This is a genomic window from Desulfamplus magnetovallimortis, assembly GCF_900170035.1.
Taxonomy (GTDB): Bacteria; Desulfobacterota; Desulfobacteria; order Desulfobacterales; family Desulfobacteraceae; genus Desulfamplus; species Desulfamplus magnetovallimortis.
In genome coordinates, this window is sequence record NZ_LT828560.1 from 1 (window position 1) to 57671 (window position 57671).

At 42.2% G+C, this 57671-nt stretch carries 46 protein-coding genes; 2 read left to right on the forward strand and 44 right to left on the reverse strand.

The window, feature by feature from the left end; all coding sequences use genetic code 11:
- Positions 1-85: 85 nt before the first annotated feature.
- From MTBBW1_RS23480 to MTBBW1_RS30105, 36 genes are all read right to left on the reverse strand, one after another.
- Positions 86-871: a hypothetical protein gene (locus MTBBW1_RS23480; RefSeq protein WP_080808152.1), complete on the reverse strand. Its 786-nt coding sequence runs from the start codon at positions 869-871 to the stop codon at positions 86-88.
- A gap of 222 nt (positions 872-1093) precedes the next feature.
- Positions 1094-2326, reverse strand: coding sequence for a glycosyltransferase family 4 protein (locus MTBBW1_RS23485; RefSeq protein WP_080808155.1), 1233 nt, complete (start codon positions 2324-2326; stop codon positions 1094-1096).
- Positions 2327-2653: 327 nt separating this feature from the next.
- Positions 2654-4306, reverse strand: coding sequence for a glycosyltransferase family 4 protein (locus tag MTBBW1_RS23490; protein WP_080808158.1), 1653 nt, complete (start codon positions 4304-4306; stop codon positions 2654-2656).
- The gene (locus tag MTBBW1_RS23495; RefSeq protein ID WP_080808162.1) at positions 4306-5115 is read right to left on the reverse strand and encodes a class I SAM-dependent methyltransferase; all 810 of its coding nucleotides are present in this window, start codon (positions 5113-5115) and stop codon (positions 4306-4308) included. The genes MTBBW1_RS23490 and MTBBW1_RS23495 overlap by 1 nt, the downstream gene beginning before the upstream one ends.
- On the reverse strand, positions 5112-5723 hold the full coding sequence (locus MTBBW1_RS23500) for a class I SAM-dependent methyltransferase (protein WP_080808166.1): 612 nt from the start codon (positions 5721-5723) through the stop codon (positions 5112-5114). The genes MTBBW1_RS23495 and MTBBW1_RS23500 overlap by 4 nt, the downstream gene beginning before the upstream one ends.
- 430 nt (positions 5724-6153) lie before the next feature.
- Positions 6154-10365, reverse strand: coding sequence for a beta strand repeat-containing protein (locus MTBBW1_RS23505; RefSeq protein WP_080808169.1), 4212 nt, complete (start codon positions 10363-10365; stop codon positions 6154-6156).
- Between the two features lie 121 nt (positions 10366-10486).
- Positions 10487-11317 carry a hypothetical protein gene (locus tag MTBBW1_RS23510; protein ID WP_080808172.1) on the reverse strand — a complete coding sequence of 277 codons (831 nt, stop codon included), beginning with the start codon at positions 11315-11317 and terminating at the stop codon, positions 10487-10489.
- Between the two features lie 181 nt (positions 11318-11498).
- Positions 11499-16385 (reverse strand): Ig-like domain-containing protein, encoded by a 4887-nt coding sequence (locus tag MTBBW1_RS23515; protein WP_080808175.1) that lies wholly within the window; start codon positions 16383-16385, stop codon positions 11499-11501.
- A gap of 408 nt (positions 16386-16793) precedes the next feature.
- Positions 16794-18122 (reverse strand): HlyD family type I secretion periplasmic adaptor subunit, encoded by a 1329-nt coding sequence (locus tag MTBBW1_RS23520; protein WP_080808179.1) that lies wholly within the window; start codon positions 18120-18122, stop codon positions 16794-16796.
- A 1-nt stretch (position 18123) separates the two neighbouring features.
- Positions 18124-19995 (reverse strand): type I secretion system permease/ATPase, encoded by a 1872-nt coding sequence (locus MTBBW1_RS23525; RefSeq protein WP_080808181.1) that lies wholly within the window; start codon positions 19993-19995, stop codon positions 18124-18126.
- 102 nt (positions 19996-20097) lie between these two features.
- Positions 20098-20367 carry a type II toxin-antitoxin system RelE family toxin gene (locus tag MTBBW1_RS23530; RefSeq protein ID WP_080808186.1) on the reverse strand — a complete coding sequence of 90 codons (270 nt, stop codon included), beginning with the start codon at positions 20365-20367 and terminating at the stop codon, positions 20098-20100.
- Between the two features lie 2 nt (positions 20368-20369).
- On the reverse strand, positions 20370-20636 hold the full coding sequence (locus MTBBW1_RS23535; RefSeq protein WP_080808190.1) for a type II toxin-antitoxin system prevent-host-death family antitoxin: 267 nt from the start codon (positions 20634-20636) through the stop codon (positions 20370-20372).
- Between the two features lie 179 nt (positions 20637-20815).
- Entirely contained in the window at positions 20816-22213 is a 1398-nt protein-coding gene (locus MTBBW1_RS23540) for a TolC family protein (RefSeq protein WP_186441671.1), read from the reverse strand.
- 14 nt (positions 22214-22227) lie between these two features.
- Positions 22228-22974 (reverse strand): SapC family protein, encoded by a 747-nt coding sequence (locus MTBBW1_RS23545; protein ID WP_080808198.1) that lies wholly within the window; start codon positions 22972-22974, stop codon positions 22228-22230.
- Between the two features lie 441 nt (positions 22975-23415).
- Positions 23416-24513 (reverse strand): hypothetical protein, encoded by a 1098-nt coding sequence (locus tag MTBBW1_RS23550; protein WP_080808203.1) that lies wholly within the window; start codon positions 24511-24513, stop codon positions 23416-23418.
- Between the two features lie 132 nt (positions 24514-24645).
- Positions 24646-24993: a toxin-antitoxin system TumE family protein gene (locus MTBBW1_RS23555; protein WP_080808205.1), complete on the reverse strand. Its 348-nt coding sequence runs from the start codon at positions 24991-24993 to the stop codon at positions 24646-24648.
- Positions 24984-25292: a hypothetical protein gene (locus MTBBW1_RS23560; protein WP_080808208.1), complete on the reverse strand. Its 309-nt coding sequence runs from the start codon at positions 25290-25292 to the stop codon at positions 24984-24986. The genes MTBBW1_RS23555 and MTBBW1_RS23560 overlap by 10 nt, the downstream gene beginning before the upstream one ends.
- Before the next feature lie 27 nt (positions 25293-25319).
- A complete protein-coding gene (locus MTBBW1_RS23565; protein WP_080808211.1) occupies positions 25320-26321 on the reverse strand; it encodes a CAP domain-containing protein in 1002 nt (333 codons plus the stop codon).
- Positions 26322-26754: 433 nt separating this feature from the next.
- The gene (locus tag MTBBW1_RS23570) at positions 26755-28833 is read right to left on the reverse strand and encodes a TonB-dependent receptor plug domain-containing protein (protein ID WP_186441672.1); all 2079 of its coding nucleotides are present in this window, start codon (positions 28831-28833) and stop codon (positions 26755-26757) included.
- 4 nt (positions 28834-28837) lie between these two features.
- On the reverse strand, positions 28838-30196 hold the full coding sequence (locus MTBBW1_RS23575; protein ID WP_080808217.1) for a sigma-54-dependent transcriptional regulator: 1359 nt from the start codon (positions 30194-30196) through the stop codon (positions 28838-28840).
- Between the two features lie 29 nt (positions 30197-30225).
- A complete protein-coding gene (locus tag MTBBW1_RS23580) occupies positions 30226-31737 on the reverse strand; it encodes a sensor histidine kinase (RefSeq protein WP_080808219.1) in 1512 nt (503 codons plus the stop codon).
- Positions 31738-32003: 266 nt separating this feature from the next.
- Positions 32004-33101 carry an ABC transporter substrate-binding protein gene (locus MTBBW1_RS23585; protein ID WP_080808222.1) on the reverse strand — a complete coding sequence of 366 codons (1098 nt, stop codon included), beginning with the start codon at positions 33099-33101 and terminating at the stop codon, positions 32004-32006.
- On the reverse strand, positions 33085-35727 hold the full coding sequence (gene gspD / locus MTBBW1_RS23590; RefSeq protein ID WP_186441673.1) for a type II secretion system secretin GspD: 2643 nt from the start codon (positions 35725-35727) through the stop codon (positions 33085-33087). The genes MTBBW1_RS23585 and gspD overlap by 17 nt, the downstream gene beginning before the upstream one ends.
- Positions 35728-35867: 140 nt before the next feature.
- Positions 35868-36092 carry a hypothetical protein gene (locus MTBBW1_RS23595; protein ID WP_222424152.1) on the reverse strand — a complete coding sequence of 75 codons (225 nt, stop codon included), beginning with the start codon at positions 36090-36092 and terminating at the stop codon, positions 35868-35870.
- Between the two features lie 7 nt (positions 36093-36099).
- Positions 36100-36351: a hypothetical protein gene (locus tag MTBBW1_RS23600; RefSeq protein ID WP_080808231.1), complete on the reverse strand. Its 252-nt coding sequence runs from the start codon at positions 36349-36351 to the stop codon at positions 36100-36102.
- Between the two features lie 140 nt (positions 36352-36491).
- Positions 36492-37043 (reverse strand): hypothetical protein, encoded by a 552-nt coding sequence (locus tag MTBBW1_RS23605; RefSeq protein WP_080808233.1) that lies wholly within the window; start codon positions 37041-37043, stop codon positions 36492-36494.
- A complete protein-coding gene (locus MTBBW1_RS23610; RefSeq protein WP_080808236.1) occupies positions 37040-38572 on the reverse strand; it encodes a PilN domain-containing protein in 1533 nt (510 codons plus the stop codon). Before MTBBW1_RS23610 ends, MTBBW1_RS23605 begins: the two co-directional genes overlap by 4 nt.
- 73 nt (positions 38573-38645) lie before the next feature.
- On the reverse strand, positions 38646-38927 hold the full coding sequence (locus tag MTBBW1_RS23615; RefSeq protein WP_080808239.1) for an ATP-binding protein: 282 nt from the start codon (positions 38925-38927) through the stop codon (positions 38646-38648).
- A 161-nt stretch (positions 38928-39088) separates the two neighbouring features.
- Positions 39089-40180: a type II secretion system protein GspK gene (locus MTBBW1_RS23620; protein WP_080808242.1), complete on the reverse strand. Its 1092-nt coding sequence runs from the start codon at positions 40178-40180 to the stop codon at positions 39089-39091.
- A gap of 46 nt (positions 40181-40226) precedes the next feature.
- Positions 40227-41195, reverse strand: a complete 969-nt coding sequence (locus MTBBW1_RS23625; protein ID WP_186441674.1) for a PulJ/GspJ family protein — start codon at positions 41193-41195, stop codon at positions 40227-40229.
- Positions 41192-41617, reverse strand: a complete 426-nt coding sequence (locus MTBBW1_RS23630) for a type II secretion system protein (RefSeq protein WP_080808251.1) — start codon at positions 41615-41617, stop codon at positions 41192-41194. Before MTBBW1_RS23630 ends, MTBBW1_RS23625 begins: the two co-directional genes overlap by 4 nt.
- A 9-nt stretch (positions 41618-41626) precedes the next feature.
- Positions 41627-42256 (reverse strand): pilus assembly FimT family protein, encoded by a 630-nt coding sequence (locus tag MTBBW1_RS23635; protein WP_080808254.1) that lies wholly within the window; start codon positions 42254-42256, stop codon positions 41627-41629.
- 130 nt (positions 42257-42386) lie between these two features.
- A complete protein-coding gene (locus tag MTBBW1_RS23640; protein WP_080808258.1) occupies positions 42387-43610 on the reverse strand; it encodes a type II secretion system F family protein in 1224 nt (407 codons plus the stop codon).
- Positions 43610-45142 carry a GspE/PulE family protein gene (locus MTBBW1_RS23645; RefSeq protein WP_080808262.1) on the reverse strand — a complete coding sequence of 511 codons (1533 nt, stop codon included), beginning with the start codon at positions 45140-45142 and terminating at the stop codon, positions 43610-43612. Before MTBBW1_RS23645 ends, MTBBW1_RS23640 begins: the two co-directional genes overlap by 1 nt.
- Entirely contained in the window at positions 45133-45603 is a 471-nt protein-coding gene (gene gspG, locus MTBBW1_RS23650) for a type II secretion system major pseudopilin GspG (protein ID WP_245809541.1), read from the reverse strand. The genes MTBBW1_RS23645 and gspG overlap by 10 nt, the downstream gene beginning before the upstream one ends.
- Positions 45604-45674: 71 nt before the next feature.
- A complete protein-coding gene (locus MTBBW1_RS30105; RefSeq protein ID WP_268815374.1) occupies positions 45675-46796 on the reverse strand; it encodes an OS_HP2 family (seleno)protein in 1122 nt (373 codons plus the stop codon).
- Between the two features lie 368 nt (positions 46797-47164).
- Between MTBBW1_RS30105 and MTBBW1_RS23665 the strand changes: the two genes are divergently transcribed.
- On the forward strand, positions 47165-47401 hold the full coding sequence (locus tag MTBBW1_RS23665) for a hypothetical protein (RefSeq protein ID WP_080808274.1): 237 nt from the start codon (positions 47165-47167) through the stop codon (positions 47399-47401).
- Between the two features lie 167 nt (positions 47402-47568).
- Positions 47569-48150 carry a hypothetical protein gene (locus MTBBW1_RS23670; RefSeq protein WP_080808277.1) on the forward strand — a complete coding sequence of 194 codons (582 nt, stop codon included), beginning with the start codon at positions 47569-47571 and terminating at the stop codon, positions 48148-48150.
- A gap of 437 nt (positions 48151-48587) precedes the next feature.
- Here the strand turns inward: MTBBW1_RS23670 and MTBBW1_RS23675 are convergent, their stop codons facing one another.
- The 8 genes from MTBBW1_RS23675 to MTBBW1_RS23710 form a co-directional block, all read right to left on the reverse strand.
- On the reverse strand, positions 48588-49244 hold the full coding sequence (locus tag MTBBW1_RS23675) for a sulfotransferase domain-containing protein (RefSeq protein WP_080808280.1): 657 nt from the start codon (positions 49242-49244) through the stop codon (positions 48588-48590).
- A gap of 20 nt (positions 49245-49264) precedes the next feature.
- Complete coding sequence (locus MTBBW1_RS23680) at positions 49265-50581, reverse strand: DUF362 domain-containing protein (RefSeq protein WP_222424154.1); 1317 nt, start codon at positions 50579-50581, stop codon at positions 49265-49267.
- Positions 50556-51881, reverse strand: a complete 1326-nt coding sequence (locus MTBBW1_RS23685) for a glycosyltransferase family 9 protein (RefSeq protein WP_080808286.1) — start codon at positions 51879-51881, stop codon at positions 50556-50558. The genes MTBBW1_RS23680 and MTBBW1_RS23685 overlap by 26 nt, the downstream gene beginning before the upstream one ends.
- 192 nt (positions 51882-52073) lie before the next feature.
- Positions 52074-53180: a radical SAM/SPASM domain-containing protein gene (locus MTBBW1_RS23690; RefSeq protein ID WP_080808289.1), complete on the reverse strand. Its 1107-nt coding sequence runs from the start codon at positions 53178-53180 to the stop codon at positions 52074-52076.
- A complete protein-coding gene (locus MTBBW1_RS23695; RefSeq protein ID WP_186441675.1) occupies positions 53164-54267 on the reverse strand; it encodes a DegT/DnrJ/EryC1/StrS family aminotransferase in 1104 nt (367 codons plus the stop codon). The genes MTBBW1_RS23690 and MTBBW1_RS23695 overlap by 17 nt, the downstream gene beginning before the upstream one ends.
- A gap of 34 nt (positions 54268-54301) precedes the next feature.
- Entirely contained in the window at positions 54302-55126 is an 825-nt protein-coding gene (locus tag MTBBW1_RS23700; RefSeq protein WP_080808296.1) for a hypothetical protein, read from the reverse strand.
- Positions 55127-55211: 85 nt separating this feature from the next.
- Complete coding sequence (locus MTBBW1_RS23705) at positions 55212-56129, reverse strand: lysophospholipid acyltransferase family protein (protein WP_080808300.1); 918 nt, start codon at positions 56127-56129, stop codon at positions 55212-55214.
- Positions 56126-57634, reverse strand: a complete 1509-nt coding sequence (locus tag MTBBW1_RS23710) for a flippase (RefSeq protein WP_186441676.1) — start codon at positions 57632-57634, stop codon at positions 56126-56128. Before MTBBW1_RS23710 ends, MTBBW1_RS23705 begins: the two co-directional genes overlap by 4 nt.
- Between the last annotated feature and the right edge of the window lie 37 nt (positions 57635-57671).

Below are 57671 nucleotides of genomic sequence, written 5' to 3' on the forward strand. Positions count from 1 at the left end.
AAAAACAAAGCTTAAAATGGCAATAACAAAATCAAACGGGGACAGTACATGCATTATGTATCTGTCCCTGTCGCCTTTTTTACCCTTAAACAAGCTGAAATGCATTAAAGCCAATATAAGCCTCAAAAGCTGCCTCTGTCTCTCCGACTACATCTTCAGAATTCATGACTCCAATCAATGTAACAACATTAACCGTATCTCCATCAGCAACATAAGATATACGCATATCATCCCCATCATGGGAAAAAAAATAATCTCCGTCTGAAGCATTGGAAACCTGTATAACATCATCCAATGCAAAACCGGAAATTTCAACATTGTTTCCCACTGTGGCATCGTCAGTAAAAACAAAGCTGCCCAAAGAAGCATCAATTTCCACGGGACTTTCTGAATAATGTCCCTGATCAATCGACATTGTTACCTGATCCAGCTCATCTACTGTTCCATCATCATTAATTGTTCCGGCAATTCCTGAAACAACATCCATTCCCTGAACTTGAGAAGGGTCAACACCAAAGGCTGTCATAGTGGCTTCAAAGTCGTTTGCAAATCCACCCTCCTGTGGATTAAAGGGATCACTGCCTCCACCAAAAACAAAACTGAATGACGACATATCTCCGAGTATCTGCAGCACTCCACCAGAAGCATATGTCAATTCAACACCAGAACTGAAAAATCTGGATCCCGCAATCACCGCTTCCCCCAATACCACAACATTACTACCTGAAGAGTCCTGGATTCTAACATCTTCCGTCAAATTAGGATTAACTGTATAAGTATCGTTTCCACCCATTCCTCTGTATTCTTCGTAATCGTCCCCGGCCGTTACCGTAAAATTATTATTTCCTTGTGTTCCAAATGATATAGCCATTAGCCTCTCCTTTTCATTTTTAAAAGCAACTATAAACTCTTTAATCTATTATTAACGTCAGTCTAAATCAATCATAGTATTTTTAAGGCAACTCAAAACACAATATATTGTGGCAGATCCAAATATTACTATTCTTAAGCTTTATTTGAAAGTCTCCATAAAGTATTGTTATATAAAGACTTTCATGCATCGTTGTGATGTTCTCTCAATCATGAGGGTTTATTAAAAAAGCAATCCTTCCACCCAATCAAGTTGTTTTGGCAAACAAACACGTTTAAGATCATAATTTTCAATTGCAAACTGCCGTGCATTTTTTGACAGACGATGCCGTACCGAAGGCTCATCAAGCAAAGAACAAACCTCCTTTGCAAAGCCATCTGAATCGAAAAAATTCACCAGACGACCATTCACGTCATGCTCAATTGCCTCATGCAAAGGAAGAGTATCACTTGCAACAACAGCACAACCAGCGCTCATGGCTTCAAGAAGACTCCAGGACAATACAAAAGGATATGTCAAATAGACGTGAACCGCAGATAACTGCAAAAGCGGAATAAAATGCTGGTAGGGAATGGTTCCCAAAAAATGAATTCTATTCCAGTCTTCATCGCTTATTTGAGGCCTTACTTCCTCGGCAAAGAGATCTTTCCATGTCCGTCCGTCAGGAGGTCTCGCGCCATAACTTACACCGTCACCTCCAACTATCAGGATATGAGCTTTAGGACGCTTAGACAATATCTCCGGCAAAGAACGCATAAAAATATGATACCCGCGATAAGGTTCCAGATTCCGATTGACAAAAGTAATAATTTCATCATTCTTTGTCAGGGTGATACAGCCATTAAGAGTTATGCTCACATCCGGATTAGGCCTCACAGCATCCGTATCAATTCCATCATGGATCACGGTGATCTTTTTTCTAAAAAATTCCGGAAAGGTACTTGCCTGCCAATGAGTAGGGCTGATGCCGGCATCGGCAACATCAAAATGAAGCTTATTGTTCAGGTTTTTAAGGTGTAAACGGCACACATCCCCGGGATCGTTGGCTGGAAATTCCGCATCGAAGCCAACATCTGCCCCCTCTGGGTGATAATAAAATTCGCAAAAGATACCCAGAACAGCCTTTGGCCACACCTCTTTTATAAACAGACTCTCTCCCCAGCCGTGATGAGCAATGATCACATCAGGAACAAAATCTTGTGCCTTTAGCTGCAGTGATGCCCTAAAACATGCTTCGCCGCGTATGACTTTGGTCTCGAAATCACTTACCCAGGGATGAACGTCTTGAGAGGTGCCCCGCATGGCAGCATAGGGTATCAACCGGATACCTTGCCAGGTTGAACTTTCACATTTTTGCATGGTCATGGCCACCACAGTATGACCCTTTTCCGCAAGAGCTGGAGCCAAAAACTTGAACTGACCTGGAAAATTCTGATGAATAAAAAGTATTTTCATGAAAAAAACATACTCCCTGTCAATGCAACAGACTATTTACACATAGTGCTCTGTCAAATCTTAATTTTAGGGTTAATTCTATTAATAGAGCACCCTAAATCTTAGTCTTGACGAAGCAATAGTGCTCTGTCAAAGCTTAATTTTGGGTTAATTCTATTAATAGAGTACCCTAAATCTTAGTCTTGACGAAGCAATAGTCATAAATTCCACTATGCTTTTTCATACTTACTCCAAAGAATTTAGCTGAAGTGGCTGATAAAAAGCAAATGATGACTTACGCCGAGCTGTTCTATAGCATTGCCAGTTATGACGATAGCAGTTGCGATTTTATGGATAAATCTTCAATAAGCCAAGCTTCAGCAGCCAAATCAGGTTACGAAAAACAAAAGGCTGACGTTGTAAAGCAACACCAGCAACAATCTCAACAGCTCTCCTTGGACTGTCAGCAGCAGCAATCAGCACAGAGCGAACCTCATCATCGGTTAGAAGAATATCCCTGGCATAGTCGATCATGGTCAATTTCCGCAAGGCTATAGCGCGATTAAAAGCCGTTTCTGCATCATTATCCACCAGGCCCAGCAAAGTGTTTTCGGTCAAAGTATTAGTAGGATAATTGCCAAAAGCATGAAAGGGATCCATCCTGGCAGGCCAGGGACGGGAAAGGTTTGGAAGATTTATGGCTTGAACTGCCCTTATTTCATTCAATCTGTTCCACAAAGCTTCGTATTGGGGAATGATAACAGACCAGTCATAATGTTTTATTGCCCGGTCACGACCAGCGTCTCCCATCTTACGGCGCAGTTCAGTTGACTGAAACAGACTAATGAAAGCCTTTGCCGCAGCCTCAACTTCAACTGCCACCAAGGAGCAGGTATGACCGCAGTACATGTCGTATGTGTCAATGTCCAGGGCATGGCGAAAGGCCAGATCTCCACCCAGGCCGCTACCTGGCATCAGTGTTGGAATGCAAAAACCGTCAATACCGTCCCGTACAGTGTCTCTATAACCGTCCCAGTCACTCACCACCACAGGCAAACCTGCGGCCATGGCCTCTATGGGAACAATACCAAAGGTCTCCTGAATGTTGTCCGAAAGAGAACAGAATATGTCCGCACCAGCCCATGCTGCATGCCTGTCTTCAGCCTTTCTGCCGTCAAGGGTAATGACCCGAACGCTGGGGCAGACAAGTCTTGCGGCCTCTTCATATGCCCTGGCAATGTACTCATTGGCGTGCCAGCCGCACTCCACCAGCACGACATCCTTGCCGCTCTTTTGTACAGCTTTTTCCAGAGCCTGATACATAGCCAGAGGATGTGCCTTGGCATGGAATGAAAGCCGTCCCATGAATAGAACCACCAGGGATTCGCTCGTCACTCTAAGTATTTTTCGAGCTTCTAATTTTTTTTGCTCTGTAAACACAAAATCCTGGGTATTTATACCTAAAGGAATTATTGGCAATTGAGGCAGCACCATACGGGCTATCCCCAGCCTAGAATTCAGGTAATCAACCTGTGCCTGTAAAAGCCGCTCCACGTTATTTTTAACTGCCGTGCTGGTGCAGATTAGTGCATCCCAGGGCTGCACAGGTTCTGTTATCAAGGCGGTCAAAGCATCCATGGAGGCTGCACTTGAGGTGGTGTGGGTAATACCGCACAGGCTCCATAAGCCATGACCAAAAAATGCACGGTGCAAGGAGTGTTTTCCAATACCAGGCCCCGGGTAATAGACAACCCCGATCTCTTTAAGAGCCGCCATACTGTTCCTGTCCACTACCTTGACAGTTTCTTTCCTGCCATAAAGCTGAAGCTTTTGAGCAAAATGTGAAGCATGCTCGGTTTTTTGTACCTTTACCCAGAATTCCTTAGTTTGGCTGTGAGCAAAAAATCCCCGCAAAAAAGATTCCCCTGCGGCATTGCGACCCATTAATCTTGGGCCTGTGGTGGTGTATGCCTCGGGATGGTAAAAAATACAGGCATTCATTAAGATTTCTCCAATGCTTTCATAACCAGCCACGGAGTCGGGCCTGACCGCCACTCCCAGGTTGCCAGAAGCTGATCCAGATGTGCAAGATTATTAAACCAGTCTGGTGCGTGTCCAAGTTGACGCTGCCCATTATCCTGTACCAGAACTATCCTGTGGCTATCCTTAAAACGGCGGATCATTTCCATGGTAATACCCGGAATCAGGCACTCATGAGACTCCAGAATGATATCCATGCCTTTTAATGCAGGCGATCCGGCTGGATCCAGAAGATCGCGCTCTCCGCCTTCAATATCACATAAAATAAGCACTTTCCGGTTAATGTAGTCTTTAAAATCTTCTTGCCTGAAAAGTCCTCCAACCTCTATCCTGTCAATAACGCCGTTTTTTGCGGCCAAAGCCTTACACTTTTCCCTTGCCCCCTCATCCACATCAAAAGCCATAACCCGTATATCCGGCATTTTAAGGGCAAACCCCACTGCATAGTAACCCTCGGCACAACCGATGTTGATAATTTTCTGATAAGGTGTTTGAAATGCCTCTTCAATAAAGGGGTGCAGGGGCTGTTCGTAACAGCCAAGCAATTTGGCTATATGGCACCCCTCAGAGGACTGGGCGAGGTAGTCCATCCCATGCAGAGGCCCCTCCATAACCACAGTGCCATTGTGCTGAAGCAGGGTATTCTGGATCAACACGCTGCGCCATTTTCCCAAAAGGCGAAGAAGATCGTTTAATCGGGATGGTTCATCGCGATAATCAGCACCTAACATCTCCTTAACCTGTTGGTTGACATGGGTATGCAGATTCATCTTACACTTCCAGGTATATGTCCGGAAGCCAAATATCGCATACCCTCTTCCGTCATTTCGCATTTACTGGCAACTGCCCAGATGTCAAAAAAGGGATTACCACGTCCTGTGGCTGCCACTGTTTTAAATCCAGATGCATGTAAAGAGCTGGAGAGAACCTTTTTGGTAAATCCGCAGCGATGGGCCATAAATAGATTTCCTTTGGCCATGGATGGCCTGTGGCCATAGAGAATATCCAGAGGAGCTATGGGGCCTGCCGGTGAAGAATAGGCAGGTTCAGTAAGTTTATCCTGGGCAATCAAGGCACACACCGATTGCAGATCCGGACAGGTGATAACAGCAAAACCATCTGGTTTAAGTACCCGCTTAAACTCTGCCAGGGCAGCAGGCACTTCATGGGGATAGAGATGTTCAATGTTGTGGCTGGAAAAGAGAGCATCCATTGATTCAGACATTACCATTGACATATCGGTCATGGTACCTGTAATATCAGGAGATACTTTTGGGTCTATATCTAACCGTACTTCCTCCCAGGCATCAGAATTAAAACCCGAAGTAGTGTTATTTTTTCGTTTTGAGCCACAGCCCACATGAAGAAACAGCTTCATAACTTCACTCCAACAAAATGATAAATAAAGTATTTATCAAAACTCATCCCATATCGAAATGATGGTTTAAGAAAATTTTTGTTTAAATCGGTTAATTGAAATTAATAAGCTCATTATTACCACAAAGCAACGCAAAAAAAAACAGACTTCAGAAACAAAAAAAGAGACATGCATTATTTAGCTGCCTCCTTCCTTTTGCTTCCCCCACTTTCTGAATCACTGATTACCACTGATTAAATGATTACACAGATTAAAAAATCAGTGAAATCCGTGCAATCAGGTTAAGCCGTGATTCAGACAAGAATAAGGGCACATGCATAATGTTCCTGTCCCTCTTCAAAGGTTTAATAAAAAAACCCCATCTCTATTATAATAATAGGGATGGGGTTTACGCAAATAAAAACTAATTTATACGACTATTAAAATTCAACTATACTACATCGCCAACAGCAAGAACGGTTGTACCCCTGTCAACGACACCAATCAATGTTAACTCAGCGGCCTGTAACACGTTGTCAGCACCATCATTCACAAATTCGTATACATATGAAGTTGTAGAGGAGCCTGCTGTCCAGTTCACGACAACTACAGAATCGTTGGCATTAGCTCCACTTGTGTCAGTACTAAAACGTTCTCCAAGATATGCGGCCACATTGGTTAGAGTAGTAGCTGTCATGTCTGCTTGATTCAACGTTGCAGCACCACCAGTTGTCAAATTGGCAGCTGCACCATTGAATGAGATATAATGAACAGTATCGCTAGCAGCCAATGTTGTTGACAAAGCTTGAGCAGCTGCTGCTGCTGTTATGGTTTGTCCGGCATTTAATCCACCCAAAAGACCACCAGTCTGAACATCCAAGTCATCCACAGTGGAAACAAAACCTGAAATGGTATCAACACCATTTGAAGCTGCTTCAAAAACAAAGTCATCTGCACCATCATCACCACTCAAGGTATCGTTTCCAACGCCACCTGTAATGGTGTCATCACCAATACCGCCTGAGATGCTGTCGTTTCCGATACCACCGAGCAATGCATCAGCTCCACCGCCACCGCTGATGGTGTCAGCACCGTTTCCACCGGTTAATGAATCTGCGGCAGAACCACCAGTGATGCTGTCTGTTCCAGTACCACCGGTAATAGTGGCAGCTGCAGTTTGAGGTCCGGTAAAGGTTCCATTGGCAGTACTTGTAGAAGCATTAACAAGCAATGTACCAGTGGATGTCGAGGCATCAACTGTAGCTAGATTAGCAGCACCAGCTATAGCATTGGTAATCGCTACGTTATTGCTTCCGGTTACTGTCAAACTGGTAAGATCCGCTGCATTCAAAGTGGTGATAGTTAGATTATCGCCAGCTGTTGTGCCGGTGTTAATGGCAAGTGTTTCCTCATCATCAACAGTCATTGTTGTAACAACCCTTGCTCCACCAGTAAGAGGTACAACATTCAAACTATTTGAGGACGTATCAATCAGACGAGCAAGACTGTAAACGTTTGCACCTGAAGTGGTAACCTGAACTGTATCCACAGAAGCAGATGCATTGGTGATGTTAACATTGCCTGCAACATTATAATTAATTCGGGTAAAACCGGGATTATTGGTGAACTGCTCCAGTCCCTGGTCCAATGCCGTATCAATCTGCAATGTCTCAAAACCGGTTACGCCGGCAGCGGTCGCGGCAGTAGCGGCTGCATCATAGATCAGGGTATCGGTTCCATCTCCACCAGCAAGGGTATCACCGGCAGTCAGTGTCGCCTGAATATCAACAATATCGTTACCTGCGCCGCCATCAATACTAACTGTCCCAGCAGCAACGGTTATAGTATCATTACCGTCATTACCTGTTACTGTATCGTTTCCACCAGCAGCAGTAATCTGGTCATTTCCGGCACCACCGTCGATGCTATCTGCACCGGTTCCACCTGTAATCGTATCAAGGCCAGCTCCACCAGCTACTGTGGAAGCAACTGTTGCATGACCAAGCAGCGTATCGTTATTACCAGTTCCGGTAATACTGACAGTTCCATTTGCTCCAGAGAATGTAGGTGCACCACCCATTGTAAGAGTAGCTGTTCCAGTCATACCGGAAGCATCAATGGTGAAAAGACCTGTGGAGTTTGATGTCGGGACACCAATGGTCAAAGGATTTGCACCTGTAAAATTCAATGTATTGGCACCAGTGGCACTGTCACCGTTAAATCCGATGGTTCCGAGAGTTTGCGCAACAGTAAAAGAAGCACCGGTATTAATGGTTGTGGTCTCAAATCCATTGATTACCAGATTCTGCCCATTAAGGTTATTTGTAGCAGAGGCAGTGTCTGTATCTCTATTGGTTATAGTCAGAGTGTCTGTTGTTGCTGTTCCGGTATCATTTACCGTCAAGGCACCACCAAGTTGTGCATTGGTAGCGGCAGTAGGTTCTGCAACACCAACGGTCTGTGCACCGGCGTTCATTGTTACTGTATATGCACCAGCAGTTCCATGGTCAAGTCTTACAGTGTCAATTGCGCTGCCGAATCGTGTTGCATTCAACGTAGCAGCAGCAGTACCTGCAACATTCATGGAAATCTGCTCAAAATTTGTGATATTGGTCATATCAGTGACCAGACCTTCGGCATTGGCAGCGGTCTGGATATCAAGCCTGTCAGTACCATCACCACCATTGATTGTATCGTTGTTATCAAGGTTATTAATGGCAATCATATCATTGCCTGCACCTGCATCGATACTTGAATTGGCAGCGTTGGCAGCAAATGTCAAGCTGTCAGCACCGGCACTTCCCATAACATTGAGAACAGTGGTCGCTGCAAATGGTGATGTCAATCCCAACGCACCTGTCATGCCTGATGCATCAATATTAACTACACTTGCCTCAAATGCATTAGTTACCTGAAGTCCCTGTGCTCCGGTTACATTCAAGGAAGTCAGCAAGCTGGTTCCTGCAGCATTTTGGGCTGTTACAGTTTGCAAAAAGTTGGTGTTACTGCCGGAAGACATCAGATTCAGGGTCTCAAGACCAGATGTATCTGTACCTGCCTGCTGTGCAATGGTAAGTGTAGGTCCACCAAGAGCATCAGACTGGGAATTGTTCAGATTCAGGGTAAATGAATTTGATCCAACCAGTGCGGCATTCTCAAAGTTCAGGGTTAAATCAGCGGATTGATCCTGAATTGTATAAGTAGTATCTGTTGTGGAATCAATATTCTGTATCGTTAATCCATTGGTTGAGTTACGAACGAGAATAGAGGTCATTCCAGTTGTATTTGCCAAGTCAAAAGTTGCTCCTGCTGTATCAATAAGTTCAGCGCTTTCAATACTGGCAAGGAAAGGAGCAATTGTAGTGGCAGCACCCAGGCCAGCCAACAGAAGGTCATCACCATCTCCACCGTTTAGATTATCGACAGAGGTAAGAGTTTGCTGTCCATTGGCATTAACTGAACCATCAAAAATATCATCTCCTGTGGTACCAATTTTCACATCAGAGCCTGTGGTCAGGAGAATTGTGTCACCGGCAGATTCGCCATCAATAACAGATGCAGTCTGGGAACCAATAAGTTGGAGATCGCCATCCAGGACAGAGAATTTCCATCCCTCAAGACCTTCTGTAGTACCGTCATCAGTTGCATTGATGGTAACGGTTTTGGATGTCTCGCCAACAGCAAAAGTTACCTGGCCAGATGCAGGTGAATAATCACCGGTTGACGCTGCAGTGGCTGCACCGTTAAGCGTGTCGCCAGTTACAGAATATGTCAAGGTGGTCTCTTCACTTACAGGGGTAGAAGAAGAGATTGTATAAACAATACCATTTCCTTCTACAACCGAGTTCGCAGAGGCAGATATGGAGAAAGTTGCCGGAGGCAGATCCATAAAATCAACTGCGGCAACGCCACCGCCGGAGATAGAGGTTCCATCCGGAGCATCGGAAAGTGTCAGTGAAAGACCTTCGCCGGTCTCATCAACACCGTCAATGGTGACAGGAACAGTAACCGTCTGTGTTGTTTCGCCGGCAATGAAAGTCAAAGTACCAGTTTCAGCCACAGCATCGGTGTCAGTACCAATCACAGCACCACCAACACCAGCCAGTGTATATGTAATATCGGCATCCGCAGCCAGTGCCTCACTTAATGTAACTGTAAAAACCGCACTTTCGCCTTCATATACTTCAGCTGCAGAAGCTGCCACCGAAAAAGAAGGTCCTGTTACACCAACTGTACCATCAGCATTAACAACACCTGAAACAGGTGCATCGGCAGGTGTCAGGCCAAGAGTAGCCGGATCAAGTCCAAAAGTTGTTACTGTTTCATCAAAAGACTGTCCTGTTCCACCGGAAACTGGATTGAAGGGGTCGGTTCCGCCACCATAGTAAAAGGTAAAATTGGACATATCTCCAAGTACCTGAAGTACACCACCAGATGCATAGGTAAACTGCGCGCCACCTGTAAAAAACTGGGCTAAAGCGATATCAGCCGTACCCAGCACAACTGTATTGATTCCATCGGAATCAGAGATTCGGACGGTGTCGGTAAGATTCGGATTCACATTATAGACATCATCTCCACCAAGGCCACGATACTCTTCAAAGTCGTCGCCGTTGGTAACTGTCATGGTTTGTGAACCTGGAGTACCAAATTGAATAGCCATATGCTTCTCTCCTAAAAATTAATTAATTTTGTTGCAAAATTCCATATTTCAAATCCAGCAGGAAACATGATTGTCCGACTGGACAAAACATCAAATTTAAGTTTTAGAATCAGTTTAAGGATTATACCACTTCGATCTGAACCGTCTCGGTGACCACTCCGGCAAGAATTACATCGGCTGACCCCACCGGGGACACTGTCCCGTCCTCACCCATCCATGGTACTAACGAAACCACTGTCTGAACAGGATCAAACGCATTGGGCGTCACCTGATAGCCAGAGGTCTGAAACTGAGTGAGGGTCGGCGGCGTTCCATCCTGATCTACAAAACGAATGATATCATGATCAGGGTCAAACCCTTCAATGGTGACAGCACCATCCAGTCCGACCATGGAGATATCGCCATAATTTCCTCCGGAATAGTCGCTGAAATCATAGAGAAAGATATCATCTTCTCCGGTTGCGGTATAATTTCCGCCCGCCACCATGGAAATCCCCTCTTCGCCTGAAGATTGCTGAACTGTTCCATCAGATTCAATGATCACGCCACCACCTTCTACAGGCGTAGTAGGAGACAAACCGGAAGGATCAACATTAAATGCCGTCACGGTATCTTCAAAGGTTTTGAGAACTCCCCCCTCCACCGGAGCAAAGGGATCACTCCCTCCGCCAAAGACAAATTCAATACTGGACATGTCCCCCAGCACTGTCAATTTGCCGCCCGTAGCATAAGTGAATTCGGCTCCACCTGAAAAAAAACGGGAAGAAGTTATCTCCGCCGCACCCAGAACAACTTTATCAGCACCACGAGAATCCGAGATTTTAACCGCTTCAGTCAAATTAGGATTGACATTATAGACATCATCTCCGCCAAGACCGCGATACTCTTCATACCCATCGGCATGGGTTACCGTAAAATTATTGTTTCCATCCGTACCGAAATTAATTGCCATTTCGTTCTCCCTTTGATTTACAAAGAAATTTAGTCTTTAAAGGACTCTATCCATCATAAGACATCGGTAAAGAATAGCCCCCCCTTTTCTCAACATAATATCGCTCGTTGTACGAACAGCATATATAAAAAAAGAGAGGGGAAGGAAAGGATCAACTATTTACAGATAAAAAGAGAGTACCTTAGGCAATCTCAAACGTTACAGCATCCACAACAATACCTGCAAGAACGATATCTGAAGCAACAGCTGCCTCATCACCGGCTGCACCCTGATATGGAATCAGCTCAACAACGGTTTCTCCATCAAAGCCGTTGGGGACAACGGCATAGCCATTGGCCTCGAAATCACCCTGTGCGGGTGGATTACCATCAGAATCAACAAAACGGATGATATCATTAGCAACATCAAAATTATTGATGGTCACAGTACCGTCTTCACCAACCATTGAGAGGGTGCCATAATTTCCGCCGGTCATGTCTGTAAAATCATAAACAAAAATATCAGCATCTGCGGTGGCCTCATAGGTACCGCCTGCCACCATTTCCACACCGTCTGAAGCAGCTGCTGCAGTGGTGAAGTTGAAAGTTGTAGCATCCATAACACCGGCAAACGCGTTACCTGCCATATCCTCTACTGCTGTGGGCTGCACCCTTACAAAATAGTCTGTACCGGCATCCAGATCAGCAGCTGGATTCAGGGTTACTGTGGCGCCATCAAAAACTGCATTCGCAGCCGAAATAGTTGCAACAGGAGCTGTTGTGTCAGCTGCATCAAATATAGCAAATGCTCCAGCACCTGCCTGAACATCCTCATTAAATGTGAGAACAATATTTGCATCCACAGCAACATCTGTTGCATCATCTGCAGGAGTTGTACTTTCCAGAGTTGGAGCATCAGTATCTGGAGGCAGAGTAATGTTATCAACATCAGTTGAGAAGCTATCTGCATCATAGCCGTTAAGCTGAGTCTGAATTGCAAGAAGATCATTGCCATTTGTAGGATCAGTATAGGAAACAGATACCTCATCTCCTTCTACAACTGCCTCTGCAAGGGTCAGGACAACCATATCGTCAACCACAGTACGTGCAGTTACAGCAACATCATCATCTCCAACAGTAACAGCAAACGTATCAAGAGTAGGCTGGGCATCGGCAGCAAGAACAGAATCAAAGGTAAGGGTAATGGTATCACCATCCACAACTGCTGTTTCAAGAACAGGCGGTATTACCTCTTCACCGTTCATGATGATGTTTCCAGTAGCATCATCAGCTTTAACAACATAAAGGCCGCTCAAGTCAGTACCTGTTATATTGAGATTGCCACTTCCCTTAAGAATAATATTTACATCTGAAAGATCGCCGCCATCATCAATAATTGTCAATGTATGTTCCTCGTCTCCTGCAAAGGTGAAGCTTGGTATTGCAGCCAGAAGCGAAGCATTTATGGTAATTTCTGAGTATGCAATAGCAGCATCAACACCCTTGAAGTTAGTGTTGACATTGACAGTTGTGAGATCAAGAGAGCCATAAAAGGCAACAGTGTTGTCACCAGCACCAAGACTCAATGTGTTATCATATACAAGAGGTGTCAAGCCATCTGCATCTGTACCACCGGGCTGATCAGCATCAATCAAGCCATCGTTATCATCATCTTTATCATCAATCCAGTTAGCAACTTCATCCATATCAAACCCGGTGGTTGGATCTACAGCATACTTGCCATCCACATAGTTGCCGGCAATAACAACAACATCATCACCATCTCCGGTCTCAATAACATTTTCTCCTCTGCCAAGAAGCACATGAACATTGGATTTAGCTGTCAGTGTATTGGCCTGCAGATTAAGCTCGGACAAAGCACCATTGGTCAGATTGTCAACAGCCGCAACCTTGATGGTTTCAGACTGTGCCGAAGAAGAGGCATGGCTTGCATCAACCAGGGAATCAACAATTGCGTCTGTCAAGGTCATATTAACAAGCTGGGCATCCCCAAGATCATTCATTATACGTATAGTCTTGAAGTTGCTAACATTTGCAAGGTCGCCCACTGTAATTTCTGCATCGTTGTAAATTTCAAGTATATTGTTATTGGCATCATTTTGAACACCTACAAAATCAGCAGCATTCAAAGCAGCCCCACCTGCATCAAGCACACTGTCAGCAGCTGCCATAATAACAGCGTCTGCAATTGTCATCTGACCGGATGCAACATGCCACGCAAGGTCAGCATATGCAGATGATGGCTTGCCATCAACTGTTGCAACATAATCTGCAGCTGTGTAGGTCTGAACTACATTATTATCTCCGCCATTAAGAACACTTGCACCGCTCATTGTCACTTCATTGACCTGAAGGGTATTAACGGATTCATCACCGCCATCACCATTAGCACCATAGAAATCCACAAAATGAGAATCATCAAGGGCACGGATATTGATTGTAGCGTCGCTGTTGACAGCAGTTGTTAAATCACCATCATTATTTATAATAACGATTCTATCACCGGCATCTGTCTGGGAAACAAGCTTATTTGATATACCAAGCCTGTAGTCACCGGCTCCGGCAGTTCCAAGGCGGATGGCATCAACACCTGTAAGATATGTCCACTCAGTGGCATCCAGACCAATAACTTCTGTTGCACCCACATCACCATCAATAATAATGGTATCAAAACCATCACCCATGGCAACCTTGTCAGAAATATTTAGACCTGCTGTGAGGCGTGATGAATCAGTTACTCCAACAGCATCAAAAATCACAGTGTCATCACCGCTGCCTGTTGCGATATCCTGATTTTTCTCACCAACACGAACAATAAGATCCCCAACAAACTCAGATGCTTCAATTGTGGAAGCGACAATGCGCTCTGCTGCTCCGGCATCAATATCAGTATATATATACCCTGCTCCTGCTGCACTAACATAGCCAGTGTCGGCATAAGCAGCAGCAAATACCGAATCCTGATTAGCAACCGCAGTGTTTGAAAGCGTATTATTTGAAACAGCAAAATTATCAGGATCAACACCAAAACTGTCACCATTGGCATCCAGATTAAGATAAGTTCCTGCCACACCGGAATTAACAGTGATTGTTCCTGTATGCATTGCATACTGAGTCAACTCCACAGAGTTGGATTCGCTGTCAACATCTGTAAAGGTGATATTGGAAACACTATTTGTAGCATTGGCATTATTACCATCACTGTCAGCTGTAAGTGTAAAACTGAATCTTGGAACATTATTGACACCTTCTGCAATGGTGACACCGGCGGTATCCACACCATCGGCAACATCAAGGTCAATAATATTCTCATCCATTTCGTTGTCGCCGTTAACAGCTGCGGTGGCACCGCTGTGGAGAATTGTAATTGCTGTGGCTTCTGCGGCTGTGGCATTGTCAAGATTAAATGTGGCAGCACCAGCACCAGTCTCCAGATTCATAAGGGTAATTGTCTGATCTCCCTCAATCTGATCAAGATCCACAGTGAGAGTATCTGCAGCTGCAGCACCATCCACAGCCCTAATAACCTGAATAGCCTCAAAGCCTGTGGCCTGGGGGGTTGCACTGTTTTCAAAAAATGCTGTAGTTGCGCTATTGGCCATAACCAGAAGATCACCATCTCCGTCACCAACTGCAAGCGAATCATTTACCTGAACAGTATCGGAAATTCTAACTGTATCATTATTGACAGTACCTGTCAGAGAAAATGCCACAGAACCACTGGATGTACCATCAGGAGAAGCACCCATAATACCGGCATCAATAGTATAGTCCAGAGAGGCCTCAAGAGCAGATGCATCAACAGTTGTATAAGAACCTGCTGAATTAGCTACAGAGCCAATGGTCAAATTCTGATCACCTGTAATAATAAGTGATTGAATGGATTCGGTGGTCATCTGAGCCAGTGCATTGGCAGCACCTGTGGACTCCAGATTTATCACTTCGTAGCCCTGGGCAGCATTTACACCTTCTATCAAGAGTTGAGCAAGCTGAGCATTAGTCAAAGTAAGAGCAAGCTCATCAGCAGAGCCAGCCAACACACTATCAACGAATGTAGCATTGTAAGTTGATGTGGGAGAGTTTGAATTACTGATGGAAAGGCTTGTCAAAGGCGCCTGAATATTAACTGTACTTGCAGCCTCAGCATCATCAATACGGGAAGCATTAATGGTTGTCACACCAGTTGCGTCCTGAAGATCAAGAATCTGGGCATCATCATTAGTAAAAGCAATATTTATAGTCTCGATATCATTCAATGTAGGCATAATGTCCCAATCACCGGTATCGATGTCATTAACATATGTAAAGTTAAGAGTTGGATTCTCACCCGTACCTGTAAGAACATCATCATCATTGAGGGAATTCTTAGGATCATCACCCTCTACGTCCCACACACGCGGAGCATTGAAAATATTTGCGGTTGCAACATCAACGCCGTTTGAAAGAGTATATGTCTCAGCAACACCTTGAACAAGCTCGTCACCGGAAACCGCTATTGGATCCTGATCAAAACCATTGGCTGCAAATGCGTCTGCAAAATCGACATAGAGTGTCATCGGAGTCATATCAAACTGGGGCAGCACTTCCTGAAGCATATCAACAGTAATTTCCGCCCATGCATCGGGATTGGCATCATTGGCTGCAAGAAAATCCAGAAGAGCCTGGGCATAATCTGAATCATCAAATGCATTTGAAGGATTCACATTAAGAGCAGCGCCAACTTCAAGATAGTGCTCATATGCATTTCCACTCAAAGCTGCTGCGGCTGCGGCTGCCGGATCGGCATACATTGCTGTTTCATTGCCTTCATCGTCAGTCTCTGTAAGAGTTCCAAGATATACTGCATATGCAAGTTCGTACTCGCCTGCATCAAAATACATATTGGGGGACAATCCCATACTGTACCCATCAGACATGTAGTGTTCTTCTGCTGTCTGACCCTGATCTACCAACCACTCCTGAACATCAACTACAGTCTTTGGATTGCTTGACCACTCACTATAATTGGTCTTAAAGTAGTCCAGCAATGCATTTTCGTAGTATTCACTGTTAAATCCTGCTAATGTCATCTTAATTTCTCTCCTAAATGATTTTTGTTAAATGTAACGAAATTTTCAAGTTTCCATTTCATGGAATGGATAACCCTGATCCTTACGAAACCAAACCTTCACTTACCACTTTTTTTAATTATTAACTTTTAATTAATCAATTTTTCCAGCTTTTTCAAAAAATATAAAAAACCACACTGCATCATTTATGTCAATAAAAAAACGTCTCCTGAAATTGTAATGTGGCTTCCTTAATTAAAACTTGATAGATGCGAAGTCTATTCTGCAAATATCATTCCATTTGGCAAGCACAATAAAATTTTATTATCAAACCTGCTTTTTTTTTATAATTAAGCAGGTTTGACAGTTTCAGGCTGAATACATATCCACCATATTGGTCATTTCAAGCCAGAGTTGTGTCTTTACCTATTACAGTGTCTCTCTGAGGGACTGGTCAAGATTGAGCAAAATTGGCTCCACAAGATACTGCAAGAAAGTTCTCTTTTCTGTGGTGATAAAGCAGGTTGCGGGCATTCCCGGGGATAGCCATGCATCATGCTCGTCAAGATCTTTTTTATCAACAGATATATGCAGAACATAGGCAGACATAATCTGTCCTGTGGGCATTCTCTGCTCCACCCTGTCTGCGGATATATAAGAGACTTTCCCTGGTACCGGAGGAGTTGTAATACGGTTAAATGCCCCAAGCTGCACTTTAGTCTCCTGATCAATATATACCTGGGTTATCTTGTCCTGACGAAGTGTACACTCTATTATGAGGTCTGCATCATCAGGCACAATATCAAGGATCGGCTCCCCGGGACGAATAACTCCACCATGTTCGGAATGAACTGCCATGTTGAGCACCACACCTGAAACAGGGGCTCGGATGGAAAGGCGCTCATCAGCATCAATCTGTGGTGCAAGCTGCCTTCTTATCTGGAATATCTCATCCCGCACCTCGTTGAGCTGGGCTGCTGCCTCCTCACGGTAACTGTTTTCAAGGGAGAGGATGGAAAATTTTATCTCCTCAATGCTCTCCCCGATCTCGGCTATGAGCTGCTCAAGCCTTGCTTTCTGACCTGTCTGCTCGGCAAGCTGACGTTTCAGGGTTAAAACCTGTGCCTTGTCCATGTAACGCCCCTCCATGAGGGCCTCCTTGGCCTTTATCTCCTCCTCAAGGGATTCAATTATTCCGGCATTTGCCTCAACTTCCCGTTTTGTGCCCTTTGCCTTTTCTTGAAGCTGGCTGATGCGGGCTTTCTGGCTGCTTATGCGGCTTTCAAGGGATGTTTTTGCCTTTTCAAATAGATTTTTTTCCGAATTTATCCACTGCTCTATATCAGCATCATTGCCCTCAACTCCTTCGGGAATGGTCATATTTTTACGAAAATCCCTCTGGGCTTCAAGCCTTGCTGCCTCAATCTGCTTGGATGCAAGGCGGCCTTTAAGAAGTGCAACAGATGATGTTACCTGTGAGCTTCTAAGCTTTATCAAAACATCGCCTTTATTAACCCTGTCACCTTCCCTTACAAAAATCTGCTGAACAAGGCCACCTTCAAGATGCTGAACCGTCTTTTTCTCCTGTGAGACCTTAACAACACCCGGGGCAATAACAGCCCCGCTGAATGGCAGATAAGCTGCAACTCCGCCAAGGCCGCCAAAAAAGAGAAGTATAACAAAAAGACCGGCAAATATAACCCAGCCTGGCCTGACACGATATCTTCCTGTTTTTTTCTGCTTTAAATCTTTTTCCATGTCAGTTCAATATCCTTTTATTCAGATTGGCACCGGTTGTTGTAATCGTAGAGTTGGCGGGCTGAATCTGGTCTCCTCCCTGTGCTGCACTATTTGCTGACTGTGGGTTTTGTACATCTGTTTGCCGAGGCTTAAGTGTTGCCTGGTGGGGCTGTTGAGCTTGAACAGCAGAGTGAGGCTGTTGCACCACGGGCTGGGGTTGCTGTATGGGTTGGGCCTGGGGCACCTGGCCTGCAAGTGCCTGAAAAACCTCCTGCCTTGTTCCAAAACGTGCAACCTGCCCATACTGCATAACCATGACCTTGTCAACAGAGATCAAAATTGAAGGCTTGTGGGTGACAATTATAGTTGTCACTTTTTCCTGCTTCAAAAGAGCTATGGTCTGCATAAGAGCTCTTTCACCTGCCTCGTCAAGGTTGGAGTTTGGTTCATCCAGTACCACAAGCCTGGGGGAACCGTAAAGCGCCCTTGCAAGGGCCACACGCTGTCGTTGACCTCCGGAAAGAACCATGGAACCGGGAACACCTCCAACCATGGTATCATATCCATTGGGAAGATGGAGAATCATCTCGTGAAGCCCTGCCTTTTTGGCAGCTTTTATAACCTCATCGGAATCAACATCTCCAAGGCGTGCAATGTTTTGTGCAACTGTCCCTGGAAAAAGCTCCACATCCTGGGGAAGATAACCGATAAATTGGCCAAGATGTCCTTGATCCCACTGATAGACATCGGCACCGTCTAAGCGAACCTTACCGCCCATTGATGGCCAAATACCAAGAAGGACCCTGCTTAAGGTTGTTTTACCGGCAGCACTCGGGCCAATAAGCCCCATTACCTCCCCAGGGGCAAGGGCAAAGGTGATGTTACGCAGAAGATATGTTCCGTTTACAGCAAGGGTAACACCTTCCACATCAAGCTTTCCTGTTGGATCAGGTAAACCCATACCCTGCTTTGGAGTTGCCTTTTTCATAAGCTCTTTGAGGCGGTTATAGGCGGAACGCGCTTCAAGGGTCTGTTTCCATGTTGCCATGGCCTGGTCAACAGGAGCCAAAGCACGGCCCATAATAATGGAGGCTGCAATCATAACACCTGCCGTACACTGATTTTTCAGGGTAAGCCATGCGCCGACACCATAAATAATAACCTGCATACCCATGCGGAAACTCTGGGAGATCGCCTGCAAAAAACCTGCTGCATTGCTTGCCCTGGTCTGGAGAGCTATAACCTCGTCATTTAAAGTACTCCAGCGATCCTGGGCAGCTTCAAGCATTCCCATGGAACCAATGGATTCGCTGTTTCTTAAGCAAAGCGTGGTAAAATTTCCGGCACCGGCATTTATGGAGTTGGCTTTTTCAAGTCGCTTTCTTGTCAAAAGCTCCTGGGTGATACCAAGGAGAAAAACAAGAAAAACACCGCCTGTTGATATCATCCCAAGAATCGGGTGTACCATAAATACAAAAAGAAGATAGATGGGAACCCAGGGCATGTCAAAAAGGGCAAAAATGGCATTGCCGCCAAGGTAGTTTCTCAAAATGTTCACATCCCGAAGCCCTGCTGAATATCCTGATTTCTGGAGACTGCAACTATCTTTTAGCATCTCTGCAAAAACGGGAGATGCAAGGGTATGATCAATGTCAACACCTGCCATCACAAGAAGGCGGGAGCGCAGAAAGACAAGCATTGCATTAACCACAAGGGCAAAGATGGCAGCCACGGTAATTGTCATAAGGGTAGGCATGCTGTAGGAACTTAGTACCCTGTCATATATGGCAAGCATATAAACAGGAAATGTAAGTGCCAGAATATTGATAAAAAGGCTGAACAGTGCGGCAAAAAGAAAGTATTTTAGCCATTTTCTGATAAATTTAAGCATTTGTTTTATCTCTTGTTCACAACATGTTTGTTGTTATTTTTTAAAGGAATTCTACTGCAATGTCATAAACATGTTTGTTGTAAACATGTTTGTTGCTATTTTTTAAAGTAGTTCTGATGCAACGTCATAAACATCTCTTCGATGCCCAATGGCGCAAACAACAACTATCCTTTTTTCATTATCCACCTTATAAATTATCCTGTAGCGCTTTACTCTTAGGGAGTAAAATGATGCAAGGCAATCTTCAAGATGTTTTCCAAGCCAGGGATTATTATAAAGCTCCTTAGTTGCAGCCTTGATCTCTTTTCTAATATCAGGATGAAGAGAGTGAAACATTTCAGCAGCAACAGGGGTAAAGCTAACTCTATACAAAGTCAGAGTTCCTCTATATCAACAAGAGGCAAATTCTGTGACAACTCATATCCTGATTGATAAATCTGTCTCATGACATCAGAATCACCAAGCACAGACATAGTTTCGCACATTGACTCGTATTTTTTCATGGACATAAGGACAACCTCGGGCTTTCCATTAACGGTTATTCCAACAGCATTCATTCTATCCTTGCCTGAAATAAAACGAACAGCATCAAGCAATGAATCAGCATTGGCAGTAACCGAAATAAATCGGCTATTTTCCATATAGAAACCTCCATCACATAAAAAACTCGTCAGTAATAACTTCTATAAGTGACTACCAACCATAGTATTTTAATGGCAATTGACAACACAATATGTTGTGGCAGATATGAAAACTTACGACTCTTGAGCATAAAAAACATCAAAGTATAAAATAAAGGAGGGCAGTTGCAAAGCACTCCTTATTTCACAGGGGTTCCCATGAGAAAATCAAGCTCGGCTCTTGCAAGCTGATAATCAAGAAGCGCCTGGGCATGGCTTCCCCTTGCACGGGTTACCCTTACCTGGGCATCAAGAACCGATGCTATTGTTGCAATTCCTGCCTGAAATCTTCGGCTCTCCCTCTCATAATACTCATCTGCTGCAATCATACCCTCAAGGGCTGTTTTTGTCCTCTCTTGGGCTTCGGAAAGGGAAAAAAGAGCGGTTCTGATGCCGGTTCCAATATTGGATCGGATCTCCCTTATCTGCTCTTTTACTCTTTTCATCTCTATTCCGTACTTCTCCTTCTCCTGCCATGCCCTTCCCCCGTCAAAAAGGCTCCAGGAGAAGTTTACTCCTGCACTCCAGTAGGTGTTGTGCTGGTCATAGTTTGTCGCAACAGAAGCATCATCATAATCCTTGTCCTGGTCATAGAGGCCTGCATTAAGTTTTATGATGGGATGGTATTTTCCAAGTGCAATGTCTGCATCTTTTTCAAGCATCTCAAGCTGATGAACAAGGCTTTTAAGGTCTGATCGATTCTCAAAGGCAGCATCAATACAGGTATCTTCTGTCATACCAAACGGTATTTTGTAGTGATGAAGCCCGCCTGCAAAGGTTGTCTTTGAGTTATAGGGTTCATCCATCAGGGCAAAAAGATCAGAACGTTTCCTCTCAACTGTATTTTCAGCAATACTTAAATTTTGACGTGCGTCAGAAAGATCAACCCTTGCCTGAAGAACCTGGGCATAGGGTGCAAGCTCTTTTTCATAGAAGGCTTCCACAGTTGCTGCATCTGCCTCAAGACGCTTTACCGTATCCACGGCAACTGTCACATCCTCACGGGCTTTCATAAGCTCAAAAAAACGCACACGAAGATGATAGGCAAGCTTTGCCTCCATGTAATTGCGATCTTCAGCAATAGCAAGGGATCTGTCTGATGCCCTTCTCCATGTATTTTCTATTCGCCCCCCTGCATACAGTGTCTGGGAAAGAGAGAGAACAGCATCCCTTTTTATCTGATCAACATAATCGGGATCCGCGCTTCCTGAAGCATCAATACTGCTAAGTTGGGTATAGTTGCCGGATGCTGAAAGTGTTGGCAAAAAATCTGATCTTGCAACCTTAATATCCTGTCTTGCTGATTCAAGGGAGTATTGGGATGCTTTAAGAGTTGGATTGTTTGAAAGAACAATATCCAGACACTCATTGATGGTCAATACACGGGGGCCGGCTTCAAGAGTGCTTTTTGTATCTTCCCCAAGGGCAAATGCTGGTGAAAAGTCACTATCTGCCATTAGAGGAAATCCGGAAAAAAGAACAATAAGGATACCACCAAGTAGCGTATGGCAATATTTATTTTTCAATATGTTTTTCATTTTGAAAATTTCCATTACTGCTGTGCCATTGGAATACCTGCAATGGAGTTAAGATGTGCTGCAATAAGAGCAATAACACCCTTTCTTACCCAGTCAGCAAGAAGTGCATCATCAAGGGCATTGACTTTTTGCATATCAACCACACTAAAACCGCCAACAGGAACATTCTGGCCATTTACATTAAGCATAAAACTGCGCTCGGCAAGAACATCTTTTTCCCTCATTATTCTTACAAGAGCTGATGTTGTATTTATCTCTGTCTGAAGAGCCTTCAAAAATTCAAGCCTTTTGGTGACAAGATCGGTGAACTCCCCATTTGCAGTGAACATAAGCTCTCCCTGGGGGGCTGCAAAATGAGATGCGTCCCTGTCAATGCAGAGCAAAAATTTTTCTTCCCGTGCTTTTGCCGGGTCAGAATCTCCCGATGCTTTGCCACTGTTGCCGCCTTTGTCAGATTCTGGTGCATCTGCCATCCTGGCCAAAAGAAATGGATATCCTCTAAAATGGGCAGGCACATAGGGCACCTTCCAGTTTCCTTCAGGTGTTACAAATCCATTTTTTTCTTTTTCAAGGGACAAAATTGCAGCAGGAAGGCCAGCATCCTTCAAAAATACAATGGGATAAAATTTTGAGGCAACAGCTATTTCGGAAAAACTTAAAGGTGCAGTGGAAATTTTTTCAGCAAAACTGAAATTATTAACAGGGGTAAATCTTAAGTCCTGGTGATTATCTTTAGTCAATGGTTCTACTTTCTTAAACATTAAATAAGACTCCTTTTTAAAATAATATTATAAAAATTTCATCATTTTTCATTATTAACTTCTATAAATTGTCTGAATCAGGATACCCAGGATTAACAAGATAAAGCAGGATATCCATCTTGACCATCCTTTGCCTTTGCATCCTGATTATCATGATACAGACAAATGCAATCAATTCGAGTAAACAGGCTTGATTGATTACGTATCAATCACCCCCCAAATATAAAAATAATAGTCAATTTTACGGTAAACGGGCATGGCGGCCCTTCCGCCACCCCCTAACATGGAAATAATGTATCTATTTCCACGGTAAACGGACATGGCGGACGTTTCGCCACCCCCGAGCATGGAAATAATGTATCCATTTCCACGGTAAATTACCATATTTCGATTGCTAAAGAAAGCAACCGCTTACAGGAATTTTCTAACAAACTATTTGCATCAATGTTGCTGCTGCTGCCTCTCCCTTGCCCTCTGAATGGCCTGAAGAAATGGGTTGATACCCTGGGAGGGTGCCTGTCCGCCGTCACCATCCATGACAGCACTGTTATCCGCAGGTAATTCATCACTGTTTCCGGCGTTTTCAATGGTCTTCATGAATGGATTTGCAGAAGCAGGCTTTGTTCCTGATGAAGGTGCTAATCCCTGCTGATTGGATTGAGCAGAAGAAGCACCCGCAGAAGTTCCGGATTTTGTTCCATTAGCCACTGGCTGGGCACCCTGTGATTCACCATTTTTCTGGGATGGAAGAGCTGTGCCCTCAGAGAGATTTTCCACAGGCTCAGGTAGAGGTTCAGGGCGATCTGTGCGTTCCTGAAAAAGTCCAAGGCGTATATCCCTGTTTTCATGGGTCACAACAATGTAATTGGGAAAAACGTCTTTTAAAAGGTAGGATTCAATCATGTCACCAGAGTTATAAAGGGAGGCAGGTTCAGACTTACGCCCACGTTTTTTGTATCTTACAAGGGCTTTTTTTGATTCATGAGATATAACAATACCTGTAAGCTCTATCTCCTGTTTTATTTTTTTCAGCAAAAGATCATCAGGGCCGTTGTCATCATCAGAAGTAGCTATACCTTTTGATACAAGAGCGTTTTCTCCATCTGCATCCGGAGAAAAAAGATGTTTTTCAACCATGGGAATTGAGGGCTGCAACTCTTCTTCAAGATTATCTGTATCAGGTATATTATCCGATGATGTGTCAGAGCTTTCCACATTTGGAAGTGCATCATCCTGTTGATTATATCCCTTTTGATCTTCTTCCAGTTGATAATCCCCTATGGGATTGTCATCTTGTTGGTTATTCTCCAGACTAACCCCTTCTTCTTGTTGTTGATTATCCCGAGAAAGATGCGTTTCAAGGGTTTCGGAATTCTCAGCCTCTTCATTGAGTTCAGCAGCAACAGATTCGGCAGCAGCAGATAAAGTATCAGTATGAGCAAAAATCATAAAAAAAACAGTAACAAGAAAAAAAAGAGCCAAAAAAAAGGCTCCTTGAATTTTCATTTTTTCAGTCAACCCTGTTTTTTTAAAGTTCATGCAGTACAGCTCCTTGGTGCCACCGTAATATATCACCGGCACAGGGGTGAGTTTAAAGAAAATTTGATTTTTTTTAACACAAAAAACTTCGTAAAATTAATACACTTTAAGAGATTGTCAACAAACAAGTTATTATATATACAACTTCTTGACTTCATCCATAACATCAATAAGGTTTCTTATATTTGAAGCAGAGACATGGTTGTTTACTCCACTATGAACATGATGTGGGAATGTTGAAATATCCGGCCAGTGCGGTGCGTTATCCCACCTTGCAATCAAAGTACCGTCCCGATGTTGCCAATGGTAAGAGTATTTTCTATTTCCATCCATAAACAGATAATCCCTGATGCAAATAAAGGAACCATCCTTCAATGTGACCTCTGAAACAAATTCATATGACAAATTGTCTTGCCTGAAGCGAATAACTCTCATTTCCAATACAACATCGGGGTAAACTTTTGGTAAATTTAAAAACATTGATCTAATTCTTTGACTTTATTTTCCCAATATTGCAACGCATCATATACATATTGCCAGGCCATTAAATCATCTTCTTCCTCAAAAACTTCATCTCTTTTTTTGCCAGCAATGTGTTTCTTGAATGATTCATAGCTCATTCCATATTTTTTCTGATAAAGCAGACAATCCTTCCTGTATTCAGATATTTTGGCAAGAGAAGAAAGATACAAAAAATTCAAACCCGCATCTTCCAGCGACGAAAAATGAAAAGGTGCCAACAAATCTTTAGTTATTTTTACAGCATTTGAATTATCCATAAGTTAAACACGCTCCATAAACTACAACTATAACCCCAGATCAAAATCCAGCATTATATTTTCATTGCGGCCATAATCCACAATTTTTTCAACAGGTGTCTCATCGTTATTGCTAAAAAGAGAGAACTTGTAATACGTGCCAACAGGTATCTCTATCTGATAGCCTGCAAGAGCTGAATGTGGTACTTCAACAAGCCATTTTTCCGTCATGTTTTCAACCATGATTTTAAAGGAGTAATCAGCATATTCAGGTAACCATTTTTTATAAGATATCAAGTTGCCGGCATAATCAGGCCCTGAATCATAATCGCCACGCCTCTGCTGCTCAACCGGAACAGGCGCTGTCGAGTTATATATATTTCCCAGAATATAGCTTCTGCTTTCAGATGGTTTTGCAAAGTCAACTGTCACCACGTAGGCATTAAAAGGATTCTCCTCATCAAACGAAAACTGTGTGGAAACAAACGATATACCGATCTCCGTAAAGGCTGTGCTGAAAATATTCTTGCTGTATCCGGGGGCAGGGTCAAGCTCATCTCTTATCATGTTACTGAATATATCTTCCACAGCTTCCATGGGATCAACATAGAGATAAAATGAGAGTATTCCAAGGGTTTCACCTGTTTCAGAGGCAATGTATCCCTGTCGGCTTACGCGCTCTTTAACACCATCTCCTTCAGGTGATGTATAGCTGTAGTAATACCTCTCTATCATATCCAGATTATGCGCAGAAGCAGAATCAGCAAGCATTGGATTCCATGCAAGGGGAGGCAGACCTGATTTTAAATCAAGTATCCAGGAATTCTCACCTAAAGCTTCCTTTGCTGTCTCTTTGTCAATATCCCATGCATCAACAGCAGCAGACGGCCTTGAACGTGCTTCATTTATAAGTTTCCAAAGATAAGCTTCTGCATCATCGTCACTAAATGCAGAGACATCAAAAGAGCCAAACAACAAAATGGAAAAGCAAAGCGCAACCCCGGCAATATTAGATTTAATACTATATTTTGACTTAAATTTTAGTTTCATGGCAGCCCCCCACCCAAAGAGCTTGTTTTATATCTATTTTCACTGCAAAGTAATGATGACTTATCCTGAATATCTTTTTTACTCAAAATCGACATTTGTTAGCATTTATTGAATTTGTCTGAATCAGGATAACCAGGATTTACAGGATGCTCAAGATTTTTATCCTGTAATTCCTGGTTATACTGAGCATACTGATTCAGACACTCAAAGTCGACACCTATGATCTTGTAAGCCTTGTAAACACTGTCTGAATCAGGATTCCCAAGATTAACAAGATAAGGCAGGATTATCTATCCTGAGCATCCTATCCATCCTGGTTATCCTGGTTCAGACAACTGCAATAACTTCTGAAAAAGCAATAAGATGTCGATTTTGAGCAGACAAATTGCCAATCAAAAACTAATATTATTAAAGCAATTTATATGCCAGACAATCAGAATGAATATTTAACAACCCCATAAATCACCAAAGGCTCTCCATCTACAGGGCCATAAATGCCCGGGTACTGAAAATCTCCGTCAAGCATGTTCCTGCACCCAACTGTCAAAATAAGGTTGTTTTTAAACAGCTCCGGAAATTTCATCTCGCTGTTCACCATTAAAGGATTTTTGTATTCACCTGTTATTGTGTTCTCACCATACGAATATGGAACCGCAGATGCCCATGAGGCATTCAATGAGAAGTTAAAAAACGAATATGGACTCCATACAACTCCTGAACTTACAACTGCATCTGCACCTGGATCATAGGATTCTGTCCATTCATCGTAATCGTCAACGGTTGTACCATCGGGCCTGAGCCATGATTGCCTTAACACTTTAAAGCTGTAATCATCCCCTGAAAAAAAAACTCTGGAAATGGAAACATAACCTTCAATTTTTTCATTTATCTTTTTTCTGTAATTGAGTTCAACGCCAGCATAATCATGATCAGAAGGCTCTGATACCCCCCATCCATAAGGATCTGTCTGAACATTGTCAGAAACCCTTGTACAAAAAAGAGTTGCAGAAAAAGAGTCTCCCCTGCCGGAGCTTCTTTCTGCTTCAATATTTAAAGTGGCAATGTGATCCCTTGTAAGTGGGGTCTCTTCCTTTAACTGAAGGGAGTACGGAGTCCTGTAACCTGTTCCAAAAACAGTTTTGATCCGCCACAAATTATTAACAGGAACATTCAACCCCATTGTATAGCTTGTGGCATAATCATCATACATTGAGTTGTCATCAAGCCTGAAGCCTGACCAGAACTCGCCCCATGCAAATGGATGACGGTACTGCGCAAATATTGATTTTAATGTGTTTCTGTAATCCTTCTGAATCGGAGATGGCTGTTTGAATCCTCCTGTATCGAGAAGCAGTTCAGGAATAAATCCGCCACTTAAAAGTGCTCCATCAACCCTGTTTTCCCTGAAGGATATTCCTGTTGTCATAAGCCCTTTTTCAAAAAGCCTTCTGTCCCAAAGAAGCTCTCCATAAAAGATGTCTGCCTTTTCTTCAACTAATGATTCTGCGTTAATATGGCTGTATGATACATCTTCATAATACCCTGTCAGGTTCCAGTGGGAACGACCTGATGTTTTTGACCAGTTGATTTTGAAAAAATTTACAGGAGCCTTTTTCTCGCTTGGCCAGTCAATGGAGCCTGTCTCATAGAATGTATTAAGGGTATAGGGTCTTTTAAAGTCGGAAAACCTGCCTGAAAAGGAAAATGAGTCCCTGTAATTGAGATTAAAGGTCATCTCGTAATATCTTGAATCATCAATAGTTGCATCAGCTATATTCCATCTGTCATCTTCTTCTGAGTAGATGAGATCAAAAAATGAATCACTGTTGAAACGATTCTGGGCAGCATACAAGGAGATAAAGGCATCCCAGTTATCTTTTTTAAAACCCTTTGCGGCAAATCCTTTAAGGGTATTTTCCGAGCCTGCGGCAAACTCAAGTTCACCGCCATTTTCATTGTCAAGATCCGCGGCTTTCATGGGAACAATATTGACAATACCGGCAAAGGCATCAGGTCCCCACAGAACAGAACCAGGGCCTCTTATTATCTCAACCTGCCTGACACTGTTGAGGCTCAGTTCATAGTCAAGGGGATAATAACTTCTGTTTCCGCTTGTGGGAATGGGGACACCGTCATAAAGGATTAAAACTCCATTTGCAATGCCACGAAGATATGGAAGAGACCCTGAACCCTGGCTTGATATGTAAAAGCCAGGCTCTGCTGAGAGAAGTTGTGCCAGTGTAGCGTAGCCATATTTAAGTATCTCGCTTCTGTCAATAACCCGTACCACAGCAGGTGCAGTGGAGGGGGATTCTGGGGTTCTTGAGGCCACTGTAACAACATCAATCTCTTCGCCCACAAACATAAGCATTGTGCCATCTGACGACTCTGCAAAGGATACTGTATCCCAACAGATCACCGTTGCCGTAAAGATAATGCAAAGCAAAATCAAAGCAGATGACGAATGTATAAAACCAAGAATAGTTGTGGACAAAAATTTAATATATTTCAAAATTTCAAGCATCCTCAAGCAGTTTAAGCAGAGTTCTGAAACGTGCCCTGGAGAGTCCTAAAAGCCTTGCGGCACTGCTTTGATTACCCGCTGTCATATCCATTGCCTGCTGTACGATATTTCTCTGGATCTCGTCGTAGTCAATACCTGTGGGGGGGATTGAAAAGAGATCATCCTGAAGATCCTGCCGATCCTGCCCTACTGATATGAATCTTAAATCATCTGATGTCATGGGAAGAGCGCCTGCCTTTAATATCATGACCCTCTCCATTACATTGGCAAGCTCCCTTACATTTCCGGGCCATGAATATTCAGAAAGCTTTTTCAATGCCCCCTTGGTAATGGCATCAGAGGTAACATCATTTATATTTGCAAATTTTTCCACAAAAAAACGGGTCAATGGAAGAATATCCTCCTTTCGCTCCCTTAAAGGCGGAACATGTATGGGAAAAACCGCAAGTCTGTAGTAGAGATCCTGACGAAATTTCTTCTCTGAAGCCATGCGCCCGAGATCCTGATTGGTTGCACAGATAATACGGGTATTTACAGGAATTTCCTGATTTCCGCCAACTCTTTGAAACTTTCTCTCCTGTATGGCCCTTAAAAGCTTTGCCTGGGAATTCAGGGGCAGTTCCCCTACTTCATCAAGAAAAAGGGTACCACCGTCAGCATACTCAAATTTTCCCTCTTTTCTTGCGTTGGCACCGGTAAAAGAACCTTTTTCATGACCAAAAAGCTCAGCTTCAACAAGTGTTTCTGTTATGGCTGCACAGTTGACAGCAACAAAGCGGTTAGATGCTCTGGAGCTTGCCCTGTGGATAAGGCGGGCAATCACCTCTTTTCCGGTGCCTGACTCCCCTGTTATTAGCACTGTGGCATCACTTTGAGCAACCTTAAGTGACATCTCTTCAACCGACTTCATGGCTGATGATGCAAAAATAAAGTGATCATTTGTACCATTTTGTATGGCAAGTTTCAGTTGCCTGTTTTCACTTAACAGCCTGCCAACGCCAAGGGCACGCTCCACTGCAACCTCAACATGCTTTTCATCAAAGGGTTTTACAAGATAGTCAACCGCTCCAAGGCGCAGGGCTTCAACAACAGATTCCGTTGATGCAAAGGCAGTTATAAATACCACAGGACATGGAATATCCTCCTCTTTTATCTTTTTTAAGAGTCCTCTTCCATCAAGTCTGTCCATGCGGATATCTGAAATTACAAGATCAAAATAGTCCTTCTCAAGCTTTTCAAATGCATCCCTGCCGTCAAATGCCTCATCTATATCGTGCCCCAGGGACATAAGCATAAGCTTAAGGATTTGTCGAATACGCTCTTCATCGTCAACAACCAGTATTTTCGCCATAAGATGTTACTCTTCCTGAATAAAATTTTCTACCCTGTCAAAAATGACGGAATTGAATGTTTAACCATTTTTATGGAAAAACAAGCTCCTCCCGAAGGTCTGTTTTCAACCATGACTGTTCCGTTATGAACAGCTACTATATCACGGACAATGGCAAGCCCCAGACCTGTTCCCTTTGCTCTTGTTGTAAAAAAGGGATTAAAAATATCTTCAATGATATCTTCATCAATTCCCGGCCCGCTGTCCAGAACCTTTATTATATAATATACCCCTTCTGAGAAACCCTGCACCTCGATATCGGAAAAATCCCCTTTCAGTTGACCGGCAGCATTTTCCTCCCTTTTTTTTGCGCAACTGTCACCTGAATTTTCAACCGCATTTTTAAGGATATTTAGAAGCACCCTCTCCATCAGGACAATATCACATTCAACCTGGGCTTCTTCATCACTTAAAGAGAGTTTAATATTTTTTTCCGGAACTGTAAACCTGAACCTCTCAACAGCATCTTCAAGAAACATTGCCATTGAAACCGGGTAAAGGGAAGGATTTTTGGGCTTTGAAAAGAGAAGAAACTCTTCAACAAGGCGGTTGAGTCTCTGTACCTCCTCATCAACATAGACAATCATTGACTGCTTTGTCTTTTCATCAATACCCTTTTTTTTGAAAATATCAATGCTTCCCTTTATAATGGATATCGGGTTTTTCAACTCATGGGCCACCATCATGGAGAATTTGCCGATCTCGGCAAGGCTCTTCTGTTTTGCCATCTCAATGTGAACCTTCTCCATCTCCTGCTGATGTTTTTTTACAGCATCCAGCATCTCATTAAAGCCCCTTGCAAGGGTACGCGTCTCCTGAAGATCCCCTCCCTTTGCCCTTACATCAAAGTCTCCCTTTGAAACACGTCGGGATACAGCCACAAGATCCATAAGCGGTGATGTAATGCTTCCTGCAAAAAACCAGTACCAGAGAACAGACATAAGGGAGAGCATAAAGGATATCACAATAAAAAAAAGGGTCATATCCTGTGTAAGTTCATTTAGTCCTGATGTGGTATAATAGAGTTCAACTGAACCTATGACCTCCTTGGGAAAGGTCATGGCATAAAGGGTCATCTCCCCTGCATCGGGCTGTATCTGAAGCACGGGAAGTTCAATTTTTACTTCAGATGACCCTGTTTTATCATCATTTTTATGATCTTCACCTGATTGTCTTGAGGTCTCGGTCAGAACTGCTCCTGTATCGTCCCTTATCACAACCCTTAAAATATCATCCTGCTGAACAAGGTTGGAGGTAAGACTTTCCAGCATATCGGGATTTTTAAGGAGCACGCCAAGTTCTGCATTTCTTGCAAGATACTGGGAGAGAACCACAAAGTTATCGTGAAAACGCTCTCTTACAAATTTGTGTGTGAGCCACAGCCCCACACATCCCATGGTGATTGATGTGCCTATGATAAAAAGAACAGCAATTCCGGATAACTGGCTTTTAATTGAGTCTGGCCTTAGGGCATCCCACTTTTCTTTGATAAATCCGAGCATAAAACTCTCTTACTAAACGGGCATGATTGCCTATCAATCACCCCCAAGTATAAACTCAAAGTCGACACCTGTGATCTTGTAAGCCTTGTCAACACTGTCTGAATCAGGATTCCCAAGATTATCAAGATAAGGCAGGATTATTTATCCTGAGCATCCTTTTCATCCTGGTTATCCTGATTCAGACAAATTCAATAACTGCTCAAAAAGCAATAAGGTGTCGATTTTGAGAAAAAAGCAATAAGATGTCGATTTTGAGTGATAAAGGCTCAATCCTTATGAATGACAGGTTTTTTGCCAAATAGTTCAAGAACCTTTTCATTCAACATTATACTGTAAGGAGGCGCTGAGGTCATACATGATTCCCCCCGAAGCACCCCCTCAACCATAACAGCCATCTGCTCTCCTGTACCTTCATAGTCAATAACAAAACTCAATGCAGCTCCAGATTTATCAAAAAAACTGTTATATCCAATAACAGGTATTTTTCGTGCAATGGACTGCTTTATAACATGGCGGATAATAGTTGGAGATGTAACTGTCTGATCAGGTATAAATAAAAGGGCATCAACACCATAAAACCCCTGCTGGTAGAGCTCTATGATATCAGACTGCTTCTGGATGTGCATGGGAATAATTTCAATATTGCTGAACAACTGGCCTGCAACTGCATTGTCAAACCACTGGCTGTTGTTTTCAGGGTCAAACAGAATGCCGATTTTTTTCACAAAGGGAAGTATCCGGGGAATCTCAGAAAGGGGTTTTGCAGTAAAGGGGTCAAGTGATATACCGCAAAGGGAGACGTTGTCAGGAATAATTTTTTCCGGATTGAGTACCATAGAATAGAGTATTTTAGAAGAGTTATATGCTGCATCCACTGATTCAGGGTTATCAGGCTCTTCTGTTCCACTGGACAAAGTTGCAGAGGATATTGTTGAAGAAGATGGTTTTGCAGTCGATGGTTTTTCAGAGGAAGCACTCTTTGCCATGCCGGAAAAATTTTTCTCCACAAGATATGAAAGAGCTTCCGGACCCACCGCAACAACAACGGAATAGTTGCTGGGATCCGTCCCCTTATAAAGAAGATCGTGGCTGAACGGGTTCTTTTCCCTGTCCAGAAAGATCCTTACAACAGAACGTTTTAGGCTGTTTTCAAAACCTTCAACCATCTCAATAAATGGCTTTATTTCACGGGATATCAATACAGCCACAGGAAGCTCATCGCCTGACACAGTTTTTGAGTGACAAAAAACAGACAGCAAAAAGAGCAGGCATGCCAACACCCTGCCTTGTTGAAGCAGAGCTTTTTGGCCATGAAAATTTCTGCTCAATCCCCTTCTATGCTCTGTGTCACTGCCCTGTTCCAATGAATTCCCTGATATCCTTTATTTTTCCTGAAAACTCCCTGGTCACCCTGTCAGCATCACTTCGGGAATCCACAACATGGGGAGTTAAAAGGAATATTAGCTCTGTTTTTGTAGTTTTGCTTTGATATGATTTAAATAAACTTCCAATAAAAGGGATATCCTTTAAAAAAGGAATACCTGAATCTCTGCTGTCGGTTGTTCTCTCCATCAAGCCACCAAGAATAATTGTCTGGCCATCACTTACAACAAGTGATGTTTCAGCCTTTCTTGTATTTATGGAGTAATTTCCTCCGGCTCCTGTTGTACTTCCTGCACTGCTCACCTCCTGGGAAAGCTCCATCTTTACAAGCCCGCTGGAGTTTATGTGAGGAGTCACCTTCAGTATTATACCAGTCTTCTGATACTGAACAGTATTGGTTACCCCGCCATTTGAATCAGTAACAGTTCCTGTAACTGTAGGGACATCTTGTCCAACCTCTATATATGCCTCTTTGTTGTCAACAGCCATGATATTGGGAGAAGAGAGGACATTTAGTTCTGAATCCTCATCAAGAGCTGTAATAAGAGCCTTTAGTGCGTCGGCAGAGCCTGCAAGAATATCTGCGGTGCTGTATATGCCATATGTAAAATTTGAATTACTGCCAAGGGTCTGGTTAAAAGCCCTTGATGACTCACTTCCGTCCCAGCTTCCCTGTGCTTCATAATCGCCAATAGTGTTGTTCATCAACCACTGAACACCATACTCAATATTGTCGGAAAGAGTAACTTCTGCAATTACAACATTTATAAGTACTTGCCTTGGAACAACATCAAGCTCCTTGAGTACAGATTTTATAATCTTGTAGTCTCGCTGGGATGCCTTGAATACAATGGCATTGTTGGTCTCATCTGCTATGATCTCAATTTCACCGGAAATATCTCCTGAACCACTTGAGCCAGGAAGTTCAGGAAGCTCCGGAAGCTCTGGCTCCTCGTTCTGGTCTGAAGCTTTTTTTTCATCTGGCTTATCCCTGGGAGCAGGTGCAACAGGCTTTACAATCTGTGTTTTGTTGTCAGAGGATGATTTCTTGCCCCCGTAGAGCTGCTTTAAAATCTCAGATAGCTCTGCTGCTGTGCCATTCTCAACAAAATAGATAAAAACACCGGTTCCACCTCCTGCATCTCCGCCCATGTGATCCATTGCTGCAACCCACTTTTCAACAAGATCAAGCATCTCAGGCCAGCGGGTGACAAGAAGAATGGCATTCATGCTGTCAATTGCAAGTATCTGATATCCCCCCCTAACAGCACCTGGTCGATAGTAAAGACCTGAGCTTCTGATGATCTTTGTAATATCAGATACAAGATCCTTTGCTTCAGCCTCCTTTACCGGAAATATTCTCCATGCAATATCCGTGAAATATGGAATATCCATAAGCGATATGACAGTTAGAACCTTTTCTATATTTTCACGGGTATCTGTTACAACCACACTGTTGTTAACAGTATCTGTGGAGATCTGGCTCCCCTTGGTTGTAAAGTGTCTGATATTTTTGGCAACCGCCGATGCATCAAGGTACTTAAGTTTAATAAGGCGGGAGATATCCCCTGATGCATCGGGAAGATCATCCTGGAAAAGAGGTTCTGAACTTAAAGATGCACTTTCGCTTTTCCGCACCACCTTATAGATATCCCCGGGCCCACGGGTTATTGAAAGATTGCTCAACTGCAGGATTTCATTCAATAACTCTATAAACTCAACCTTTGTGTAATCACCGGAAAAATGAAAAGTAAGCTTTGCCTTTACATGGGGATCAATGATGTAGTTGACTTTAAAAAGCTCAAAAAGCGTTGCATCCAGTACCTCAAAAAGATCGGCATTATCAAAGGCAAGCTCCACTTTTACGGTTTCTGAGTTCTCTGTCTTGCTGACTGCATCACCAATATCAGCGGTTTTAGAGATTCTTGCACCATTTTCTGCATCATCAACACTCGCTGTTTTAGAGCTATTTTCTTCATTTACCGTTTTTATCAATGATTGATCGGAATTTTTTGTCAATGATTGGTCGGGACTCTTTGTCAACGATTGGTTGGGACTTTTTGTCAATGATTGATTGGAACTTTCAGGTGTGACAAGTGACTCTTCATGATCTTCAGAGTCAAACAGTGATTTTTCCTGCTCTTCAGGCTTAATCAATGATTTTAATGAACTGTCATCTTTGCTGAGTGATGTATTACTCTTTGACCTGTCAATGGCCTTTGCCTTATGGGCCTTGATAAAACTTTCAAACGGGTTTGAAGGCGGTGTTTTTTTCTTGTCACCCTCAGCAACATCAACATCATTCCCAGGGACATTTTGACTCTCTGACTCATCAACAGGAGTACCCACTTCGCTTTTATATGCTGCAAACTCTTCAACCATACCATGGGAAACCTTGAGCTGCGGTTTTTTGTTCAGCGCCATTTTTGAGTCAGACATATGAAGGGAGCATCCGGAAAAGAGAAAGAGTGCTGCAAACAGCAATAACGTTACATGGGCACTCAACAACAGTGTTCCAGGCGCACGCGAAAAGAGTGTTCCAGAAGTACACAAAAATATATTTTTAAATCTTCTGATGTTGTAATAAATAGTTGAGTCAAAAATCATAAATTTCTCCCTGAAACAGCACATACACAATTTTTACCTAAATGAAGTTCAAATCCTGCGTTAAGTAAAAAGAAAAAGGGACAGGCATTATAAACCTGTCCCCTCTCCCTTACCGGGTACTGGAGTGTATCTTTTCATGCCTATGCTGCTTCAGCCACTATTGACTTTAACAGCTTTGTCTCTATTTCATCTGAAAACTCTACAATAAGAAAACTATCGGTCGGATAAAGATAATCTTCACCCGATTCATCAATTACACGAAGGCAACCAGCCAACAACGCCTTCTCGTCCGGAACAATACGGTATATTTTCCTGTTTTCCAGATCATTATATCCTTCACTTGTTATACAAATAGCAAATTTCAATTTATCATTACTCCAAAACATGCTTAATCTTCATCTTTCGACGTCCAACCCCATGAGCTTCATACCAGTGTATTTCTGCTTTATAAATTTTTCCATTTGGAAATCGAACATGAGCAACACCTTTTAACTTTTTCCAGCGAAAATTTCCAAATTGGCTTTTTAATCTATCTCGTTCTCGTATTGATAAATTTACAGCAATAGTTTCAATTACTGATATTTCGGATATTAATTCAAAACCTTCTATATGCTCATTGTTCATAAAATTAATTTAGCACAACATTTATTGAGACTCAAGGCAATATGACAACTACAGACAAAAATGGAGACGACACACACAAAATGTAACTATCTAATTTTCTTTTTTTGCCATTTTGGTGTTGTGGATTTTTTACGCGACCATCAATCTTTATCAACAAAAAGAGTTTCAACCCTGAATGTCATGTTGAGGTTATCTTCCCTGCTTTTTCTGTAATTTATACTGACCCTTCCGATTCTGACAAGCTGCCTGAAATCCTCAAGGAACTTCAACAAAGTAGCAATACCCTTATGATCTGTCTTAACAGTAAACTCAAGAACCCCCATATCATAATCCTGCCATTTTGTACTGCGCAAAACCTGATATTTTTGCAAAGATATGTTATTTTCTCCTGTGACATTTTGAATTTTTTGCTGAACTACGGCATTAATCTCCTCAAGATTTTCACCAGATACCATGAGTTCAGCAAAATTCTCAACCTCATTGTCCTGAATCATATTCTCAGCATGAAGCTTTTCAAGCTCACGGATCTTCTCCTTGACCTTCATCTTTTTATTAAGCTGAATGGCATATTCATCCTCTGCCTGTTCAATCTCAAGAACCACCGGATCAAATAGATATACCCACCATACAATAATAACAAGCAGTGCAAGAAGCCCCCCCATAAACCACTGGCGGTTTCTTCGGTTTTTCATAAAGTATCTCCTTGCTCTCTAAGTAAATTCTGTTTAAGCTCAAGACTTACTGTAAAGTGTTCATCTCCTGTATTTCTTCTGTTAACAGAACCCTTCAGCATAACATCGCTGAAAATATCAGAAGAGCGCAAAAGCTCAACAATTTTTAAGGCATCCTCCCCTCGTCCTCTCAAAATCAAGCTATTGCCATTAAATGTAAGATTTGAAAACCAAGTTCCTTCAGGTACAAGCTCTGCAATCTCATTAATGGCTGTATAAAGCGCCGGACGGCTCTGCATGAACTGTTCAACATCAGTCTTGAATTTTGATGCCTTCTTTAATGTGTCAATCTGCTCCTGCAATGGAGCAAGCTCACCTTCAAGGCGCGTTACCTGCTCTCTTGTCTCAGCAAGATTTGCCCTTGCCACTTCAAGTTTTGTATCCATTTTAACTGACACAAAATATAGTGAAACTGCAATAATGCATATAATCGGCAAAATATAGTAAATTGGATTAAAAACCCTGATTTTAACCGGCTGGTCATCCAGAGAGATCTGCTGTACACCAAGAAAATGGTGAGCAAGTGCGGCTGATGCACGATTTAACTCAAATGGGGGAAATTTCTTGAACTTTCTGTGATTTTCAGCAGAGGCCCTGAAGGCATCTGAAGCATCAACAGGTTTAATAATGGTAACAGTTTCGGGAGAGGAGTTACTATCTTTTGATAAAACTGAAGGTGAACTAGCATCTTTGAGCAAAACAGGCGAAGAACTACTATCTTGTGATAAAGTAGGAAAGGAACTACCTTTTGACAAAACAGGAGAAGAACTACTATCTTTTGACAAAACAGGAGAAACTTTGCCATCTTTTGATAAAAATGGAAATCTTTGCTGAAGGGTAGAAATTACAATCTGCTTCTCTTCCTCGGAATCCCCTGACAGCGACATTGAGAATCGCATCTTTGCATCTTTCAGTACAACAAGCTCAAAAATCGACTCCTGATCAAGGGAAAAAAGCATACCGCCGGATTCAGCACCAGGCACTCCTGCTCCAAGCACCAATGAAACACCGTAACTTAAAGGGAATATTGCCTTCAGGGATGAATCATGACCTGTTTCACTGAATATCTCTGCATATCTGTCCATCTCATCCTTAGATGCGTAGAACAGTAAAATATTGAGAGTATCGGTATCCTCTTCTGTTACAATAAGATCATAGTAAATTGCATCAGGTGAAAGGTGTGAATATATGGCAAGACTATTCTGTACAGAGAGAAGAGCATCCTCAACCGGCATTGCAGGAAGAGATATTTCCCTTGTAAAGACCCTGCTCCTTGGAATTGCAAGGTATATCACCCTTGAACTATCCTCGGGAATTTCTTTTAAAAATTCCTTGAGATGAGCGTAACCATTACCTTTGCGACGATCAAAAGCCGGAATCCCGGAAGCAGGAGATTTAAGGGAACAGCCACCAAATATCCCGTTTGTCATGGATACATAATGCAGGGCATCCCTGTCGCAGTATATCCCCAGCAGTTTTTTCTTAAACAAATTTTTTCCCCTGTTGATTCCTGTCTCAGTTGATTCCTTTCTCAATTGAAATTAACAGGAATATTAATTGTTCTCAGAGCACGAGTCTCTTTAAATCAAAAAACATTGCTCTGGTCTTTTTATTTTTATCCTTCTCAGAGAACAAACTAAAATCATTTTTTTGATAAAATTTCAGCACCTTTGAGTCATTGTAGGCATCTACAGTTATCAACCTGCACCCGGTTCTGTTATCAAGCAGGAAGAGTTGTGTCGGCAGAAGATGCACAGGCTTTTTAAGATCATTTTCAATCCTTCTGGCGAAATCTACAGCATCCTGACCCACTAAAACAGGGGTTGGAGTTACAGGCTGTGCCATGATATTTTTCCTCCATTTCATTATTGAGTCAAAATCGACACCTTATTGCTTTTTCAAAAGTTATTGCATTTGTCTCAATCAGCCAGAAAAACCGGCATTGTATTCATGAAAATGTAAACTGGCAAATGAAAGATGCCCCTTTTCCAAGGTAAAAAATTTTGTCACCAGAAAACCCTGCTCATATGTTCAACAATTTTATAGTTTCGTCCTTCCCTTGTGATAAAAAAGAACTCACCATACAGTCTATCATCCTCCGGAAAAAAAAGAGAGACCCTTGTGTACTGTCCTGGGTAAACAGTAAATTTATCAAAAATGGTTCCTTCATCAATATAGTCTGCATCACTGCTGATTTCCGGCAAAAGGGAAGTCTCATCACCTGCCAAGGCTGCTGTCCTGCTTTTCAACAGAGATAAAAGAGCATAAATATCATCTGCCCCTTTCTCCGCTGATGAATATTGCCCCCAGAAAAGTCCCTCATTAAAATCCTTTAATAAAAATAGTTCTGACATGCTCTTAAATGGAGCATTGGCTGGCTCACAGGAAGGATACCTGTCATTATAATAATCTTTTTCAGCACCATTAAGACGTACAAGATCATCCGGATCAACCCAATCAAGAAGGGCATCTGCAAAGGCATCTGCATCTTGTTCGCGATCCTCACCATAGATATTTTTTAAAGCTGTTCGTATGTTATTCTCTCTATCAAGCGCTATAAATACCCTGGATGACTCTCTTTCAATTTTTACAAAACACTCTGTCTCCCCTACCATCAATCGCATCCATGATAGAAGCTCTTTTTCTGCTCCATCAGAATTTAAGGCACTTGAATCAGAATTACCTGAAACTCCATCTGCACCGGCTCTATTGGTGCCACTTTCTCCGGATGTTTCCCCTGACTGGCCTGCTGCATCAGTTCCTGAAGCATCAATATTCTGATTCTCTGCATTGGCTCTTGCCTTGAGCATATCATATCTGGCAGATGCAATCAGGGAGAGTATTGAAAAAGCAGCATTCTCATGCTCAAAATGTCCCATTGCATTAATAACAATCGAACCTTTTTGCCTGTTATGCGCAACATATTCGCCTGCAAGAAAGGATATGATAACAAGTATCCATAGAACAAGAATAAGAACACTGCCTCTTTCTAAACTCCTTTCTAAAAATAACTTTTCAGAAGACACATCTATCGCATTCCTTATTAATAAAAATGAAGAAGCACCACTTGCAAGGATGGTAAAAACATATAAAACCATTACATGGATTTCCACAAAAAAGTTTTATTATCACAGCATGAGGTCATCAGAGTATTTCACCACCTGTCCTGAAAAGCCAAAAAGTATCGTTATTCAAATCCTTTTGTGTCTGGGCAAACTGAAGTTTTACAAATTCCGGAACAATCGTTGGATCATCCCATGTCTCCTGAAATGACTCCTTATCAATTTTGGCAAAGGCACTGCTTCCGGATGTATAAGAGGCATTTGAGGCTGAAGCAGAAGATGAAGCAGATGCTGACAGTGATAAACCCCTCTCTCTGCTGTCAGGAGGTGAAGTAAATAATACATTAAAACGCTCCACATCTGTAATAACAGAAAGTGTTTCCATTTCATGATCTTTGCCGGTTCCTGATGATTTTTTTTTACTGCCTGCCGAACCTGACTTTAAAGAACCGCTTTTTGCAAGAGAATCACTTTGTTCAATATCTTCAACACTGCTGATAATATTTTCGTATATCTCCAGACGTTTCCCGTCAGGGTCATAAATATAAACTACACGCATCAAACCACCTGAAGGTGTTCCCTGCGGTGAATAGAGCGTATAAAATGAGAAGATATTATCTTTTTTGACAAATTCAAGTGACTCTTTCACCCCTCCAGAAGCTGCGGAGAGGTATCCTGAAAAAGAAAAACTTGTCACAAGAAAACGCAACTGCCGTTCCATAAGAGCCGGAAGCACAAGTTTTATCTGTGTTTTCTCTCCCTCATCCACACCTCTTTCCCATGCCTGCATGGTTATACGCAGGGAGACTGCCATGATAAGAGTAACCATTGAGACCAAAACCATGGCAACGATAACCTCAATCAGGGTAAAGCCAGAACTCTCTCTCATCAGGCATTTACCAGAACTCTCTCTCATCAGGCGTTTACCGGAACTCTCTCTCATCAAACGTTTAGAGGAGTTATCCTGCAATGTCCGTTTACCGTAAAAAGAGATTTGACTCTCATAGCTGGAGGCGGAAATTGAAGACACCAATGGAAGTTTATTTTTCATGGTTCCCTTACCCATCTGTGGATGCAATACTCTTTTCCGGCAGACTCCTGAAGATTAACAACACATATTGTGACACTCAGCATCCCTTCCACCTCAATCTCCTCGCCATCAGTATCCTCTTCTGAACCTGTTAAAAGCATATCAGAGCTGTTTACAACAAGCGGCACAGATTCAGCACGGCATATCCAGCCAGTCTCACTTTCAAGGTTGCCTTCAAAACTTTTCTCTTCTGCAATTTCAACCATAAGCCCTGGATTATTTACAATATTTTTAAGAACACGTATTGCTTCCACAGCATGGTCTGCCCTTGCTGAAAGGGATTTTGCAGATGACAATGCCCCTGTTACAGCGGTAATTGAGATACCAATAATCACCAAAGCAACTGTTACCTCTATCAGAGTATATGCGTTTTCATTTTGCATTGTAATTTCTTAGTCAGCCTCAACCGTCCTTATGATTCCGGTGAGCATATCAACCTGAAAGGTAAACTCAAATTGATCCTCAACAACCACCGTTACAAGGCCACCGCTTGAACTGCCGTCCGGATAGAAACATATATAATATATACCTTCATCACTTGATCTTATATTTTCGCCCTTTATCTCAACTGTTTCAGGTATTGATGCAAAATGATTATCCGACAGCATAGGAAAAGCATCATTGTCCATATCACTGCCATCTCCTCGATACTCTCTGCTTTCTTCTCCACTGTTTCCATTAGAAGCGAAATTCATACCATTACCGGAGGTTATTTCATTCATGCTAAGCACCCTGCACTCCCTATCATCCGGCAAAATGGTCATGCATACCGGAAAAGAGCGGTTCGTGGCCTCTATGCGTGCTGTTTTACATAACTTGACAAGTTTTTCCGCAAAAAGCCGGCTCTGCTTCATCCTGCCGGAGTGTCCCACATTCATAAGAACCAGAGAAGAGGCAATGGCAAGAAGAATCATCACCACCATGATCTCAATAAGCGTAAACCCTGATTTTCCGGAATGAATTTTAAAAAGAATAGAGTTGGGAAAAAACTTTTTAAAAACAGCTCCCATAAGCATAACCATTATCTTAAATAGTGCTTCTTAAAGTTATATGAAAAATGCCAAGATTTTCATTGCTTCGATTGTGGCTGTGAGCCGCCATGTATGTTTAAACTGTCGGGTGTTTTTTCAGACAATACAAAAACATGCCTGATTAAAACTGTATCTCATTTATGCCAAATATTGTTGAGAGCATTGAGACAACAACCCCGCCGATGAGAAGCCCTAGAAACAAAATGGAGAATGGTTCAAGAAGGGCAAGATATGTCTTTATTTTGGACTGTATTTTTCGATCCAGATCTTCTGCAACTGAAACAAGCATCTCCCCTGTCTTTCCTGTCTCCTCACCAAGGGATACCATCTGAACAACCATAGGCGGAAAAACATCACGTTCACGCATAAGAGCACTTACACTTCTTCCCTCCCTGACCTGATTGTAGATGTGTGTAACAGCCTCCTTTACCCTGCTGTTTGAGACAACAGCACGAACAATATGAAGGGCCTTCATCAATGGAACCCCGCTTTGGACAAGGGTACCAAGGGTTCTTGAGAAACGGCTCATCTCAATATCAAGAAGTACCTCTCCAACATAGGGAAACCTCAATATATTTTTGTCATACAGCGCACGCCCCCCAGGGGTCTTCATAAATCTCCACAAAAAAAGTGAGAATAAAATTGCAAGGGAGAGAACAAGCCACCACCATTTAGTTATAAATTGACTCAGCTCCAGCAAAACAAGCGTGGAAAAAGGAATCTCCTGGCCAAGATCTGCAAATATACCGGCAAACTTTGGAACAACAAAGCCAAGAATCACCACAAGGGAGAGCATGCCAACTGATAAAAGTATGGCAGGATAGATGGAAGATGAAATGACATATTTCTTGATCTCTTCACTGCGCTCAATAAATTCAGACAGGCGCTCCATGACAGAAGGCAGAATCCCACCCATCTCTCCCACTCTGACCATATTGACATAAAGATCATTAAAGTCTTCTGGCCTGTCTGCCATGGCATCAGAAAGGTTGGTCCCTTTTTTAAGTGCATTCTGCAGATATGCAGTCATGGATTTTATCTTGACATCTGCTGTTGCACTGCCGGCAATGGCAAGTGCCCTGTCAACCGGAAGCCCTGACCTGAAAAGATGGGCAAGATCAGAGGTGAGCTTAAGAAGCCTTGGGTTATTAAGTGTCTTTGGTTTGTTGGAAGGGTTGCGGAACAATGTGGAAAAGAGAGGAAGAGAAGTGTTGTCGAGCCAGCGGATAAGTGTTGAGCTTCTGGCCTGAAGTATCATCAGCACCTCGGCTTTGTCCCTTGCATCCAGGGTTTCAATGCCCTTTTTACCCTGGGCATTTATATATTCAAATCTGAACTGCGGCATCAGCGGGAGACCCTCAGAACCTCTTCATAGGTGGTAACACCATCTGCCACCTTTGCAAGGCCATCCATTTTCAGGGAAGCCATGCCCTTTTCCACCGCTTTTTTGAAAATCCGGTTTCTGTCGGAACCTGCCACAATTTCCCCCTGAATATCTTCATCAAGAACCATAAGTTCAAAAATACCAACCCTGCCCTTATAACCTGTCTCGCCACAGAGCTTGCAGCCATCTCCTCGAAAATAGCTGAAAGGAAGAATGTCCGCTGCAACGGAAAAGTCACTGGCAAGCCCCTGACGCTGCTCTTCTGTAAGAGTCACCTGCCTTGAGCAGTGGCGGCAGTTTTTCCGGACAAGACGCTGGGCAAGAACACCAACAAGGGAAGATGATATCATGAAACGCTCAATCCCCATATCCTCAAGACGGGTAACAGCTCCGGCAGCATCGTTTGTATGAAGTGTAGAAAAGACCATGTGGCCTGTCAAGGCGGCCTGAACAGCTATCTCTGCTGTCTCACCATCTCTTATCTCTCCCACCAGCATAACATCTGGATCATGGCGAAGAAACGAGCGAAGGGTGCTTGCAAAGGTCAGGCCAATGGATGAATGTACCTGAACCTGATTGACGCCATCCATTTGATACTCCACAGGATCCTCAACTGTTACAATCTTCTTGTCCGGAGTGTTGATCTCGTTAAGAGCTGCATACAAGGTTGTGGTTTTGCCGGAACCTGTAGGGCCTGTAACAAGAAGGATACCAAAGGGAGTGGAGATAACCGATCTGAACCTTTTCAGAAGAGCTCCGTTAAATCCAAGTTCTTTTAAATCAAGGGAGACATTCTCCTTGTTGAGAAGCCTTAAAACAATGCTCTCACCAAAATGCGTGGGAACAGTTGATACACGAATATCAACCTCATCATGACCGGCACGGATTTTTATCCTGCCATCCTGGGGAAGACGGCGCTCTGCAATATCAAGTTTTGCCATGAGTTTCACACGGGAAATAATGGCAGCTTTGAGCCTTGGAGCAATTGACTCCTGATCATGGAGAACTCCGTCAATACGGTAACGGACAAGCACATTGTGACGCCGTGGCTCTATGTGAATATCCGAAACCCCAAGCTCTAGGGCACGGTTTATCACATGGTTAACCATACGGATAACAGGCGCTTCAGATGCCATACCCTTAAGCTGCTCAGGGTCATCCCAGAGAGCATCTTCAAGTGAGAGATCAAGGGAATCTGCATCCTCTTCACCTGTCATGTCAGCATCTGCCTCATACCAGCGGTAAAGATACTGACTTACAAGCTCGCCCGATGCCCTGAAAACATCAATGGGCCTGGAATAGGTACTCCTGATAATCTCCCTTGTATTAAAATCAAGAGGGTCTGCCATCATAACCTGAAGCTTTTCCCCTGAATCATTAACAGGCAAAAACTGAAACCGCTTCATGAAATTTACGGATAGCAGTTGTACAGCAGGGGGATTTTCAGGAATATCCTTTTCATCCATTTCAGGGATAAACAGTTCTACTCCCAACTGACAATATCCTTGTCCATCTTGTCCTCTCCGCCCTCAACTCCATCTCCGGCATAGCTGAAAAGATCATATTTTCCATGCTCTCCCGGGGAGACATAGTGATATTCATTATCCCATGCATCCTTTGGCACAGGCTTGGGCAGATAAGGGCCATCCCAGTTTTTCAGCTCTCCTGGATTTTCACGAAGAGCTTCAAGCCCCTCATCGGTTGTTGGATAGCGGCCATTATCAAGCCTGAAGCTGTCTAAAGCTGATCCAAGAAGCTCTATCTGGGTCTTTGTGGTCTTGATTTTGGCCTGGTCAATTTTTCCGAAAAACTTCGGGGCAACAAGGGCAGACAGAAGCCCTACAATGATTATAACCACCATGATCTCAATGAGAGTAAAGCCCTGTTGCCGTCTCTTCTCCATCAGATATTCCAGATTTCCTGAACCTGAGTTTACCTTTTCTTCTACTTCCATTTCACACTAAATCCTTATTTTCGGGGATCTTTCATTTATCAGTTTGCGCTTTGTCTGAAGCATGAAGATCATCACTCAGCAGGTTTTTCTTCTTTTGCCTTTTTCTCCTGGGCCTGCTTTATCAGCTCTTCAAATTTTTTCTTCAACTCAGCAGCCTTTTCTGGATCCTGAACCGGCTTTGAACCAGGCTCAGGAGGAGAAGATGCGGAGTTGCTATCTCCTGCAGCTCTCTGCTGCTGAATCTGCTGAATCAGCTCAACAAAGCCAGCATTGCCTTTACCTCCACTGTTTCCTGAATTGCCGCCATTATTTGCAGCTCCATCAATATTTTTTCCGGAAGATTTGCCATCATTGCCAGGAGCAGGTTTATTGGGATCAACAAGTCTTGCCATGACATTAATCTTTATCTCCGGCTGAATTTTGCTGTCTGTCTCAATAACCATCACATCATAGTATGCTCCGGCATCCTTTTTGGTATTTTCAATGGAGATCTGATAATTTTTTACACCATTATCTCCGGCTTTTTCGGAAAGTTCATATTTTATAAACTCTCCTCTTTGTGCCTTTATACCCTTGATGGAAAAAGAGTATTCTGGCTCAGGCACTATTGTTATTGTCTCTTTAAGAGGCTCCCCTGCATTTCCGTTGAGTCGTACAACCCTTGGAGTTATTGCTGCGAAAACTGCAACAGGGCCGCCTATCTTTAGTGATGACTGTGGTGTTACAGGGTCATCTGTCATAACAGTTATTGTTTTGCCAAGATTGCGTCCGCCATATCCTCTTGTATTTACTTTAATTGTGATCTTTCCCTCTTCACCTGGAGGGATTTCTCTTGAATAAGAGACGGTTGTGCACCCTCAACCGGTTTTTACCTTCTGTATGTGAAGGGGCGCTGTTCCCTTGTTAATCACAACAAAGTCATGGGTTATCTCCACCCCCTCAACAACCTTTTCAAAGGTGTAACCAGAATCCGGAAAAAAGACAACAGGTGCCTGAGTCTGCTCCTTATCCACTTGATTATTTTCAGTTTCTGCCTGAGAACTATTCTTTACTGCCTTTCCTGTATCTTTTTTTACTGAAGCTTCTTTTGGCGCTTCTTCCTTTGCTTTTTCAGTCTCGGTTGCATGACCGTAAGACAGAAAAAGAAGGGATAGAGCCAGACAAAAAATAGCTGTTCTAAATAGATTTGACATATTTTTTATTCCTTACCTTAAGTTTGATAGTGTCGTAAAAAGTCCAACAGAGGAAAACATCTATTAATAATTTAAGTGTTTTACAGTTCCAAAAGACTTAAGCTGGGCTTTTAACAGGTTAATCAGATTTAACTTTTTCATGATTAAATGATTTTCATACCCCTATTTTTTAAATGAAAAATCTGGAAAGAAAGAGTGCCATAAGCTATACTGAAAGTCAAATCATTGATGAATTTAAAAGCACACCCAACCGCAATTTTACAAAATAAATTAACGTTTTTGAAAAACAAAGCATAAGGAGTATTTTCGCGGTCAGCTGACTTCTAACCATGATCGTTAAGACAGACTTTTAAACCAGGGAGGTGACAATGTATAAAACAGTAATAACCATTATCATTACAGCTTTTCTCACAACTGTAATAATTACGGGATGCACAGCAATAATTCGTCCAGATCTGCCAAGGCCACACCCTCCAGTCCCAAATGGACCGCCACCACCACATCCTCCTCCGCCACCACATGCCGATGTCTGGGTTCCTGGTCACTACAACCATCACGGTGTCTGGATACCAGGCCACTGGGAAAGGCGGCCACGAATCAACTGATTCATACTTTGAAAGTGTGTCTTTTTACAAAGGACTTACTTCTACTTTGTTAAGTTGCAACTTTAGTGTTATTTTTGTAGGGCAGACACACAGGTCTTGCCCCTAACATTTGAATAACAATTTTTGAAGAAAACAAATTATAATTACTCAATACGGAGATTTGATCAATGCCTAAAAATGCAATCACAACACTATTTATAACAATAAGTATTCTCATCTCATCTCTATTTTTTTCTTTGAATGCATGGTCAATGGATGTGGGAATAGCCCGTGGCGGTGCCCCTCCCGTGCCTGGTACTGCTGCATTTTATAGCTTATGGAAGGATGGAGCCGGCTGGCATCTTCGATGGGGAACGCATGGAATACATCACGATTTTTTCGGAAGAATATGGACACCTGAGGGAATGGTACATCTTGGCAGAAAAGTAAACACAGAACCCAATGACTCCATATATCCTGAAAACAGAGGTATAAATTTCAATGCCACTGTAAAAAACGGAGATGATGGCTTTGACTTTCAGTGGGATGGGCCTGCTCTATGGCTGGATCTCAAGATAAACGGCAATCATTTAAGACAATCTGTTTTTATAGGGCCAGGCTCTGTTCACCCTGACAGTATGCCTTTTGTTCTAACCAGAGACAGGCAGGGGCCGCCCCCACCACCTGCAGGGCCACCTCCTCCTGTAAAAAGATGGGTTCCTGGCCATTACAATCCAATGGGACACTGGATTCCGGGGCACTGGGAGTAGTGAGAAAACAAGACAAAGGTTAACATTTGTAAAAATTCCCGTGTATCTTAGATATTTACTCAAAGTCGACAACTATTATCTTATAACGGCCATGGCAGATTCATCTGCCACAACGAAGCATGAAAGTCCTCATGAGTCTTAAAATACGGGGACTTTCTTATAAAAGCCTTGTCAACACTGCCTGAATCAGGATTCCCAAGATTAACAAAGATAAGGCAGGATTATCTATCCTGAGCATCTTATCCATCCTGGTTATCCTGATTCAGACAACTGCAATAACTTCTGAAAAAGCAACAAGATGTCTATTTTGAGTATTTAGATTTCCAGACAAATAACTTTCTTGTAAAGTCACAAAGAACCGTCCCCTATCATAAACACCTAAAAACCTACCATAAAAACCTAAAAATATATTAATATGGAGTGCAATATAAACAACACTATGAATCACATCTCTGGCGATAAAGAGCACTATCTAAAACATCAACCATTTTGGATTCATCCATTGCATTATTAATAAACCTGTTGATATTTGTTATATTTTTCAAAGGTTCTTTTAATATATCGTTATAGCTTACATTAATGAACTCAATATTTGATTGATTATCAAGCCACTTTTCAATCTCTCCGAGATGATTAAAAAATTTTACAGAAAGCTCTTTATCAGAGATATGGTTTCCATTTTTACCTTTTCTGAGAAGCATTTTTGATTGCGATAAAAGTATCTCATCCATGTTTCTGTGCATGAAAATCACTTTATAGGAATACCTTGATGGCAGATTGTACAGAAGCATGGAGATAATTTTAACAGCCTTGCCTTTTGCTTCATACAGCCACTCATTATCCCTTTCAAGGGACTTTATCCTCTCCAGCTCATAATATCCATTTGGGTTATCTTCATCCGGAACTCTTTTATTATCAATAAATGGTTCAATCCCTCCTGCTTCAAGCATTCTCATCATCATTGATGTTCCGGAGCGTGGAAGCCCTGAGACAACGACAATATCCTTATTGATGTTTTTGCCCCTGTTTACAGTTTTTATAAAATTGCTCTTGCTCCCATGTAAAGAGTTTAAAGATTTTCTTAAAATTCCCATAACAACACCATTTAGATGACTTAATAAAGCTCTGCTGTCAATTTGCCATACTGCTTTACCTGTTCACTGAAAAATCCCATCTCACCTGTAAATTTTACAGCCTGCAGAGGACATGCAGAGTAGCAGTACATGCATTTAATGCATCTCTCTTTCATTTCCGGATCTCCTGGAAGATCAAGATTTAATGGGCAGAGAGCCTTGCATATACCGCACTCGTTACAGATGCTATGATCAATTGCAAGTTCCCTGCAAAGCATCTCCTCTGACTTAAAAACATCCTGCCTCAAATTTGTAAGAAACAAAAACTTTCCAAACCACTCTGTGGATGCAAGGTAGCTGAAAAAAGGTGTATTGCGGATTTTGAGAAAAAACTTCTGCCTTTCCGGACTGTGAATAAAAGCTGCAAGAGGGCCTGCCTTTGGAGGAGCAAATTTTTTGCTGTCACAGGAAAGATCAAGTGAATCCACAAAATCAAAATAGTCTTTGGTTACAATCTCTTTTTTAACAGCAAGAGAAAGTGTTCTCACCTTTTTAAAATCAAACATTGTCATACGGGCAGATAAAAGATCAATCAGATAGGGGTCTGTTCCTATTAAAATTCTGTCCATACGAACTGGAGTTCCTTTTGTAGGGCCAAGCCCTTCCATTGCCACAAGAGCATCTACAATATGAAGATGCGGCTTTATAAAATTGTTAAGCCTTAAAATATTTTCAGGCAGATTATCATGTATCTTCTTTTTATTCTCTTGCCCAACAAGGCACCCCATGAGGTTTTTCAGGCACACTGACATCCCGTTTTCAAAATGAGTCTTAAGCTTGGGCAGATTTATAAGAAGCTGTGCATCCATGACATCCCCTGCCACATGCGCCTTTACTCCCCTGTCCAGAACAATCTTACGAAGATCACCTGATCTGTTGAGATCTTTTACCTTGACGCCATAATATTGAGCAAGCCTGTCAACACCAAGCCTTGAAATAACGCTTATATTGTTTCTGTAAAATCCGCTGTTGGTGCCATCTCCTATCACTATATTGGTGTACCCTTCATCTTTTAAAAACAGCACAAGAGATGCCAGAATCCTCAGATCAGTTGTATTTCCTGTAAGGGCATTCATATTGGAGTTTAAATTTGGTTTCAGCAATATCAGGGCATCTTTGTCACAAGGTAAAATATCCCTGTAAGCATCAAGGGCATCCGCAAGTTTTTTTCTGATATCCTGAACAGTTATGCACTGGATCATATTAAATCTGAACGTCATATTGTATTCCCTGTCTCTCTCTCCAATAACCTGTTCATATTTTTTTTGGGGACTACAAACTCCTGTTTTCAATGGCATTTACTGTGGCATCAAATACCTGCTCAATTGTAATTTCTCTCATGCATCTTCTGTCATGCATGCAGATATGAACATTAAGCCCGCATGGACTGCATGGAACCCCTGCTGACACAGGATAGTTTTTTCTGCCTCCTGGGCCTGTAACATGTGCTGAAGTGGGGCCATGCATGTGGACAGTGGGGATTTTCAATGCACCTGAAATATCCGAAGGGCAGGAATCCATACCCACAATAACATTACATCTTGCAATAACAGATGCGGCCTTGAGCAGGGAAAGGGTTGTGTCATAAATAATTTTTTCTTTATGGTTTATGGCGTTATATATAAGGTCAAGTGTTGACCTGTCACTTTCGGTTCCAATAAGCCATACCCTTATATCCTTGTAGTGATCAATCAAAGTGTCGGCAAGTCCTGCAAAATATTCCGGCGGCCAATTACGAAACATGTTAAGACAAACCGGATGGAAGCCTGCAAGCAGCTCTTCCTTCTTTATCCTGTGCTTTGAAAAAAATTCATCTGCATACTCACCTGCCTCTGACGGCAAAAAAAGTTCAGTATCTATGCGGTCAGAAATATCAATACCCAGGGGAACTGCGGCCTTAAGCGCCCTTACAATAAGGGGTTCGTCGCAAAACCAAGTGATTTTTCCAGAAGCTTTAAGTCCCCTAACTTCAGAAGATTTAAGCCTCCCCACTTCAGAAGATTTAAGCCTCCCCACTTCAGAAGATTTAAGCCTCCCCGCTTCAGAAGATTCAAGCTTCCTCGCTTCAGAAGATTTAAGCCTCCCCGCTTCAGAAGATTTAAGTCCCCTCACTTCAACCGGTTGATCGTGGTAGTTTGTGGGAAGAAAACAGAAATCATTGATATAACCAGTAATAACTTTTGCACCGCAAACAGCAGCAATCATATTGTTACGCACACTGGGGCTGAAACTTACCACAAGGTCATATTTTTTTTTACGATAATGAATTGAAGTACGGAAAAGTTGCAGATAGGAAGTGATATTGTCAACTCCCAGTACACTGTCAAGGTTTGGATTAAATCTCACCATATCAATGGATTTATTCTGAACAAGCATATCAATTATTGCCCGTGGGAATCGCTTTCTTATCTGGCGTATGGCAGGAGATGCAATGATTGTGTCACCAATATCCTGAACCTCCACAAGCAGTATTGTGTGTATCTTCTCCAGGGGAAAATCTTTTTTTCCTGAATTGAAAACAAGGTCAAGGAATCTGACCATTCTGAAATATAAGTACCTGAAGAGGGTCCTTGCAAAGAGACTTATCTGACTTCTCATAGTAAAACACCTGTTTTTTAAACTGTCTGAACCACGATTAACAGGATAAGGCAGGATTATCTATCTTGAACATCTTGTTTATCCTGATTCAGACAAATTCAGTAAATGGAAAAAAGCAATAAGATGTCGATTTTGAGTATATAAGTGAAAAAAGTGTAAATCGACAAATGAAATTACTTGTTTTTCAATATATTAAAGAAAACTGTAAAACGGTGTCGGGTTTTTCATATCCCATAAAAATTCATTCAAAGGAGAATTTCTGCATATATGGCCACATGGATTGTTGTGTACATACTCCAGCACTTCAGCTCTTCTTTTACTGTGCCATATATCCATGAGATTGCTGCTGTTAAGATCTCCAAGAAGATAGTTTAGGTTGCCCTTTTTATCAACGCAGTACCACACACGGCCATCTGCCTCAACATATGGAGAAAACGTTGTAAGGCACGGCAGCGAAGCCTTTTGTCTCAGGTCAATCCCATCAATATAATTTTGGAACTGATCAAACCGCACATTGATCATAAAACCATTGTCCTGAAGATTATTGACAACCGCCTGAACCCTTTCAAGCCATCCGGCCATTATTTGTTTACTATCCTTTAAGTCGGGATAATAATAATCAAACGGAATTGTGGGCTTGATCTGCTGGTAATCTACTCCTGCTGATTTTGAAAGTTCAACACATGATTCAATCTCCATCTCGTTTTCAGGGCAGATAACCATCTGTGTTCCTATGGAGATTCTTGAGTCTCTCTCATTTTTCAGGGCAACAAGCCTTTTAATTCCTTCAACTGTTTTATTAAGGTCAGCCACACCATGAACCTTTTTCCTTACAGCCTCTGATGATGCATCAAGGCTTACCCTGACCCAGGTCACGGTTTCAACTATTATCCTGCATATATCATCTGACAGTCTGCTGCCGTTGGTATTGAGGCCAATAAAAATACCTGCTCTGTTCAACTGTTCAAGAAAATCTATAAAATCAGGGTGAAGGGTCTGCTCACCGCTTCCTGAAACAACCACTGATCTTACATCCATTTCCGAAATACTTGAAACAAACCTTTCTATAACATCTTTTTGGAGATAACTTTTACGGTCAATCTCCTTGGGTTTTATGGAGCACCAGCAGCAGTTATGATTGCAGTTTGATGTAAGACCTATCTCAATGGAGATGGGATAGATATCTTTGTTCATATACCAGTCATAAAGTTTTGGGATATGGCTGTATATTTTAAATGGATTGGCAGACCAGTATGTTCTGAATTTTTTATGGGGATTGCATTTATTGCTGCTCGACATGAGTTAACACCCTGGATATTACGTAGTTTATTTTTTCTTCAGATATTCCGGAAAAGACAGGAAGGGATAGGATCTCCCGGGCAGCATCTTCTGCCTCAGGAAGCTCACAATAAGTATTTGGCGGTTTCTTTTCAATCCACGGCTTTTGGCGATGAATAGGCACAGGATACTGTACCTCTGTCACAATACCATCCTCTGCAAGTTTATCCTTCAGAATGTCTCGATTTTTAACCCTTATAACATAAAGATGATAAACATGTTTGCCCCCGCTGATCACCTTTTGAATCTTGATCTTAGGATGTTCCTCAAATGCATTGTTGTACATGGATGCATTTTTGATACGCATATCATTCCATTGATCAAGCATTTTCAATTTTTCCAGAAGAAAAGCGGCATTAAATTCACTCATCCTGTAGTTAAAGCCCATCATGATATGATCATGCTTTGTTTTCTGTCCTACATCATGAAGGATTCTCATCTTTTCTGCAAGCTCTGCATCATCTGTGAGAACCATTCCGCCATCGCTCAGGCCTCCCATGTTTTTTGTCTGAAAAAAGCTGAAGCAGGATACAAGGCCAAGGGAGCCTGTTTTTCTGCCATCAAGATCTCCGCCATGGGCATGGGCAGCATCTTCAATCACCGGAATGCCAAGTTTTTCGTATGCCCCCATATCAACGGGATTTCCATACATGTGGACAGCCATTACAGCTTTTGTATTGCTGGTTACCCGCTCTTCAACGCTTTTTAAATCCATGTTAAGTGTCTCAGGATCAATATCGGCAAAACTTACAGATGCACCTGTATAGTGAGCAGCAAGAGCTGTTGCTGCAAATGTGTTGGTGGGACAGATCACTTCATGCCCGTAGCGAAGCCCCATTCCGGCAGTGGCAAGATGCAGGGCAGCAAGGCCGGAACTGCATGCCACAGCATATTTTCTGCCACAGTAATCTGCAAAGGCTGACTCCAGCTTTCTTACAAATCTGCCGTTAATAAAAAATCCGGAATCGTAAATCTCATTGAAATGAGAAAAGACCTTTTCCTTGATAAACGGGTGCATCTCATCAAATAGAACAAAAGGGACTTTCACAATATTCTCCATCTATTTTTCATTTTCACTCTTATTAAAGTAATGCCAACCCACGCATTATTTCGGCAAATTCAGCATTTTTTTCAGCAAACTGTCTCAATGCCTGAAGCTGCCTTCTCAAAAGAGAACCATCTGAATGATCGAGATCAAGATCATCATGCACTTTTCGCTCCAGGAGGTTGAGCTGATCAACTACAGGCTTAACCATTGTTCGACGATCCCAGGCAATATATGCAAAAAGAGCAACAATCAAAGTGACAAGAGAAGCAAAAAAAACAAGCATCGTGTTATAGGAATCATCCAATCTACGGTTAAGAGCTTCGTTGCTTGACTTCATCTCATCTCTCAAATCGGATATCCTTGCAGAAAGGGCTTCATTGTTTGATCTCATCTCATCTCTCAAGTCGGATATCCTTGCAGAAAGGGCTTCATTGCTTGATTTCATCTCATCTCTCAAGTCGGATATTCTTGATGATAGAGCTTCATTGATTGATTTCAACTCGGATCTAAGGGCATCATTGCTTGATTTCATCTCGGATCTCAGAGCATCATTACTTGATTTCATCTCGGATCTAAGGTCATCATTGCTTGATTTCATCTCTGATCTAAGAGCATCATTGCTTGATTTCATCTCTGATCTAAGAGCATCATTGCTTGATTTCATCTCGGATCTAAGGGCATCATTGCTTAATTTTATTTCGGCTCTAAGGGCTTCCTGACCTGCCTCTAATCTTACAAGCTTTTCGGTAATCTCACGATCAGAAATTCGAGGTGCAGTTTCCACTGCAAAGGTTATGAACGGAAACAAACAATTAACAAACACAAGTATCATAAAGTTTAAAAATTTAAAATTCTTCATGGGTAATCCTCACATTAACAATCTGATAATATCAAAATATTGGAGTTTACCTGCCCAATTTTCAATTTATCAAAAATATTAATATTTACTCAATTAACAGCCCCTGTTCAAACTCCTCCCAGAACTCCCACATGGAGGGTTCAAGGTAAACATATTTTTCAAGTATCCTGATATATTTCCTTAATGCATCATCTGTTTCAAGTTCGGCATCAATTGGAGATTCAATTATTATCTTGTGCCGATGCTTGTTCCTCATGGCAAATACAGGGAGCAACGCTGCTTTTGTAAATTTTGCCATTCCCACACTTCCTGCAGGAAAAAGCATTGTTCTTCCTAAGAACGGAAAAGATTTATATCCTTTGCTCATATGTTCTTTAATGCCAATGCCATCTCCTGCTATCAAAAGTATCTCATTCCTTTTCAACGCCTTTACTGCCGACATCAGAGAACCCTTAGATGAAATAAATCTGACCGGAATTTTATCTTCAATCTGCAATCTGTATTTCTGAGATACATTTTTCTGAACCCATGACAGCTCTTCGCTCTCCATGTGGTAATTTAACTGAATCAAAGGATAACCAAGCAGGCCAAATGCCACCTGAAGAATCTGCTTTGCTCCAAAATGCCCTGTCAGCATGATTACACCATTACCCTTTTTAAGAGCAGAGTCAAGATACTCAATGCCCTTCAGCTCGACATTTTCAGAGAAATTCTTTTTATTTATTTGGGGATACTTGATCAGCTCCATAACATTTCTGCTGTGATTCTGAAGGCTTTGAAGAACAATCATGCTGGCTTTATCTTTACTGTACCCAAGTGTCTGCATTATATTTTTCTTCATCTTTTCAACACAGCTTCTTCCGGAAATATAGTAGTCAAGGATACCCAAAAATGTTCCAAAGGTATAAACAGCCCGAAAACTCATCATGTTGATACACCATCTAACCGGAAACCAAAAAACAAGACGCCCCACATCCTTTATTATGTTTTTATGTGCAATCATAATTTTTTTTTCAAATCCCCCAGCTCTTCATCTGTAAATGCCTGAAGCAGAAAAAGTATTGTAAAATATATTACACTGCAAATTAGGATAAGGATTACACCATTGATTTCATCCAGCCCCAAAAACAGTATTGCAGCAAAAACACCTGAAGCAAAAAGCGGTTTTATTACAATCCTATGCACTGGTATAACTCCAAGATCTCTTGACACAAAATAAAAATTGGAACAGACAAGAACAGCATAAGAGAGCAACGTTGCCCAGCATGCTCCTTGATAACCGTATCTCCATACAAGCACAAAACCAATAGATGAACTTGCTGCAAGACACAGGGCATTGCTTATCATCAGAAGATTCTGTTTTTTCATGGATGTTAAAACAAAATCAAACAAAATATTTACAAAAAGAAGATTAATTGACCATATTAGTATCTTCAGGGCAACCGTTGCCCTGACAAAATCCAAACCAAAAGCCAGAATAATAAACTGTTCTGCAAAGGCTGTGACAAAAAGACTTACAGGCAGTGTAAAAACAAATATATATTTTAATATCCTGCAGTTGACACTACTCAAAAGAGTTAATGAGTGACAATCCATGGCCATGCGTGAAAGTGTAGGAACATATGCCAGAAAAAGAGAACGTGGAATCATTAGGCATGGCTGAATAAGACGCTGGGGAGCCTGAAAAAATGAAACTTCGGCACTATCTCTCAGCAGTTTTAATAAAAAGACAAAAATATTGTTGTACCCCTGGGTCATGAAAGTTGCTATGGCAATGGGAAACGCTTGCCTTACAAGATATATGATTAAGCTTAAATTCAAATGAGATACAGATCTGATCAACCTATTTACGATAACAACGCTGATAATAAATGCAACCAAATTTGCAACTGCAAAAACATAAAACATACAAATGCCGGGCATTTCAAACCAGACAACAGCAATGATCAGAAGGATTATTAAAACTCTTGAAATAATAACATTTATAAGGTCAAATTGTATCTTTTCATATGCTATAAATACAGAACTTGCTGTTTTTGTCATAACTTCAAACAACTGTGCTGCTATGGCTACAAGGAATACAGATTTCGGGAAAATTCCGGCTTCATAAAAAAAATGAGGTACAATAAACAATATTAGACATAATGGAATTCCTACAATGAGATTAACCACAAGCCCTGCGCAAAAAAAATTAAGGGACTGATTCCTGTCAACTGAAATTTCTCTTACAAGTATTGGAAAAACGCCAAAAGTGATCACCGGTGCAAGAATAAAGCATACAGCCCTTATAAAGGCAAATTCACCAAATCCTTCCACTCCAAAAAATCTGGCTGCAAGGATTATAGTAACAAAACCCGCTAAAAGCTCAGAAAGACGTGCAGTAAGTGAAAAAAAGGAGTTTAATAAAATCGTTTTCTTAGATTTAAAATTTCTAAAACGGCCATGACAGATCGCCGTCACAATAGAAGTTAAGTACCAAACTCCTTTTAACTCTCCCTGATTGCTCAATATAGCCAAGCCCCTTCAGTCTCTCTATGATTACTCA

Bases quoted from the DNA above. Each gene is read 5' to 3' on its own strand.
- MTBBW1_RS23670 (WP_080808277.1), top strand. From the start codon at position 47,569: ATGCCTAAAAATGCAATCACAACACTATTTATAACAATAAGTATTCTC.
- MTBBW1_RS23700 (WP_080808296.1), bottom strand. From the start codon at position 55,126: ATGAAGAATTTTAAATTTTTAAACTTTATGATACTTGTGTTTGTTAAT.
- MTBBW1_RS23555 (WP_080808205.1), bottom strand. From the start codon at position 24,993: ATGTTTTTAAATTTACCAAAAGTTTACCCCGATGTTGTATTGGAAATG.
- MTBBW1_RS23515 (WP_080808175.1), bottom strand. From the start codon at position 16,385: ATGACATTAGCAGGATTTAACAGTGAATACTACGAAAATGCATTGCTG.
- MTBBW1_RS23605 (WP_080808233.1), bottom strand. From the start codon at position 37,043: ATGAAAAACCGAAGAAACCGCCAGTGGTTTATGGGGGGGCTTCTTGCA.
- MTBBW1_RS23520 (WP_080808179.1), bottom strand. From the start codon at position 18,122: ATGGAAAAAGATTTAAAGCAGAAAAAAACAGGAAGATATCGTGTCAGG.
- MTBBW1_RS23580 (WP_080808219.1), bottom strand. From the start codon at position 31,737: ATGCTCGGATTTATCAAAGAAAAGTGGGATGCCCTAAGGCCAGACTCA.
- MTBBW1_RS23680 (WP_222424154.1), bottom strand. From the start codon at position 50,581: ATGCCATTGAAAACAGGAGTTTGTAGTCCCCAAAAAAAATATGAACAG.
- MTBBW1_RS23685 (WP_080808286.1), bottom strand. From the start codon at position 51,881: ATGAGAAGTCAGATAAGTCTCTTTGCAAGGACCCTCTTCAGGTACTTA.
- MTBBW1_RS23505 (WP_080808169.1), bottom strand. From the start codon at position 10,365: ATGGCTATTCAATTTGGTACTCCAGGTTCACAAACCATGACAGTTACC.
- MTBBW1_RS23480 (WP_080808152.1), bottom strand. From the start codon at position 871: ATGGCTATATCATTTGGAACACAAGGAAATAATAATTTTACGGTAACG.
- MTBBW1_RS23615 (WP_080808239.1), bottom strand. From the start codon at position 38,927: ATGGCACAGCCTGTAACTCCAACCCCTGTTTTAGTGGGTCAGGATGCT.
- MTBBW1_RS23545 (WP_080808198.1), bottom strand. From the start codon at position 22,974: ATGTTTAAGAAAGTAGAACCATTGACTAAAGATAATCACCAGGACTTA.
- MTBBW1_RS23620 (WP_080808242.1), bottom strand. From the start codon at position 40,180: ATGGTTTTATATGTTTTTACCATCCTTGCAAGTGGTGCTTCTTCATTT.
- MTBBW1_RS23600 (WP_080808231.1), bottom strand. From the start codon at position 36,351: ATGAACAATGAGCATATAGAAGGTTTTGAATTAATATCCGAAATATCA.
- gspG (WP_245809541.1), bottom strand. From the start codon at position 45,603: ATGGAAGTAGAAGAAAAGGTAAACTCAGGTTCAGGAAATCTGGAATAT.
- MTBBW1_RS23535 (WP_080808190.1), bottom strand. From the start codon at position 20,636: ATGGAAAATAGCCGATTTATTTCGGTTACTGCCAATGCTGATTCATTG.
- MTBBW1_RS23490 (WP_080808158.1), bottom strand. From the start codon at position 4,306: ATGAATGCCTGTATTTTTTACCATCCCGAGGCATACACCACCACAGGC.
- MTBBW1_RS23495 (WP_080808162.1), bottom strand. From the start codon at position 5,115: ATGAATCTGCATACCCATGTCAACCAACAGGTTAAGGAGATGTTAGGT.
- MTBBW1_RS23500 (WP_080808166.1), bottom strand. From the start codon at position 5,723: ATGAAGCTGTTTCTTCATGTGGGCTGTGGCTCAAAACGAAAAAATAAC.
- MTBBW1_RS23575 (WP_080808217.1), bottom strand. From the start codon at position 30,196: ATGGCGAAAATACTGGTTGTTGACGATGAAGAGCGTATTCGACAAATC.
- MTBBW1_RS23630 (WP_080808251.1), bottom strand. From the start codon at position 41,617: ATGCAAAATGAAAACGCATATACTCTGATAGAGGTAACAGTTGCTTTG.
- MTBBW1_RS23540 (WP_186441671.1), bottom strand. From the start codon at position 22,213: ATGAAAAACATATTGAAAAATAAATATTGCCATACGCTACTTGGTGGT.
- MTBBW1_RS23665 (WP_080808274.1), top strand. From the start codon at position 47,165: ATGTATAAAACAGTAATAACCATTATCATTACAGCTTTTCTCACAACT.
- MTBBW1_RS23565 (WP_080808211.1), bottom strand. From the start codon at position 26,321: ATGAAACTAAAATTTAAGTCAAAATATAGTATTAAATCTAATATTGCC.
- MTBBW1_RS23485 (WP_080808155.1), bottom strand. From the start codon at position 2,326: ATGAAAATACTTTTTATTCATCAGAATTTTCCAGGTCAGTTCAAGTTT.
- MTBBW1_RS23640 (WP_080808258.1), bottom strand. From the start codon at position 43,610: ATGCCGCAGTTCAGATTTGAATATATAAATGCCCAGGGTAAAAAGGGC.
- MTBBW1_RS23675 (WP_080808280.1), bottom strand. From the start codon at position 49,244: ATGGGAATTTTAAGAAAATCTTTAAACTCTTTACATGGGAGCAAGAGC.
- MTBBW1_RS23705 (WP_080808300.1), bottom strand. From the start codon at position 56,129: ATGATTGCACATAAAAACATAATAAAGGATGTGGGGCGTCTTGTTTTT.
- gspD (WP_186441673.1), bottom strand. From the start codon at position 35,727: ATGATTTTTGACTCAACTATTTATTACAACATCAGAAGATTTAAAAAT.
- MTBBW1_RS23550 (WP_080808203.1), bottom strand. From the start codon at position 24,513: ATGAACTTTAAAAAAACAGGGTTGACTGAAAAAATGAAAATTCAAGGA.
- MTBBW1_RS23560 (WP_080808208.1), bottom strand. From the start codon at position 25,292: ATGGATAATTCAAATGCTGTAAAAATAACTAAAGATTTGTTGGCACCT.
- MTBBW1_RS23510 (WP_080808172.1), bottom strand. From the start codon at position 11,317: ATGGCAATTAATTTCGGTACGGATGGAAACAATAATTTTACGGTAACC.
- MTBBW1_RS23690 (WP_080808289.1), bottom strand. From the start codon at position 53,180: ATGTCGAGCAGCAATAAATGCAATCCCCATAAAAAATTCAGAACATAC.
- MTBBW1_RS23635 (WP_080808254.1), bottom strand. From the start codon at position 42,256: ATGGTTATGCTTATGGGAGCTGTTTTTAAAAAGTTTTTTCCCAACTCT.
- MTBBW1_RS23525 (WP_080808181.1), bottom strand. From the start codon at position 19,995: ATGCTTAAATTTATCAGAAAATGGCTAAAATACTTTCTTTTTGCCGCA.
- MTBBW1_RS23625 (WP_186441674.1), bottom strand. From the start codon at position 41,195: ATGAAAAATAAACTTCCATTGGTGTCTTCAATTTCCGCCTCCAGCTAT.